Source organism: Streptomyces sp. NPDC006335 (genome assembly GCF_040612795.1).
GTDB lineage: Bacteria > Actinomycetota > Actinomycetes > Streptomycetales > Streptomycetaceae > Streptomyces.
Window position 1 is genome coordinate 1 of record NZ_JBEXQX010000027.1, and the last position, 55158, is coordinate 55158.

At 68.2% G+C, this 55158-nt stretch carries 61 protein-coding genes (1 of these 61 only partly in view); 34 read left to right on the top strand and 27 right to left on the bottom strand.

What is annotated here, in order from left to right; genetic code table 11:
- Positions 1-397 precede the first annotated feature (397 nt).
- The gene (locus ABZ098_RS41455) at positions 398-847 is read right to left on the bottom strand and encodes a hypothetical protein (RefSeq protein ID WP_356599607.1); all 450 of its coding nucleotides are present in this window, start codon (positions 845-847) and stop codon (positions 398-400) included.
- A 183-nt stretch (positions 848-1030) separates the two neighbouring features.
- Positions 1031-3271 carry a hypothetical protein gene (locus ABZ098_RS41460; RefSeq protein WP_356599609.1) on the bottom strand — a complete coding sequence of 747 codons (2241 nt, stop codon included), beginning with the start codon at positions 3269-3271 and terminating at the stop codon, positions 1031-1033.
- 908 nt (positions 3272-4179) lie between these two features.
- Here ABZ098_RS41460 and ABZ098_RS41465 point away from each other — a divergent pair.
- Entirely contained in the window at positions 4180-4818 is a 639-nt protein-coding gene (locus ABZ098_RS41465; RefSeq protein ID WP_356599611.1) for a hypothetical protein, read from the top strand.
- Between the two features lie 38 nt (positions 4819-4856).
- On the opposite strand, the gene ABZ098_RS41470 is transcribed toward ABZ098_RS41465, so the two are convergent.
- From ABZ098_RS41470 to ABZ098_RS41485, 4 genes are all read right to left on the bottom strand, one after another.
- On the bottom strand, positions 4857-5780 hold the full coding sequence (locus ABZ098_RS41470) for an FAD-dependent oxidoreductase (protein WP_356599613.1): 924 nt from the start codon (positions 5778-5780) through the stop codon (positions 4857-4859).
- The gene (locus ABZ098_RS41475; protein WP_356599615.1) at positions 5777-6340 is read right to left on the bottom strand and encodes an isochorismatase family cysteine hydrolase; all 564 of its coding nucleotides are present in this window, start codon (positions 6338-6340) and stop codon (positions 5777-5779) included. The genes ABZ098_RS41470 and ABZ098_RS41475 overlap by 4 nt, the downstream gene beginning before the upstream one ends.
- 21 nt (positions 6341-6361) lie before the next feature.
- Positions 6362-6895 (bottom strand): hypothetical protein, encoded by a 534-nt coding sequence (locus ABZ098_RS41480; protein WP_356599617.1) that lies wholly within the window; start codon positions 6893-6895, stop codon positions 6362-6364.
- Between the two features lie 798 nt (positions 6896-7693).
- Positions 7694-8446, bottom strand: a complete 753-nt coding sequence (locus tag ABZ098_RS41485) for a GntR family transcriptional regulator (protein WP_356599619.1) — start codon at positions 8444-8446, stop codon at positions 7694-7696.
- A 507-nt stretch (positions 8447-8953) separates the two neighbouring features.
- On the opposite strand from ABZ098_RS41485, the gene ABZ098_RS41490 reads away from it, so the two are divergent.
- The 12 genes from ABZ098_RS41490 to ABZ098_RS41545 all read left to right on the top strand — a co-directional run bounded on the left by ABZ098_RS41490 (position 8954) and on the right by ABZ098_RS41545 (position 19297).
- On the top strand, positions 8954-9790 hold the full coding sequence (locus tag ABZ098_RS41490; RefSeq protein WP_356599621.1) for a hypothetical protein: 837 nt from the start codon (positions 8954-8956) through the stop codon (positions 9788-9790).
- Entirely contained in the window at positions 9787-10083 is a 297-nt protein-coding gene (locus ABZ098_RS41495; protein WP_356599623.1) for a hypothetical protein, read from the top strand. Before ABZ098_RS41490 ends, ABZ098_RS41495 begins: the two co-directional genes overlap by 4 nt.
- Positions 10084-10340: 257 nt before the next feature.
- On the top strand, positions 10341-10838 hold the full coding sequence (locus ABZ098_RS41500) for an ATP-binding protein (RefSeq protein WP_356599624.1): 498 nt from the start codon (positions 10341-10343) through the stop codon (positions 10836-10838).
- A 217-nt stretch (positions 10839-11055) separates the two neighbouring features.
- Complete coding sequence (locus tag ABZ098_RS41505) at positions 11056-11334, top strand: WhiB family transcriptional regulator (RefSeq protein WP_356599779.1); 279 nt, start codon at positions 11056-11058, stop codon at positions 11332-11334.
- A gap of 151 nt (positions 11335-11485) precedes the next feature.
- Positions 11486-11713, top strand: a complete 228-nt coding sequence (locus ABZ098_RS41510; protein WP_356599626.1) for a DUF5999 family protein — start codon at positions 11486-11488, stop codon at positions 11711-11713.
- A gap of 304 nt (positions 11714-12017) precedes the next feature.
- Complete coding sequence (locus tag ABZ098_RS41515; RefSeq protein ID WP_356599628.1) at positions 12018-13310, top strand: hypothetical protein; 1293 nt, start codon at positions 12018-12020, stop codon at positions 13308-13310.
- A 224-nt stretch (positions 13311-13534) separates the two neighbouring features.
- The gene (locus ABZ098_RS41520) at positions 13535-13906 is read left to right on the top strand and encodes a hypothetical protein (protein ID WP_356599630.1); all 372 of its coding nucleotides are present in this window, start codon (positions 13535-13537) and stop codon (positions 13904-13906) included.
- 117 nt (positions 13907-14023) lie between these two features.
- The gene (locus ABZ098_RS41525; protein WP_356599632.1) at positions 14024-15403 is read left to right on the top strand and encodes a hypothetical protein; all 1380 of its coding nucleotides are present in this window, start codon (positions 14024-14026) and stop codon (positions 15401-15403) included.
- A gap of 2 nt (positions 15404-15405) precedes the next feature.
- A complete protein-coding gene (locus ABZ098_RS41530; protein ID WP_356599633.1) occupies positions 15406-15801 on the top strand; it encodes a hypothetical protein in 396 nt (131 codons plus the stop codon).
- Between the two features lie 82 nt (positions 15802-15883).
- A complete protein-coding gene (locus ABZ098_RS41535) occupies positions 15884-18433 on the top strand; it encodes a hypothetical protein (protein ID WP_356599635.1) in 2550 nt (849 codons plus the stop codon).
- 30 nt (positions 18434-18463) lie between these two features.
- Positions 18464-18691 carry a hypothetical protein gene (locus ABZ098_RS41540; protein WP_356599637.1) on the top strand — a complete coding sequence of 76 codons (228 nt, stop codon included), beginning with the start codon at positions 18464-18466 and terminating at the stop codon, positions 18689-18691.
- An 81-nt stretch (positions 18692-18772) separates the two neighbouring features.
- Positions 18773-19297 carry a hypothetical protein gene (locus ABZ098_RS41545; protein ID WP_356599638.1) on the top strand — a complete coding sequence of 175 codons (525 nt, stop codon included), beginning with the start codon at positions 18773-18775 and terminating at the stop codon, positions 19295-19297.
- 233 nt (positions 19298-19530) lie between these two features.
- On the opposite strand, the gene ABZ098_RS41550 is transcribed toward ABZ098_RS41545, so the two are convergent.
- Positions 19531-19770, bottom strand: a complete 240-nt coding sequence (locus ABZ098_RS41550; protein WP_356599639.1) for a hypothetical protein — start codon at positions 19768-19770, stop codon at positions 19531-19533.
- Here ABZ098_RS41550 and ABZ098_RS41555 point away from each other — a divergent pair.
- The 9 genes from ABZ098_RS41555 to ABZ098_RS41595 all read left to right on the top strand — a co-directional run bounded on the left by ABZ098_RS41555 (position 19751) and on the right by ABZ098_RS41595 (position 26887).
- The gene (locus ABZ098_RS41555) at positions 19751-22153 is read left to right on the top strand and encodes a DNA translocase FtsK (protein ID WP_356599781.1); all 2403 of its coding nucleotides are present in this window, start codon (positions 19751-19753) and stop codon (positions 22151-22153) included. The two genes, ABZ098_RS41550 and ABZ098_RS41555, sit on opposite strands and share 20 nt — an antisense overlap.
- Before the next feature lie 536 nt (positions 22154-22689).
- Complete coding sequence (locus tag ABZ098_RS41560) at positions 22690-23340, top strand: hypothetical protein (protein ID WP_356599640.1); 651 nt, start codon at positions 22690-22692, stop codon at positions 23338-23340.
- A gap of 94 nt (positions 23341-23434) precedes the next feature.
- Positions 23435-23980: a hypothetical protein gene (locus tag ABZ098_RS41565; RefSeq protein WP_356599642.1), complete on the top strand. Its 546-nt coding sequence runs from the start codon at positions 23435-23437 to the stop codon at positions 23978-23980.
- Between the two features lie 78 nt (positions 23981-24058).
- Positions 24059-24637, top strand: coding sequence for a hypothetical protein (locus ABZ098_RS41570; protein WP_356599644.1), 579 nt, complete (start codon positions 24059-24061; stop codon positions 24635-24637).
- Positions 24634-24822 (top strand): hypothetical protein, encoded by a 189-nt coding sequence (locus tag ABZ098_RS41575; protein ID WP_356599646.1) that lies wholly within the window; start codon positions 24634-24636, stop codon positions 24820-24822. Before ABZ098_RS41570 ends, ABZ098_RS41575 begins: the two co-directional genes overlap by 4 nt.
- Before the next feature lie 77 nt (positions 24823-24899).
- Positions 24900-25649, top strand: a complete 750-nt coding sequence (locus tag ABZ098_RS41580; protein WP_356599647.1) for a hypothetical protein — start codon at positions 24900-24902, stop codon at positions 25647-25649.
- 120 nt (positions 25650-25769) lie between these two features.
- On the top strand, positions 25770-26360 hold the full coding sequence (locus ABZ098_RS41585) for a hypothetical protein (protein WP_356599649.1): 591 nt from the start codon (positions 25770-25772) through the stop codon (positions 26358-26360).
- An 81-nt stretch (positions 26361-26441) separates the two neighbouring features.
- A complete protein-coding gene (locus tag ABZ098_RS41590; RefSeq protein ID WP_356599651.1) occupies positions 26442-26681 on the top strand; it encodes a hypothetical protein in 240 nt (79 codons plus the stop codon).
- Positions 26678-26887, top strand: coding sequence for a hypothetical protein (locus ABZ098_RS41595; RefSeq protein WP_356599653.1), 210 nt, complete (start codon positions 26678-26680; stop codon positions 26885-26887). Before ABZ098_RS41590 ends, ABZ098_RS41595 begins: the two co-directional genes overlap by 4 nt.
- A 209-nt stretch (positions 26888-27096) precedes the next feature.
- On the opposite strand, the gene ABZ098_RS41600 is transcribed toward ABZ098_RS41595, so the two are convergent.
- Positions 27097-27690 carry a hypothetical protein gene (locus ABZ098_RS41600; protein WP_356599655.1) on the bottom strand — a complete coding sequence of 198 codons (594 nt, stop codon included), beginning with the start codon at positions 27688-27690 and terminating at the stop codon, positions 27097-27099.
- Positions 27691-27740: 50 nt separating this feature from the next.
- Between ABZ098_RS41600 and ABZ098_RS41605 the strand changes: the two genes are divergently transcribed.
- Positions 27741-28214 (top strand): DUF3307 domain-containing protein, encoded by a 474-nt coding sequence (locus ABZ098_RS41605; protein WP_356599657.1) that lies wholly within the window; start codon positions 27741-27743, stop codon positions 28212-28214.
- Here ABZ098_RS41605 and ABZ098_RS41610 read toward each other — a convergent pair.
- The 3 genes from ABZ098_RS41610 to ABZ098_RS41620 all read right to left on the bottom strand — a co-directional run bounded on the left by ABZ098_RS41610 (position 28201) and on the right by ABZ098_RS41620 (position 30314).
- Positions 28201-28587: a hypothetical protein gene (locus ABZ098_RS41610; protein WP_356599658.1), complete on the bottom strand. Its 387-nt coding sequence runs from the start codon at positions 28585-28587 to the stop codon at positions 28201-28203. The two genes, ABZ098_RS41605 and ABZ098_RS41610, sit on opposite strands and share 14 nt — an antisense overlap.
- A 97-nt stretch (positions 28588-28684) precedes the next feature.
- Positions 28685-29413: a hypothetical protein gene (locus tag ABZ098_RS41615; protein WP_356599660.1), complete on the bottom strand. Its 729-nt coding sequence runs from the start codon at positions 29411-29413 to the stop codon at positions 28685-28687.
- A 160-nt stretch (positions 29414-29573) separates the two neighbouring features.
- The gene (locus ABZ098_RS41620; RefSeq protein ID WP_356599662.1) at positions 29574-30314 is read right to left on the bottom strand and encodes a peptidase E; all 741 of its coding nucleotides are present in this window, start codon (positions 30312-30314) and stop codon (positions 29574-29576) included.
- Between the two features lie 181 nt (positions 30315-30495).
- On the opposite strand from ABZ098_RS41620, the gene ABZ098_RS41625 reads away from it, so the two are divergent.
- From ABZ098_RS41625 to ABZ098_RS41635, 3 genes are all read left to right on the top strand, one after another.
- Positions 30496-30867 carry a GGDEF domain-containing protein gene (locus tag ABZ098_RS41625; protein ID WP_356599783.1) on the top strand — a complete coding sequence of 124 codons (372 nt, stop codon included), beginning with the start codon at positions 30496-30498 and terminating at the stop codon, positions 30865-30867.
- A gap of 93 nt (positions 30868-30960) precedes the next feature.
- A complete protein-coding gene (locus tag ABZ098_RS41630) occupies positions 30961-31509 on the top strand; it encodes a hypothetical protein (protein ID WP_356599664.1) in 549 nt (182 codons plus the stop codon).
- Entirely contained in the window at positions 31485-31880 is a 396-nt protein-coding gene (locus ABZ098_RS41635; protein WP_356599666.1) for a hypothetical protein, read from the top strand. Before ABZ098_RS41630 ends, ABZ098_RS41635 begins: the two co-directional genes overlap by 25 nt.
- 19 nt (positions 31881-31899) lie before the next feature.
- Here ABZ098_RS41635 and ABZ098_RS41640 read toward each other — a convergent pair whose 3' ends face one another.
- On the bottom strand, positions 31900-32097 hold the full coding sequence (locus tag ABZ098_RS41640) for a hypothetical protein (RefSeq protein ID WP_356599668.1): 198 nt from the start codon (positions 32095-32097) through the stop codon (positions 31900-31902).
- A 155-nt stretch (positions 32098-32252) separates the two neighbouring features.
- On the opposite strand from ABZ098_RS41640, the gene ABZ098_RS41645 reads away from it, so the two are divergent.
- The 4 genes from ABZ098_RS41645 (at position 32253) to ABZ098_RS41660 (ending at position 35140) form a co-directional block, all read left to right on the top strand.
- A complete protein-coding gene (locus ABZ098_RS41645; RefSeq protein WP_356599670.1) occupies positions 32253-32894 on the top strand; it encodes a hypothetical protein in 642 nt (213 codons plus the stop codon).
- Between the two features lie 128 nt (positions 32895-33022).
- The gene (locus ABZ098_RS41650) at positions 33023-33493 is read left to right on the top strand and encodes a hypothetical protein (protein ID WP_356599672.1); all 471 of its coding nucleotides are present in this window, start codon (positions 33023-33025) and stop codon (positions 33491-33493) included.
- Positions 33494-33835: 342 nt separating this feature from the next.
- Positions 33836-34645, top strand: coding sequence for a hypothetical protein (locus ABZ098_RS41655; protein WP_356599674.1), 810 nt, complete (start codon positions 33836-33838; stop codon positions 34643-34645).
- A 201-nt stretch (positions 34646-34846) separates the two neighbouring features.
- Positions 34847-35140: a hypothetical protein gene (locus ABZ098_RS41660; RefSeq protein WP_356599676.1), complete on the top strand. Its 294-nt coding sequence runs from the start codon at positions 34847-34849 to the stop codon at positions 35138-35140.
- 450 nt (positions 35141-35590) lie between these two features.
- On the opposite strand, the gene ABZ098_RS41665 is transcribed toward ABZ098_RS41660, so the two are convergent.
- Complete coding sequence (locus ABZ098_RS41665) at positions 35591-36496, bottom strand: AAA family ATPase (RefSeq protein WP_356599678.1); 906 nt, start codon at positions 36494-36496, stop codon at positions 35591-35593.
- A gap of 297 nt (positions 36497-36793) precedes the next feature.
- A complete protein-coding gene (locus tag ABZ098_RS41670; protein WP_356599680.1) occupies positions 36794-37966 on the bottom strand; it encodes a ParB/RepB/Spo0J family partition protein in 1173 nt (390 codons plus the stop codon).
- 136 nt (positions 37967-38102) lie between these two features.
- Between ABZ098_RS41670 and ABZ098_RS41675 the strand changes: the two genes are divergently transcribed.
- The 4 genes from ABZ098_RS41675 to ABZ098_RS41690 all read left to right on the top strand — a co-directional run bounded on the left by ABZ098_RS41675 (position 38103) and on the right by ABZ098_RS41690 (position 42602).
- A complete protein-coding gene (locus tag ABZ098_RS41675; RefSeq protein WP_356599682.1) occupies positions 38103-38312 on the top strand; it encodes a hypothetical protein in 210 nt (69 codons plus the stop codon).
- A gap of 403 nt (positions 38313-38715) precedes the next feature.
- Entirely contained in the window at positions 38716-40596 is a 1881-nt protein-coding gene (locus ABZ098_RS41680; RefSeq protein WP_356599684.1) for a DUF2637 domain-containing protein, read from the top strand.
- 181 nt (positions 40597-40777) lie between these two features.
- Positions 40778-41218, top strand: coding sequence for a hypothetical protein (locus ABZ098_RS41685; RefSeq protein WP_356599686.1), 441 nt, complete (start codon positions 40778-40780; stop codon positions 41216-41218).
- A gap of 184 nt (positions 41219-41402) precedes the next feature.
- Complete coding sequence (locus ABZ098_RS41690) at positions 41403-42602, top strand: pentapeptide repeat-containing protein (RefSeq protein ID WP_356599688.1); 1200 nt, start codon at positions 41403-41405, stop codon at positions 42600-42602.
- Positions 42603-42737: 135 nt separating this feature from the next.
- Here ABZ098_RS41690 and ABZ098_RS41695 read toward each other — a convergent pair whose 3' ends face one another.
- From ABZ098_RS41695 to ABZ098_RS41755, 13 genes are all read right to left on the bottom strand, one after another.
- Positions 42738-46199 (bottom strand): hypothetical protein, encoded by a 3462-nt coding sequence (locus tag ABZ098_RS41695; RefSeq protein ID WP_356599690.1) that lies wholly within the window; start codon positions 46197-46199, stop codon positions 42738-42740.
- On the bottom strand, positions 46199-46651 hold the full coding sequence (locus ABZ098_RS41700) for a pilus assembly protein TadG-related protein (protein WP_356599692.1): 453 nt from the start codon (positions 46649-46651) through the stop codon (positions 46199-46201). The genes ABZ098_RS41695 and ABZ098_RS41700 overlap by 1 nt, the downstream gene beginning before the upstream one ends.
- On the bottom strand, positions 46651-47103 hold the full coding sequence (locus ABZ098_RS41705; protein WP_356599694.1) for a TadE family protein: 453 nt from the start codon (positions 47101-47103) through the stop codon (positions 46651-46653). The genes ABZ098_RS41700 and ABZ098_RS41705 overlap by 1 nt, the downstream gene beginning before the upstream one ends.
- Positions 47104-47108: 5 nt before the next feature.
- Positions 47109-47456 carry a TadE family protein gene (locus ABZ098_RS41710; RefSeq protein ID WP_356599696.1) on the bottom strand — a complete coding sequence of 116 codons (348 nt, stop codon included), beginning with the start codon at positions 47454-47456 and terminating at the stop codon, positions 47109-47111.
- 77 nt (positions 47457-47533) lie between these two features.
- A complete protein-coding gene (locus tag ABZ098_RS41715; RefSeq protein ID WP_356599697.1) occupies positions 47534-47854 on the bottom strand; it encodes a hypothetical protein in 321 nt (106 codons plus the stop codon).
- Between the two features lie 38 nt (positions 47855-47892).
- Positions 47893-48777 (bottom strand): type II secretion system F family protein, encoded by an 885-nt coding sequence (locus ABZ098_RS41720; protein ID WP_356466991.1) that lies wholly within the window; start codon positions 48775-48777, stop codon positions 47893-47895.
- Complete coding sequence (locus ABZ098_RS41725) at positions 48774-49724, bottom strand: type II secretion system F family protein (protein ID WP_356599699.1); 951 nt, start codon at positions 49722-49724, stop codon at positions 48774-48776. The genes ABZ098_RS41720 and ABZ098_RS41725 overlap by 4 nt, the downstream gene beginning before the upstream one ends.
- A complete protein-coding gene (locus ABZ098_RS41730; RefSeq protein WP_356599701.1) occupies positions 49721-51208 on the bottom strand; it encodes a CpaF/VirB11 family protein in 1488 nt (495 codons plus the stop codon). The genes ABZ098_RS41725 and ABZ098_RS41730 overlap by 4 nt, the downstream gene beginning before the upstream one ends.
- Complete coding sequence (locus ABZ098_RS41735; RefSeq protein ID WP_356599703.1) at positions 51198-52025, bottom strand: hypothetical protein; 828 nt, start codon at positions 52023-52025, stop codon at positions 51198-51200. The genes ABZ098_RS41730 and ABZ098_RS41735 overlap by 11 nt, the downstream gene beginning before the upstream one ends.
- Positions 52025-52732 carry an SAF domain-containing protein gene (locus ABZ098_RS41740; protein ID WP_356599705.1) on the bottom strand — a complete coding sequence of 236 codons (708 nt, stop codon included), beginning with the start codon at positions 52730-52732 and terminating at the stop codon, positions 52025-52027. Before ABZ098_RS41740 ends, ABZ098_RS41735 begins: the two co-directional genes overlap by 1 nt.
- Positions 52733-52753: 21 nt before the next feature.
- A complete protein-coding gene (locus ABZ098_RS41745; RefSeq protein ID WP_356599707.1) occupies positions 52754-53620 on the bottom strand; it encodes an ATP/GTP-binding protein in 867 nt (288 codons plus the stop codon).
- Between the two features lie 8 nt (positions 53621-53628).
- Positions 53629-54231: a hypothetical protein gene (locus ABZ098_RS41750; protein ID WP_356599709.1), complete on the bottom strand. Its 603-nt coding sequence runs from the start codon at positions 54229-54231 to the stop codon at positions 53629-53631.
- A 403-nt stretch (positions 54232-54634) separates the two neighbouring features.
- A protein-coding gene (locus ABZ098_RS41755) for a replication-relaxation family protein (protein WP_356599711.1) crosses the window boundary here: on the bottom strand, positions 54635-55158 show its 3' portion. It continues 385 nt past the right edge of the window; the window shows 524 of its 909 coding nt (coding positions 386-909); its start codon lies beyond the right edge, outside the window; it ends in the stop codon at positions 54635-54637.

Consider the following 55158-nt stretch of genomic DNA (forward strand, 5'->3'; position numbering starts at 1 on the left):
CGGCGCCTTTGGAAGGTCTCCGGCGCCTGCGCGACCTGCGGCGGCCGCCTCAACGCCTACGGCTGGGACCCTGGTGTTCCGTCACGGTTCTGCTCGGCGAACTGCGTTCCGCCTGCTTCCTGTCCCTCTCCGGACTCGGCCACGACCGAACGCCTGGCTGAACAGCAGCCGGCCGGAGGATCTGCCCGGTAGGGCGATCAAGGCGAACCCAGGACGATACGACTACCGGTGGGTACCTGGTTGGTCGGCACTCACCGGCTCGTCAGGGCACCGACGAAACCTTTCACCGCACCGACGAAGCTCGATGCCGGTAGCTGAGGCCGTTGCCAGCCACTGCAGAGCGGCGGCCAGCTCCCCGCCTGCCGATCCGGCCGTGGGTCGGTTCAGCGTGAGTCCGTCACTTGTCCTCGGCGCCGCAGTCGTATTCGTTCACCGCCTCGAAGGACGGGTTGACCTTCTCGTTGAACACAGGGGTCACCGCATCGCGCAGCTGAGAGTGCGGCTTCAGGTTGCTCGACGAACGCCTGATCGCACCGAGCACTGTACGGAACTGCTTGGCGATGTCCGGTGGAGCGCTCGCCTGCATCTCCTCACCCATATGAGCTATCACGGCAGCCCGCTGCCGCAGATCCTTCACGTCCAACTGCTGGCTGTGCACCGCGTCGGCCAGGTCGCCCCGGTAGACCACGACGCCGACCTGGAAGGGTGTCAGATCAAGGCAGAAGGCCGAGGTGGGTGAAGCGCTCGGCGACGCCGGGGCCGATGTGGACGGTGCGCCAGCGTGGGAGTCCGCGCCCGGCTCCGCAGAACCCGAACAGCCCGCCGTCATCATGGCGGTGACCAGCATCGGTGCGGCGATCGCGGAGATCCATCTGCGGGGAGAAAACATGGGCGGAGAGTAGACGACGACTCCGGGAGGGGGCCCCGGCCGTTTCGCTACGGACCGAACGCCGGCGCTCCTCGTCACCAGCCGTGCCACCGTGCAGTGGACCGATATCACCGGCGCAAAGCTCCCATAGAGCCACCACGGTTACGCCGCCGCATCTGCCAACACCTTGCCCACTGCGGAAGGTGCCGCAGCCGCGCGCCGACGGGCAGCATGCAGTTCACCCAGACGCTGGCGCAGGAGAAATTCGGCAGTACGGCGGCCCGCCGCATCTGCGGCCTCCTCAGCAGCAGCCTCGGACCCTCTGCCCCGCAGCCGAAGACACGCCTCGTACGCCGCGTCGCCCTCCGCCACCGCTTCCTGCGACCCGAGCAGCCGACGCAGCGCGGCCGCGCGCCGCTCGTCCCGGATCTGCTGCGCTACCTCCGGTGCCGTGAATGCTGCCCACGCCGGATCGGCGTCCGCACCGCAGGCCCGCTTGCACGCCAAGTCCAGCAGGGCACGGGTGTCCGCCTCGCACTGCTGCGTGAGGTCGTCTATTGCGTCCGCGTCCAGGAGGTCAGCCCGCACAGCGACCGCCAGGTCGATCGCCTCCCGCACCAGCTCCTCGGTACGCCGCCTGTAGGAGCACACTGGGCACAACCCCGCTGATCCGGGCAACCCGCAGTCTGCACACGGCGCTTGCCTCCGTGCCAGCTCAGAGCCTTCCTCGAGGGCGCGGCGCCGTGCGATCGCCTGCTGACGATGCTCGACCTCGCGCGCGGCCCGGGCCCGACGGACCTGCGCCCGCTGCTCATCAAGGACGGTTTCCTCACGCAGGCGCCGCTCGGCCTCGGCACGGCGCGCGGCCGGATCGCTGGCCTGCATCTCGGCCTCGACCCGAGATGCGACCCGAGCCCGCAGCGCGCGCCGCATGTGGACAATGTTTGCGCAGGTCGGGCAGTCGGTACCGGAGTCCAGGCGGATGCCGTCGTCGCACCTCAGATCTGGGCAGGCAGGGCGCTGGACCAAGCCCCGACCGAGCAGCCAGCCCATCGGATCGCGTACCAAGGCTTCGCCCCCGACCTCCTCCAGCCGGTCGGCGAGCCGGGCCGCGAGCACGCCCGGCGCTGCCTTCGCCTCCACGATCCCGGACAGGTCCCCAAGGGCCCGCTCCACGGCGCGAACGGCAACGGCCTGCTGACCGCGACGGAGCTGACCCCACAGGTAGGCCACCGGAGCCAAAGCGACCTGCAAACGAAGATCACCAAGGTCCGCAACCCGCTGCTGTTGCTGCTGTCCACGAGCCCGGTCCACGACCGTCAGCCGCGACCGGCTCCCCGAGCCCACCGTCGGCGATCCCCCGCCTGGACACTCTCCCTGGTTTTCCCCGCGCAGCGGGTCATCCCCACCGAGCGCGCGCTGAGACGCAGCCACCGAGGCCTTCACGGCCTGGTCCTCGTGCGCACACGCGTATTCCGGCCGATCACAGGACCCCGAATCGGCATAGCCGGAAAACCCCAGACCACCAGCAACTTCAGAAGACGCATCAGCCACAGAAGAGTGATCAGTGTGAAGGGATGCCATAGTCGCGAGGTCTCCGTCGCCAGTCCCGTCAGCCTCGTGAACCTCGCTGACCTGTGGCTTCTTCGGAGGCGTGGAGCCCTCACCCGGCCATGCCGTACCTGCGAGGTCTCCAACAACATGGTCACCAGCAGCATCCGCGCTCCCCTGGCGGCCGCGGTGCGCTGCGGCAACCGCCGGCACGACCAGCCGCGCCACATGACGCATGCCGGACACCGTCTGCCGCCGAGGGCGCTCCACCAAGCCGACGCCCTCCAGCCTCTCCAACACCCGCTCCGCCTGCGACAGCGAGCGCCCCAGCAGCCGGGCCAAAGTCGCCACCGGTCGGCCGTAGCGCTTGTTGACCCGGCCACCGCACAGCCGCACCCTCCCCGTCTCCCCCGCCTCCAGCACCAGCAGCAGTAAGGCGAGCCGATCCGTCGCCGCACCATGCCCCGTACGGGCACCCAGCAGCCCGGCCGGCGTCACCCGCCCGTCACGGTGCGCCCAACCCGGCGCCATCAGGGCCTCCATCAGCCGCAGCAGGGTGGCGAGCTCCGGCTTCGTCAACCGCAACGGATGCCCGACCTTGTCCTGGGCCTCCCACATCGGAAGCACACGGCAAGTCAGCCCCCAGTCCTCGCCGAACTCGCCTGCCAGCGTCTCGACATCCACCACACCGGAACGACGCAGACCCGGGACGACCGCATGCCGAACCCTGGACACCGACAGGCCCAGCCACCGGCCCAGCTCACGAGCCCGGATCTCCACAACGCCGGTCTCGGACGGCGTACGGGAAGCCAGCACCACCGCCGCCAGCCGCACCGGGTCCGACGCCTCCACGAGGCCCGGACTGCCCAGCAGCGTCCGTACAGCGGCCGCCGAGCGAGAACGAGCATCCTGGCCGAGTGCCAGGGAAGGCCCCGGACCGCGCTTCACAGGTGGCCCCGCCACCTCTGGCACTGCGTGCAGCCAACGACGTCTCGGCGACCGTCGGTGGGCGGCGGGCCCTGCCGCGGCGCTCACCCGGGCACCCCGGCGAACCGCGCACGTGCGGCAGCAACAGTCCGCTGGAACGGCGGAACGGACGCCTGAAGGAAAAACTGTGACCGGATAGACGGCACAAAATGCGCCATCCGGTCATGGATGGGCTGACAAAGGGCAGCACGATGCTGCAACATAGGTCTTGCCTTCCTTGGTGTTGCTGGAGGCATGGAAAAAGCGCCTTTGGCGCTTGGTTCGCTGCAGAACCAGTTCGAACGTTCGGCCGGCGGCAACCGGACGGACATCCCTTCAGGGGGTCGGCAAACCTCCTGGTGGCAGATGGGGCACGGCGCCCAGGTGAGTGGCATCACCGGGCGGCCCCGGGCGGCTGAGCCGCCCCAGACCTACGTCATCTCGACCCCCTCAGCAGAGGGCTGGTCGAGGCGTGGGGAAACGCAAAGAAACCCCGCTGACGTCGTACGCGCATGATTGCGAAGACGGCGGGGATCTTGTGTGGTCCTGAAGGCCCACGGGTACAGTGGTGCCATGAACACCGAGAGCCTCCTAACAGGTTCTCTACGCCCCCAGCGCTTCCAGGCGCTGGGGGTGTTCTTTATGTAGATCTTGACCGATGCCACCATACTCTTCCGATCAACCCGCGTGCAGGGGGCAACGCGAGCGAGTCGTCGAGGCGTATGTGAACGGGAGAGGGGCATCTGTCCGTGCTGACAAAGGACCTGACAGTCGTTCAGGGAAGGATGGAGCGCATGCCTGACACCGCTGCTCCGGACATCCCCCCAGTCACGTACGCGACCGCGGCACAACAGCGGGCCTACATCGCAGCCATGGGAAAGATCCGCGACGCGCGCAAGCCCAGTGACTCCGTCCGCGTCTACATCTCCGTGCCGCCCCTCATCGCCCAGCGTCCACAGTGGACCCAGCGGCTCGCGAAGATCCGCCACCGGCTCCCAGGAGTCGAGCTCCTGCAGTTCGGCGATCTGTTCACCCCGGAGAACTACGCGGAGCAATGGCAAGAGATCTCGCCGACCTTCGACGGCCTCGTCGTCGTCGGCGTCGCCAAGAGGGGCCCCAGCAGCCACGTGTACCGGCTCGGTGAGGTCGCCCGACTCGAAGTCATCGACATTGTGAAAACCGGCCGCCCCGTCCTGCTTCACGCCCGCGGACTCGGCCTCGTTCCCTTCGTCGACTGCAAGATCCACCGAGTCGGCAACGAAAGGCTCCGCACAAAGGTCACCGTCCCGGCCGGCTGGGACCCAAAGGACTATGAGCCCACCCTCCAGGCCGCCCTCAGGGCGCTCAAGCCGCTCAGCACGGAGGGCCGGCAGGACTCGCGGACCGATGGGCCGAGTCACCTGATCCGCCCGTTCGCCACTGGGGCGAGCTGACTGCTGAGAACGGGCCCAAGACGCCTTGCACGGGAATGTCATCGAGGCCCGCCTCCGCCAGGCAGCGCGGTGTCGTAGTAGTAGGCCAGCACGGCCTCCGCTCCAGAGCCTTGTGCAGTGACTATGCGCTGGAAGCGCGAGGACCGAAGGTCACCTGCAATCCGGATGCGATGATGCTGCTCATGGGGCGAGCAGTAGCCATCCTCGCCAGAGACGAGCCCGCTCACCGGCGTCGGCTTGTTCCCCAGATTGTTGATGACCGACGTGGCGGCATAGACGGTCTTAGCGCCATCGCGGCCTTCCACCTCAACCGTCCAACCACCGCCATACCGTGGCTTGGTAATCGCGGCGTGTGAGATCGGCACGAGCCGTACGCGACCATCCTGCTCGACCTCGGTCGCCTTATACGCATCGGCCGGTGGGCACAGCACGTGCAGCGTCGTCGCGACATTTGGATGAGCTCGCAGCCAGGTTCCGAGCGGACGATCAGCACCGAGGACGTACGTCCGCGCGGTGAGGTCCTCCGGAGCGGTGCGCCAGAGCGGTGGAGCTGAGAACTCGGCAGAAGCAGTTATCCACCCCGCGTCTGCTGGGGCCAGGTCTGTAACGCCCGTGGCGACCACGATGAACTCCCCAGTGAGCACGCGGCCGTCGCCGATGATGAGTTCGGCTCGGTCGTCGTGCCCACTCAACCTCACGGCGACGTCTCGCACTACAGTGCACCGCCCGGCCTTCTCCAGACGTTCAAGGTCCGTAGATAGGGCCTCGGCCAGCTGGGGGCCGGACGACCAGCGGCCCGGGACGTTCTCCAGGGCGCCGATCCGGTGCAGCTTGCCGCCCACCGCGCCGGTCTCCACGACTGTGGTCCGCAGGTTGAGGCTGGCCGCCATGATCGCGGCTGCAACTCCAGCCGGGCCTGCGCCGACCACAAGGACGTCCGTGTCGCATGACCGTGTGTTCACGCGTGCGCCTCCGGGATCTCATGGATTCGAGACAGGACGGTTTCGCTGGTGACGAGCTGAGAGGCCCCGATGTTCCGCGCGGCGAGCAGCAGCGCAGCGTCGTGGTACTGCGCACCGCCGCTGGAGGCGCACGCGTCAGTCACGATCCATGGCCGATAGCCGCTCTGGTAGGCGGCCACGGCTGAGTCGTACACGCATGCGTCCGTATCGATGCCGCACAGCACGAGATCGGACCATCCCGAATCACGAATGATCTCGGTTCCCTCGGGGGTGAAGATAGAGGCCTGCGCCTTGTCGATGACGGTGGCCGCGTCTTCTGCGAACGCAGCAAGCTCAGGGACGAGAGCCTGCTCCTCGGTCGTGCGCAGTCTTGTCCAACCTGTAATTTTTTCGTACGGCGAGTCGGGTTCGTTGTGGAATCGCGTCAACACCACGGGAGCGCCCGCCGCCCGCCAGCCCTCAACGAGCCGCACGATCGCGGGGACAACACCACTGCTGTGCCGGTTGACGAAGCCCTGCTGCACGTCGATGACCAGCAGTGCCGCCGAACGAGGTTCCACCCATGCCGCCTTCCATAGCCGTCATTGATTGCTGTCCCGTAGGGCATCCTGTGCGGCTCGCAGCCGATCAGGGAGTTCACTCGTGGCGAGGATCGCCTCCCGCATCACCCGATGCTGAGCTGTTTCCGTCGGCCGGGCAGTAGTAAGCCGGACGTACGCACCGCGCAGAAAGCGCCACCCGTACTCCGCAGGCATCACTGGGTCCCTGCCTTCCTCGATCATGTGAAGGACATGCGAGGACAGAGCCCACAGAGCCTGGACGTCCAACTCCAGTGCAACTATTTGACTCGTTGTCAGTGCACGCTCGTCTGGCTGCGGGTGGTAGGCCACGCCAGACCAGCCAGCCACTCCCCGCGAAGCACCACCGTCGAACGCCACGGCTTCTGGGTGCGCCCAGACATCCCGGAATTTGGCGTCCTCAACGCCTGCGCCAAGGGGCGTGACGTTCTCCGGGTCCTGGCGATTGACGAGTACGGACGGCGTGGTCAACAACTGCAGAGCTGTGTCGAGCCCGGTCCCTGTCCAGGAGTGCTCACGCAACTCGTAGACGGACAAGACGTACTCCGGATCTGGTGACGGCGTAGCTGGCCGTTCGCCAGCACTGTGTCGCTCCAATAGGTGAGTTAGCCGTTGACCCACCCAGGACCGGTCCGTCAAGTACGAGCGGTAGCGCCACACGGCCAACTCGGTCAGAGAGCACATGCGTTGGTGCTCTTCCAAATGTATGAGGGCGATCCCGCATGCATAGATGTGGATTGTCGATGTCCGTGCTGACCGGTGCTCAGCGGGCAGAATGCGCTGGTCCAGACCTCCAGGACCTGGCCGACGAGGGGTTCCGGCCGTGTACAGCGAGTTGAGCCGATCTCCCAGATATACAGGCAGGAACTTGTGCGAGATCACGGTGCAGGGCGCTGGACGGCCGACCGCTGCCGCTGCCGCGCTAACAGGGTCTCCCCGCAGGGCGGCAAGGCGCACACGGAACGCTTCCTGTTCATCCGGCGTGCACTGGGCGAGTGCTGTGTCGAGGATTTGGGCCATGGTCGGACGGCACACGCCAGCCGGGTTTTCCGTCCAGTGTGAGACTGTGCGAGGGCTGATCCCAAGCCGTTGAGCGAACGCACGGACGGACAGGCGCATCACCGACCGTAGGAGTAGCGCCTCCTCGCCTGTCCACTGTTCCACGGCGATCACTAGACACCCCCACGACGGGTCCTGAACAGGCGATCTGGCGCGTGTTGCCACGCTGAGTCCACGCCAATTCCACGCAGGGGCATCTCGCTCAACGTCCGCACCTCAGAAGCTGGTTGAGGTCGGAACCAGCCAGTTAGTGATCGGTCGGAAGCTCCCATGGCGTCAGGCGTCGAACTCGTAGTCGAGAACGTACGAAGCGGAGTCGAGAGTCATTTCGTTGATCTCGACCACGCGCTTGTCAGCGTCGAATGCTGTCCGGCAGACCTTGAGGACCGGCCGTTCCATGGACATCCCAAGGGCGGCTGCTTCTGTGCTGGTCGGCAGGCGGCCGCGGATCTCCTCTCGAAAGTGGACGGGGGCGTGGCCAAGGTCGGCGAGGCGCGCGTACGTCCCACCTGGACCTGTGTCCGCCTGAGTGATCGCCGACCCCGCCACGAGGCTGAAGGGGAGATAGGACGTCGCCAGCATGACGGGCCGTCCTTCGAGTACGAAGCGCCGCGAACGCGCGCAGGCCGTCTCCGACTCTCCCAGCTCAAGCATCCTGATGATGTGTGGGGGCGGGGTGACCTCCTCGACGGTGACTTGATCCACAGTAAGCGGACGGGTCTCATCCGCTGCCCAGATGGATTTGCCGCTCCCCCACTGATCGCGTGCCAGGCGCTGAATGCCTCTTCGACGGATGGGATGGAAGGCCTGTACGAAGAAGCCGGCCCCCTTCCGGGACTCGGCAAGTCCCTGACTCGTGAGTACACGGAGTGCTCGGCGGGCGGTCATAGGGGAAACGCCGTACTGCGGCGCGAGGACGTTCTCCCCGGGCAACCGATCCCCAGGGCCGTACTCTCCCACCTCGATCGCCGCCTTCAGAGCGTCAGCGATCTGAAGGTACTTGGGCTCGGCACCCGATTCTTCCGCCATGTGACTCCTCACCTCGCTAGCGATCCTAGGGGCTTCGATGTCTAGCGCCAGCGTCGCGGCGGTGGACGGCCGATCTGTGACTCTCCGACTAAATGTCGATATCGAGACTCTTGACTTCGATAGCGATCATAGCCTTCACTGGAACCAGCTTCGATATCGAAGTGGTGGACGCCCGCTCTCAAATGCGCTGGGTCAACCCTCTGGCGCTAAGTCGCGGCAGGTGGGCCACTCGGAGCCGCTTCTGGCGGAGCTGGCCAGGGAGTCGGACCTCGAGTCCTGACACCTCGTACGACCAACCGAAAAGCGCAGCCTGCTCGCCGTCGCTTACATGCGGCACCGGGGTGACCGGCCCAGAGCCGACACGATGTCCCCCGGTGGGTGAGAGCAGGGCAGCCAAAGACAGCAGTTGCGCTGCCTGTCCTCCACGATCCGTCCAGCGGATTTCCGCTGGACGGCTCCTGGTTGGCAGGGAACGCAGCCCGTGTCATTCCCGCTTAGGAGCCCGCCTTGCGTATCAGCAAGCTCCCCCCGTACCGGCTCAGCAGTTTCCGTCCGCAGCACGTGAACCTGCGCGACGGCGAGGTCCGGACACTGAAGTGCCCGGAGTGCAAGGAGTGGCACTCGCTCAGTCGTAGCGTCCTGACGCCGCACTACCCGGAGCCCAAGAAGCGCTGCTCGGGAAGCGCCCGCCGGATCATCTTCGACATCACCGTTGAGCAGTGGGGTGCGGCGCTGGTTGAGGGAGACCTGGAGGCGGGAGCGCGTCGTAGCGCCCAGCAGTTCCACAAGCCCGCGCCGCCGACCGGCCAGCCGGTTCATCGCATGGCGTACACCGCCCAGATGTCGCCGATCGAGCGGGCGAGGCAGGCTATCGCGCGGCACCAGGCCAGCTGCAAGAACTGCCGGAACCGTGTCCCCTGCCGGATGCCGAGGCTCTTTGCGGAGCGCGAAGCAGGCCGGAGCGGACTCGCGGCGCTGGAACGCGCACTCGCCAGCCTCGCTCGTCACCGGCAGGGATGCGCCGACTGCCGCCAGGGCCGCTACTGCCCGCGCGGCTACGAGCTGGCCGAACGGAAGTCATGGACTGAGCAGACCCGCGAGAGCGTGACCAGCCAGCAGACCCGCGAGCAGCGCGAAGAGCGGAACTGGGAACGCGGTCGTGACGCTCTGCAGACGCGCCGCAGGACGCAGCAGTGGCGCAAGGTCCTCCCCGACGTGGAAGCCACCGATCGCGAGCGGCGCGAGCAACTGCTCCGCCAAGACCAACTGCAGGCAACGCCCCGCCGCTTCAAGGCCGGACGCGTCCGCCAGACCCCCGCCGTGAACGGAAGGAAGGCCTCATGACGCTGACCGCCATCGACATCGACCGGCTCCTGGACGAGGCGGACAGCGGTAACACCGCCGCTCAGGCCAAGATCGAGGCGATCATCATCGACCTCGAAGGGGCACAGCGCCGCTCGCTCGCAGCGGCAGCTGACGGAGAGCGCGTCGCCGCAGACGAGAACGAGAGCCAACTGATCCGTGCCCAGGCGGCCATGGCCGCGTACTACGCCCATGGCCACGCCCGCGAGTACGGAGAGGAAGCCGCCGTACTGCGCCTCGGCGAGAACCCCTGGGGATACGAGATCTGCTACTGACCCGCTCCTGGGCTACCTGCGATCGCTGCCCGCGTGACGAGCAGCGATGGCAGGGGGCAGCAGGATCACCCCGCAACAACGATGACGGCCCCGGGATCGCACCCCGGGGCCGTTGTCGGTCGTCATCCATCGCGCGTGAGAGGAAGTACGACCTTGCTGAAGAACATGATGCCATCCCCTGTGCTGACCGGTGCCCCAGGGGACTCCGACCCGGACATGGACGAGGCGCTGCGCCGGGCGCAAGGCGGTGGGAAGCGGTGACGGTCACGGTTCACGGCACCGGCACCCTGTACCCCATCGCCGTGGACGGACGACTCGCACTGCCCGGGCCGGTGCAAGGACTGGCGGTGACCGAGCAGGAGCGCGGCTTCCGCGCCGAGATGACGGCTTCCCTGGAGGCCTTCAGCGCTGTCCGCGCATTGACCAGGTCGGTGCCCACGGCGTACGGAGCCGACCCGGAGCTCGGCGAGTCCGCGGAGCTCGTGGCATCTGAGCTGATGGGCAACGTCGTTCGGGCCAGCCCTGAGGACGAGCCCGTGCCGCTGATCGTCGAGGTGTACGCCGTCTCTACGGGCATCGAGGTGATCGTCCACGACGCCGTGCCGGGCCAGCCGAGCCGCTGCGACGTCGCCCTGGACAGCACCGAGGCGCTGTCCGGGCGGGGGCTGCACCTGCTCGACCTGCTGACCGACCTCTGGACGGTCGAGTCGTCGCCGCTCGGCAAGAAGATTTGGTGCCGTCTCAGGTCTGCATAGCACCACCGGCTGTACGGAGGGCGGACGGCCGGAAGGTCAGCCTCTGCCAGCGCAGCACCACCGCACCAAGCGGGGGCCGGAGATCACCGCGCCCAACCGCCCCATCCCCCAGCAGCCCCAGGAACTCCCTGTTCCTGGGGCTGCCCGCATCCGCGATTCCACGGAGGGCCCCATGAAGAAGAACGTCCAGGACCTCGTTAGTCTCTCCGCATCCCATCTGCCCGCCTCCAGAGGCGGCGTCAACTGGCGGCACAACGCGGTGTGCCGCGAGGAAGACCCCGAGCTCTTCTTCCCGATCGGCAACACCGGTCCCGCCCTGCTGCAGATCGAGGAGGCCAAGGCCGTCTGCCGCCGCTGCCCCGTCATGGACCAGTGCCTGCAGTGGGCCCTGGAGTCGGGCGAGGACACCGGCGTGTGGGGCGGACTGAGCGAGTACGAGCGCCGCGCCATGAGGCGCCGTGCTGCCCGCAACCGGGCCCGCCAGGCCAGCGCCTGACCTCCCGCCCCTTGCGCCCCTGCCCAGCCCGTCGCTACCGGCCCGGCCACCGTCGGTCCGGTAGCGGCGGAGAACACAGGGACCGCCCGCATCGACGTCACCCGACACCGCCCCCGGTCCACACCGTCCCCCACCCACAAGGGAGTTCGCCATGCCCGAGACCTCCGCGACCCAGCCGTGCACGCACACTCCGTCCTGCCCACCCGCCACCAGTCCCGCTCGGGAGGCCGCCCAGAGGGTGGTCAGCCACCCCGAGCAAGGCTGGAGCCGCCTGTGCAACGGGCTCCTCGTCTTCGAGGACACCGGCGAGCTGCTGCCCGACGGCCGCATCATCGCCCCGCACCGCCCCACCGACGCCCCGGCCCTGGTGAAGGCCTGACGTGTTCGGCCGGAACGTCACCGAGAACCACCTCAGCCCGACCTTGTCGTCGGTGCGCACCATCCGCGGCAAGGACGGCCTGTGGCGGGACGGTTGAGCAGTTCCCCTGTGTTGCCTGCCGTTCCTGGCGATGTGAGTCGTCGGGAACGGCAGGGAGCAGCAGGGACTCCCCCGATCCCGTGCTCCACGGCCGGCCTCCCCAACAGGAGGCCGGCCGTCCTGCTGCCGGGCCCGGTACGACAGCTCCCCCCGGTACCGGGCCCGGTGCCCCTTGTCCCCCGACTTCCGTCAGGAGTGAAGAACCATGACACCCACACCCACCTCCATGTCCCCGCCCCCGGAAGGGAAGCTGACCCGGGGCCAGCGCATCATCCTCATCGCCGCCGCCGTGCCGATGGTCGTTTTCGCCGGCCTGGGCGCCTGGGGTACCTACAGCAACATCACCGGCGTCTTCCACCGCTCGGCCACCGCGTGGGGCGTGGTCGCCGCCGGTGAGGGCGCCACGCTCTCCCTGGCGCTCGTCTACGTCGGGCTGACCCTGCTGGGCCAGTCGTCGCCGGCCGCCGTCCGGGTCGGGCTGTGGCTGCTGCCCGCAGCGGCCTCCGGCACCGCCGCCGCCGTCGCGCAGACCACCACCGAGGCGATCGTCTTCGCCGTCACGCCGCTGGCCATGTGCTCCTCCGCGGAGGGCTTGGGCCTGCTGGCCCGCCGCATCGTCATCCGGGTCACCGGCGTCGACATGGAGGCCCAGCGCCGGAACGCGAAGACGATGCAGCAGCTCGCGTACCACCGGGCCCGTGCCGCGAACCACCCCGACGAGAAGACCCGCAAGCAGTCGGAGCTCAAGTCGTGGGACCTGGCCAAGAAGGTCGGCACAGGCGACGCGACGCTCGGCGCGGGCCTCGTGACGGTTCAGCGGGACCGCATGACGGCTGGCGCAAACGACGCACTGGCCGGCATGTTCGATCTGACATCCGTCACACCCGCGCTCAACGCGTCCGTCACGCCCGCGCTGCCCGGAACGACCGGGCGCGACGGTTTCGGCACAGGGGCCGTCACGGACCAGGCGGCCCGGCACACCGACGGGACGCACTCCGTGACGAACCCGCCGCCCCGTGACACCGCCGTCACGAGCGGCCCGGAAGGTGCGACGCAGACAGGCACGCAGGTCAGCACCGACCCGACTGCGCGGCCGTCGCAGTCGACGGAATCCGTCACGGACACCGTGACGCACACCGTCACGGGCTCCGCCGCGACTCGTGCGACGGAAACCGTCACGGCCGACGGCTCCGTCACGCCAGGTTCCGTCACGCCCGAGACGCCGTCACAGGAGTCGTCGCACACCATCACGCTCGAAGAGGTCGCGGCCGTCGCGGGCGTGCCCACCCCGGTGCCGGGCGAGCGGCTGACGGAGGCGCAGCTGGAGGTCGTCCTGCGCCACCTTCGCTACTCCGACGACCCGCCGCTGTCCTACCGCCAGGCCGTCGCCGCCTTCCGCGACGCCGGTTTCGTCGGCGGCGAAGAGCGGGTGCGCCGCGTCTGGGGCCACCTGATGTCGCACGAGGAGTCCGAGACGCCCGAGAAGACCGGCGCCTGAGCAGCGTCCGGCACTGCCAGTGAAGGCCAACTCGCCCCGGCGGGCTGGCCTTTGCTGGGACTGCCGGAAGCGGTCGAAAAGGTGCAAAAAGCTCCGGTGAGTGAGCTGGCGAGTGACCCGGCGAGCGGAACGTTCGCAGACCCGGCAAGCAGACCCAGCGAGCAGACCCGGCGCCCCGCTGCACCCCCACCCAACCCCCGGACGGACGGAGGAAACCAGGCCCGATGGGCGGATCCGCGTACTGGACAAAACAGATCAAAAAGGCGGACGCGCGATCCCCCAAGGAGGGTGCGATCAAGCGAGTGGACCGGCTGCACGGCGTCCTGCGCCGACTTGATCCGGAGGCCGCCGACCGCGCCTGGCGCGACGTCGGCAACCTCCTCCAGCAGACGACCGACCGCCACTCGGTACGCGGTTCCGCGTACTGGACGAAGGAGATCAAAAAGGCAGACGGAAGGTCCGCCAGGGAGGGTGCGATCAAGCGGCTGGACCGGCTGCGCGGCGTGCTGCGCGACCCCGATCCGGTAGTCGCCAACCGCGCCTGGCGCGAGCTCCGCGACGCCCTCCAGAGGATCACCGACCGCTACTCGCGGTGATCGTTCACTCATTCATTCACCCCGGGGGGAGATGAACGCGACCCGGCCCTACACGCGTACGTACGCGCACGAGGCCCGCGTTCACTCCCCCCGGTTGCAGACCGTGAGGGGAATGCGATGGAAGTTCTGCTTCTCGCGGCGTGCGCCTGGCTGGCACACACGGCCGGCGCGCAGAGCGAGCAGGCGAAGATGGGGCTCTCCCCGGCGCAGCGCGACATCCTGCGCGAGAGGACCCGGCACGAGAAGGCCGTGCAGAAGATCGCCGACAAGCACGGCGTGACCCCACCGGCCGAACGCGGGCCGGGACTGCTCTCACCGTGGAAGGACGCGCCGGCCTCGGAACGCGGCCCGGCGCTCACGCTCCCGGAAGCGTTCCGGTCGGGGTACCGCGGCCACACCCGCATCGAACGGGTGGCGACCCCCATGGGGCGCCGCGCTGGCGGCTGGGCCGCGCGAGGCGTGGGGTGGGCCGAGGACACCGGCAAGGGCGCGCTGCGCGAGTACCGCAAGCGCCGACGAGCCCGGGGCGAACCCGACCCGGCGCCGATCCTCGTTCCGCTGCCCCCGGCCCACCCGCCGACGGTGCCGCCCATCCCGGCTGATCCACCCGCCTCGGGGGCGGACAGCGGCAAGGGCAAGGGCGTGATCCTTTCCAAGCCGGACCCGGCTGCGGAGCCTGACGCGGCCGAGAAAGCCTCTGAGGGCGCCTCTGGGGCGCCAACGGCCGGTGGTGGGGCCCCGGGCATCTCAACGGCCCCAACTGCCCCTGAGAAGGCCGCAGATGGGGCCGCGCCGGTCCCGGACCCCCGCAGCTCGGAGGGGACGGCCCCCGCGGAAACCGCAGAGCCGCAGAGCGCCGACGAGCCAACCGGTCCCACCCCAGCGGAGCCCGCGACGACCCCGGACGCGACCGTGGCGGAACCCGTCACGGCTGTGACGGAGCCCGAGACGGAACCAGCATCCGCTGTGACGGACCCCGCCGCGACCGTGACGGAGCCCGCGGGCGCCGTGACGGAACCCGTGAACACCACCAAGGAACCGGCCATTGCCGGAGAAGGAGTTGGGCGTATGGCAGCAGAGGTGTCGTACGAGTCCGTTGAGGAAGAGAGCGACGAGCTCGCTCTGATGTGCGAGGACGACCTGGTCGTCTACGACCGCATCGGCAAACGCTGCCAGCGGGAGATCAGCCGCGCTGACGACCTGCTCGTGGCCATGCAGGCCGTCGGCTTCGGACCGAAGGTCATGGGCTGGGTCACCCGCGGCAAGGAGCAGTACGGGGTGATCGACTCTCAGCTCGACGATCTGAAGTCGAACACGAAGGCTCAGGCCGAGGCCGTCGTGAAGGCCAAAGCCCTGCTGGTCGCCGGCCAGGGCCTGTACGCGGGCATCGCGAAGGACATGGAGTCCGTGGCCGACCGCGAGGTCTACATCTCCGACGCGGTCGACGCCGAGGACACCTCCGCGAACACAGAGGTCTACGAGACGAGGGGAGCCTGATCATGAGCGAAGCCAAGGGTGGACTCACCGCGATCGTCACCTACGCCGCCGTCCTCGCCAGGGCAGCGGCGTACGGCATCCGCGCCGCCAACACCAAAAGGGCCGTGGAACGGCTCAAGTCCCGCTTCGACGACCGGGGCGCCTCGGCGCGGTACATGTCGGAGGCGATGACCGTCCTGGAGGTCGACGAGCCGACCACCACCGCCTACATGGCGGTCGCGACGCTGACGGAGGCCATGGCGGCCAACGTCGGCTCGATCGTCTCGGCGTCCGACACGCTGTCCACCGTGGCGCAGGGCCTGGCCGATGAGACGACCGCCCAGCACGGCCGGATGGCGGACGCCAACCGCACGCACAGCGTGCAGATGGCGGCCAAGGAGTTCATCAAGCCGAGGTAGGCGCCCGACACGAACACCACGAAGGGCGGGACCGCAACGCGCGGTCCCGCCCTTCGTCACTCCCGGAATCGGAGAAAGCCGGATGGCAGCGACCACCGAAACGATCAAGGAAGAAGAAGACACTCCGCAGGAGCTGACCGGGCTGCGCGCCCGGGCGGCCCGGATGCAGAACCCCGGCCTGTACGTGGGATCCGGGCTCAGCATCGCCTCCAGCCTGCTGTCCGGCGACCCGCTCCTGTTCACCACGGTCGGCGCGACCGGCGTCGCGGCCGGCTGGGCCGCTCTGGCCATGAACCCCGGACCGTGGCGCTGGCTGCCCGGGTACGGCGAGCCATGGGAGTGGATGATCCGCAACAGCCAGCGCGGCTACCGGCGCAAGGTCCGCCGGATGCGCCACCGCCTGGCTCGAGACGACAGCTACAGCCCGTCCGTGGGCAGCGACGGCATGCTCGTGCCGACCATCGGCATCGCCGACGGATGGCGCCACCGGGACGACCGCGCCGCTCTCGTACGCGCGGCGAAGGCCACCGCCTACCGCGCCCGTTGCACGACGCTGCGGCGGCTGTGGGCCAAGGTCCTTCCCGACTGGGAACGCGGCTGGTGGCGCCGGTACTCGCCCGCCGAGATGGCGCTGCGTGCCGGGCCTCTGGCGGTGATCCCCGCGACCGGCTTCATAAACGTGCCCTGGTGGGCGCACATCGTCACGGCTTCGGTCGGGTCGGTGTGGGGCTCTTGGGTGTGGGCCCGTCCCGACGTCGGGGTCTCCCCGGCCGGGCACCCCGAAGGAGCGGGCTGGTACCTGGCGCGGTGGGATGAGTGGATCGCGTGCGAGCGCGGCCCGCTGCCCGAATCCAAGCTGGTCGACGTCCACCTGGACGACGACAAGCTGACCGCGATCATCGTGTCCACCACCGCCCGGTCTGCGCTGTCCGTCGGCCAGGATGAGATCTCGATCGCGTTCGACGTGCCGCCCCGCGCGGTCAACGTCTACCGCCCCGACGACATGCCCGCCAGCCGCGCCAAGCTCACCGTCCGGCTGCGGGCCGCCGCGGCCGCCGACCTGGACATGGACGACCTGCCCGCCGTGTGGCAGGAGTTCGGTCCGTACATGGGCAGCGAGCTGTACGACGTGCAGGAGACGGAGCACGGCCGCCAGTTCAAGATCCTGATGCCGCGCAGGGGCTCCTCGGTCGCCGAGGTACAGCCGCGTAGCATCGCCCAGGCCCTGGACCTGCCCGGCGAGTACGCCGTCGCGCGACTGCACCTGCGCGTGATCGATGCCCGCAGGATCGAAGTCAACGAGATGAGCACCAACCCCCTCCAGGAGGGCGTGGCGCTCGACCTGCGCGCTCTGACCATGGACGCGCAGGGATACGTCACGGTCGGCAAGGACATCTATGGCCGCCCGGCGAAGTGGCGGCTGCTGAAGTTCGACCCGATCCGCCGAGGCCTGTCCGGGCGGCCGTCCGCATCGGCAGTGCACTCGTTCGGCTCCGGAACCACCGGTGCCGGCAAGACCTCCCTGGAAGAGGACCTCCAGGTCGCCCAGCGCATCAACGGATTCATCTCCTGGCTGGCCGACGGCAAGGGCGGCGCCGGGTACGCGTCCTGGTTCGGAGATCTCGACTGGCTGGTCAAGTCGCCGGTCGGGGCCATGCTCATGGGCCAGGCCGCCACCCGCGTCAGCGAGTACCGCTACAGCGAGCAGATGAAGATGCAGTGGCTGGACGCGGAAGGCTTCACCGAACAGGGCCGCTCGTTCTTCGTGCCCGGCGAGCCCTTCGCCCCGATGGTCGTCACCTGGGACGAATTCAACGAGATGGTCCTCAAAGACCCTCACGCGTTCCACGTCAAGCCGCTGACCCGGGCCATGTCCAGTGTGGGCCGCCTCTCCAGGGCGGCCGGCCTGTCCGCACGGGCCTGGGTCCAGATCCCAAACCTGGACTCCATCGGATCGGACGCCAGCGCGAACGCCATTCGCGACATGCTCCAGTCCGGGAACATCGGCCTGTTCCGCACCGCGCGCGCCGACGTCGACGTCATGTCGCTCGGCTCCCGCACCCCGGAATTCCGCCTGGAGCCCCTCCCCGAGCGGTTCCCGGACGGGTCCGAGACCGGCGGCCTGTTCTACCTCGCCGACGGAAAGGCCCAGTACACGCAGTCCCGGGCCATGTTCCACACCAACCCGGCCCGCGTCGCCCGCGGGTTTCCCATGGCGACCCTCTCCGACCCGGAAGCCGACGCCGCCGGCGCCGCCTACCTGCGCCGCGACGAGTACCGCTACCTGGACGCCGCCGAGGAGGAAGCCTTCCTCCTCGACCTGATCAAACAGGAGCAGTCCAAGAACAGCCCGCACACCACGGTCATCGACCTCAAGCCCGCCCCGACCCCCGCGGAGGACACCGAGGACGAGGACCTGGACGAGCTCGTGCCCCTCACCCGCACCCAGAAGGTCTGGTACGCGGTCGACGCCGGTGCCCGGCGCAACAAGCAGATCGCCGAGGTCACCGAACTCCAGCCGTCCAACGTCGCGAACGCCACGACCCGCCTGGAACGGCTCGGGAAGCTCGCCAAGATCGACCGCGACTGGCACACAGCCGCTCCCCTCGACGACCAGCGCGTCGACGCCTGACCGCCCCCTCACCGAACCGGAGACAACCCCATGAACATCACCATCACTTCACTCTGGGTCCTCGTCTGCATCGGCCTGGCCATCTGGTTCAAGAAGGACAGTTCCTTCCGCCGGCGGGAGGTTCTCGCCGTCTCCCTGTTCTGGATCCTCGCGGTCGCCACACCCTGGGGAGCCACGAGCGTCCAGAAGGTCCAGACCATGATCGGCAACGGAGTCCAGTCGGCCGCCGAGACCGTCAACTCGGTCTCGTCCAAGTAGAGCCACCCTAGGCAAGAGGCGGCCCGCACCGTGCGGGCCGCCTCTCCTGCGCCCCGGCCCACCAGAAAGGAGACCCACGACATGGCCGACGACCTCGCAGGCCTCAAGCGGGGGCAGACGGCTCAGGAAGCGGTCGACGAGGCACGCATGCTGGCCAACTGGTACAGCAGCAACGCCCCCACGACCACCAGACTCGTCGCCCGCGACCTTCCCCCGCCCAAGCCCGCCACCGGAGACGACGTGCCGTTCGATCGGCACGGACGACCGCCCATGTCCCAACGGGCCACCGACCACGCGGCACTCGTCCTCGTGTACTCGTTCGGCTCGCTGCCCGTCAGCGCCGCCATCTCACTGGTGCTATGGCGGCTGGCCAACGTCAGCCCGACGACGCTGACCATCGTAAGCATCGGCACCGTCGGCGTCATCACCTCGATCGGCGTCGCAGCCCGCATGATCGGGCGAGCCGTACGCGACGGCGCCTCCGCCCTGCCGAACAACACGGTCAACCACTTCACCGGGCCGAACTACGTGCAGCACAACGAACTGCACACCGAAACCAAGTGGTTCGGCACCACCCACAACGAACTCCCCGGCAACCCGGAGTGACGTTGGCCCCGCATGACGCGAAGAACGACATCGCCCGATCCCGAACCACCCTGCTCCACCAGTGATCGGCCGTTCTCCGTACGCCCCCGCTCGCCGCCGACAGGCGGAACTGCGGGGCCGTGCGGTGTCCGCCCGGCCACCCAGACCGCATGTCCTGGCGGTCCGCGCACCAACCTCCCTCGCCGGGGCGCAGCGCTCCCGTCCCGCTAGCCGCCGCCGTCGCCATCGCCTGCCTACCCAATCTCCATGGAGGCCACTGTGAAAAAGACCCCCGCCAAGAAGCCCGCCGCAACGAGGGCCGCGGCGAAGAGGACGCCCGCCAAGAGGGCACCGGCCAAGACCACACCGGCGAAGAGGACCGCAGCGAAGAGGACGCCCGCCAAGAAGGCCGCGGCGAGGAGGTCCCCTGCACGAAGGAGGCCCGCGAAATCGGCGCCCAGCCTTTCCCAGTTGGTGTCATGGCTATTCCGCACGATCGGACGGGGCGCCAGGAACCTCGACCCGGCGCACCGCAAAGACGGTGCCGTGCTGCTGCTGTTCACCCTCGCGCTGATCGTCGCCGCGGGCACCTGGGCCGACCTCAAGGGCCCGGTCGGCGACCTGGTCGAGATCCTGGTGACCGGCGCCTTCGGACGGCTCGCCCTGCTTGTGCCGATCCTGCTCGTAGTGATCGCCGTCCGACTCGTGCGGCACCCCGAGAAACCCACGGCGAACGGCCGCATCGTGATCGGCCTGTCCACCCTGCTGATCGGCGTCCTCGGGCTGATCCACATCGCGTCCCACTCGCCCGCCCGGGACGACGGCATGCAGGCCATTCGGGACGCCGGTGGACTGATCGGCTGGGGCGTCGCGACCCCGCTGACCTACACCGTGAGCGACGTGCTGGCCGCCCCACTGCTGGTTCTGTTCACCGTCTTCGGGCTGCTGGTCGTCACGGCCACCACGGTCAACGCCATCCCGCAGCGGCTGCGGGCGCTCGTCGTGCACCTCGGCGTCGTCCAGGAACAGACAGCCGCCATGCCCGGTGAGGACAACGAAGGAATTCCGGAGCAGCGACACGAGCCGCCGCCAACCGCACACTCCCGCCGCCGTGAGCCCGTCGAAGAGGCGCACGCCCCCGACAGCGTCGACCAACCGGCCGTTGCACCGCGCCAGAAGCCTCATCCCGCAGCAACGCCGGCCCCTTCCGAGCAACCGCCCGCGACGACGCCGACTCCCCTGGTTGTCCCCGACCGCACCAAGGCGCCGTCCACTGACAAGGAGCGCGATGTTCCCGCCCGCCCGGAACAGCTCCGGCTGTCCGGGGACATCCCGTACGCGCTGCCCTCCCTCACTCTCCTCGCGCGCGGAGGGCCCGGTAAGACACGTAGTGCCGTCAACGACGCGGTCATCGCGTCGCTCTCGAACCTCTTCTCCGAGTTCAAAGTCGACGCCGCCGTCACCGGCTTCACGCGCGGGCCGACGGTCACGCGCTACGAGGTCGAGCTCGGGCCCGCCGTGAAGGTCGAGCGGATCACCGCGCTGACGAAGAACATCGCGTACGCCGTCGCCAGCCCAGACGTGCGGATCATCAGCCCGATCCCCGGCAAGTCCGCGGTCGGCATCGAGATCCCCAACACCGACCGGGAGATGGTCAACCTCGGCGACGTACTGCGGCTCGCGGCGGCCGCCGAGGACGACCATCCCCTGCTGGTCGCACTCGGCAAGGACGTCGAGGGCGGCTACGTGATGGCCAACCTCGCGAAGATGCCGCACATCCTGATCGCCGGAGCCACCGGCTCCGGTAAGTCGTCGTGCATCAACTGCTTGATCACTTCCATCATGGTCCGCGCGACCCCCGAGGACGTGCGCATGGTCCTCGTCGACCCCAAGCGCGTGGAACTGACGGCCTACGAGGGCATCCCGCACCTGATCACACCGATCATCACCAACCCCAAGCGAGCGGCCGAGGCCCTCCAGTGGGTCGTACGGGAGATGGACCTCCGCTACGACGACCTGGCCGCGTACGGCTTCCGCCACATCGACGATCTCAACGAGGCCATCCGCAACGGCACAGTGAAGGCGCCAGCGGGCAGCGAGCGTGACCTCCAGCCGTACCCCTATCTGCTGGTGATCGTCGACGAGCTCGCCGACCTGATGATGGTCGCGCCCAGGGACGTCGAGGACGCGATCGTGCGGATCACGCAGCTCGCGCGCGCGGCCGGCATCCACCTGGTGCTCGCCACCCAGCGTCCCTCGGTGGACGTCGTCACCGGTCTGATCAAGGCGAACGTCCCCTCGAGGCTCGCCTTCGCCACCGCCTCGCTCACCGACTCGCGGGTCATCCTCGACCAGCCCGGCGCCGAGAAGCTGATCGGTAAGGGCGACGGTCTCTATCTGCCGATGGGGGCGAGCACGCCAGCCCGCATGCAGGGGGCCTTCGTGACAGAGAACGAGATCGCGTCCGTCGTCCGGCACTGCAAGGAGAAGATGGCGCCGGTCTTCCGGGACGACGTCGTCATGGGCACCAAGCAGAAGAAGGAGATCGACGAGGAAATCGGCGACGACCGCGACCTGCTGTGCGAGGCCGCCGAGCTGGTCGTCAGCACCCAGTTCGGATCGACGTCCATGCTCCAGCGCAAGCTGCGGGTGGGGTTCGCCAAGGCCGGTCGACTGATGGACCTCCTGGAGTCCCGCGACATCGTCGGGCCCAGCGCGGGCTCCAAAGCGCGAGCCGTCCTGGTGAAGCAGGACGAACTGGACCAGGTGTTGGCCCTGCTTCGCCCCTTACCCGTCAGTGCGCAAGGAGAAGACGCGGACGCCGGCGACCCCAAAAGGCGGGGTCGGATCGCCACAGGCGCAGAGCGGCTGCGATGAGCTGTTCCCACCGTCATGGTCGGCGGGCAGCTAACTGATCGCCGCAAACACCAGGCCTTCCCTGCTGCGGCCCAGGCACGACCACCGGTCGGGCCTGGGCACTTCCGTGCCCGGGCCGCTCATGGTCGGCCCGACCAAGACCCCGACCACGGCAGCTCAGCGACGCGTTGCCTGATCGTGACCGCTGGTCGGGGCTGGTGGTCGGCAGCCTGGTCGGGGAGCCGAGGTGAGGTGCCTCCATGGACCTTCCGCCCCGCCGCCGCAGACGCTCCCACCCGGCGCCCCCAGCCGTCATCCACGCCGCAGGGAGAACCACCGCAACCGCGGTCCAGAAGACCGCCTGCACGTGCGCCGTGCCAACCGCCGCTGGGGAGGCAGGGCATCGGAGCACCCCACATGTCCCCCGGGACACGGACCCGCTATTCGCCGGACAGCTCGACGAGTCCTGGCGCCTCCTCGTCCCGTCAACACCGCCTGACCCAAATCCGGCGGCCTCCCGCATGTCCACCCTCCGACTCCAGAAGGAGCAGATCTTCATGTCCCAGACCAAGCGAGCCGCTGCGACGGCAGCTGCCTATATCGGTGCGATCACAGTGACCGGCCTTGAATTCGTCATCGTGGCCGCCGCCGCGTGCACCGGTGGCTGGGTGGGCGCCACCGCGCCGGGAGTGCCCACCGCCTGGGCCGGGGCGCTCGCGGGCTGCCTCGGACTCGGCCTAGCCGTGGCCGGCATGCAGATGATCGACTCGTTCAGGGCCTCGGTGCGCGCGTTTGCGCGCGCCTCGTCTTCCGCGCCCATGCACGTCCCCGACGCCCCGAAGGACGCGGAAGGTTCTCTGCCCAGCACCCCCGAGGGCATCATCGAGCGCCTGAACCAGGCAGCCCGTGCCGACGCCGCCAAGCAGGCCGCCCAGAACTCCTACGGCCTCGACCACGCACGGGACCTGCTGCACAACGCCGACCAGTGGATCGGCTTCGAGGACAACACCGCCTGGTTCCCCCTCGCCGACGGCGCGTACGTGCAGTACAGCAACAAGGACGACGCCGGCTTCACGGTCCACACGTACACCTTCGTGGTCCCGGAGGCGGACGCGGAGCCGGTCACCCTCACCTCCATGGCCCAGCTCCGCGACTTGGTGAAGCAGCACGTCAACCGCGAGCCCCAAGAAGCGTCGGCCTTCGCCTGACCCTGCCGACCCCTGTGCTGCCTCGGCCTCTCTGGCCGGGGCGGTGCGGAGGCCCGGCAGGGCGAACTCCGACCCGCAAGGAGAGCCAGCGCCCATGACGATCACGGACATCACGCACAGCCGCCCGGAATCAGTGGAGACGACCGAGTCCCAGCGGCACAGCGTCCGTCACGCAGAGACCCCGATGATCAGCGACTTGGTCGTGGCGACGCTCCACCTGGAGCGCCTGGCGAAGACGGCCGGTCCGCCCGACCACGAGGCCACCGTCCACACCGACGGCTTCACGCCGGAGCAGTACCGCTCCTTCCTCCTGGGCAACGCCGCCCGCATTCGTGCCGCACTCGACACGATCACCGAACCGTACGAGGCGCCGGCCAACCCGTCCGCGCGCCAGGCGACAGCGGCCCTGCACGTCGTACGCGAAGGGGACCACGAGACCGCGCAGAAGGTCGTCGCCGACATGGCCGCCCGCGAACGCGCCAGCCTCGCTAACCACCTCGACGAACTTCGCAAACTCCTCGGCACCGTCTGCGACAACTGCGGAGGCCTCGCCGAGATCGGCACCGCCACGACCGACCCGTTCAGCGAGATCTGCCGCTTCCTGTGCACCCGCTGCACGGCGGCCCACCGCACCAGATGACACCCCGCGACTTCCGCTCAACCACCGTTGACGCTCGCGAGTTTTGACCGCCTCCAACCCCGACAGGAGCAGGAACACATGGCCCTCCCGCTGTTCACCCGCACTCGACCCGTGCCCGTCATCGAGTCGGACCCCGAGCCGTGGTCCGAGATCGGTGAGACCTGGATGCCCGAGGGCATCACCGTCGTCGAGCGGTACTGGAACCAGGCGAACGCGGTCGTCCTCGTCTACTCCGGAGACGAGAGCTGCTACTACCACGTCGTCACGTGCCTCGGCTGCCACTTCAACGTCGCCCACGACCCGGACGGCAGCCGCGACCACCGGCTCACGCTGAACGACGCTGGCCGCGTCGCCAACGAGCACGCCACCACCTGCCGGGCGCTGTCCCGCACCATTCCGGACCGGCCGAACGACGACGACGCCCGCGATCAGCTGCGCAAGACGGTGCTCGGCTGTCAACTCCGCGACAAGGACGCCGAGATCCACCTGAGTGCCTTCGACCTCGGCCGCCTCACCCTCCAGCGCACCAACGGGTGGATCGAGACCGAACTCCAGCAGCTGGCTGCAGACCGGCCCGACCTGGTCGTCGCCCAGACCAGCTACGGCACCCCGAAGAACTACTTCGTCCTGCCCCGCCCCGAGGAGCTTCGCGGATGAGGCCCCAGCAGCCGCACCCGCACCCGCTCACCCCCGAGGGCCTCCCGGACGGAGACGAGTGGTGGCGCGGCTGCCCCGCGTGCCACCTGCCGATCCAGGGCGGCGGCGCCGGCCTGGAGGCGCACCGTCGCACTGTCCACACCCACGCCGGGGACCCCCGGATCCCGATCACCATCCACCTCTGACCTGCCGCCGCCGGCTTGCCGACCTGTACGGCGAGCAACAAGGACCCGGCGGGCTCTCCGAAGGAAGGACACACCTCGTGTCACATACCACCCACCGCACCCCCGACCGCCCGCTGTGGATGGCGCTGCCGCCCACCGCACCTCACGCCACCGCGGAACCCGGAGATCTCATCCAGCACCCTGACGGCCCGCGCGACGACCTCCACTTCGACCTCCCGCACACGGAGTGGCTCCACGCCCACAGCGCCGCGGCGGAGACCCTAACCACCGCGTCCTGGCCGAGCGAGACCGGCCGGCTCACCGATCTCACCAACTGGAGGCTGCTGCAGGTCCAGCCGGTCGGCACCTGGTACCAGGCCGCCCGGCAGCAGTGGCCGTACTGGCACAAGGCCCGCACCTACACGGTCACCGGCGAGGCACCCGCCTGGGAGGCCCTCGGGCCCAACGGCGAAGACGTCCTCGCCCTGTACGAGCTCATCACCGAGTTAACGCCCCAGGACGCCGAGCGGCTCGCCGCTCGCTGGCACGCCCGTGGACAGCGGGCCTGGCACACCGCCGCCCTGCGCCGGGTCCGGGCCATCTTCGAGGGGCGCCGCGCAGCGAGCGAGGCGGCGAAGCGGTCCGCCATCGCCGTCGTCTGGGGTATGACCGAAGGCCTGCCGGAGCAGACCCGCATCGCCACGACCAGCCTGGTCGAGGCCCTCACGGAGACCCTCGTCGTCCGCGATCTGCTGGAACCCGAGCACTACGCCACCCTCATCAGCCCCTGGAACCGCGCGCTCGACGCTCCGCTGCCGAACAGCTCACTGACCGCCGCCAGCGCCTGAACCCCGCCGACGGGTGGGGTCTTTACCCCGCAAAGACCCCACCCGCACGCGCCCCGGCCGCCAGACGCCAGTACGGCCGTGGCGTGGCCCATCCGACGCCCTCCACGAAGAACGGCCGCCATGACAGTGACCAGGAACCGGCGCCGTGAGGACCAGCTCCGCGCCGACGTCCTCCGCGAACTCGTAGAAATCGAAGCCCCGTTGACCGCTCCGGGCCGCCCCTCCCGCATCGACCCGAACGGCTGGATGTACGGCTACAGCGCCAACATCGACCGCACCACCCTTGCCTGGGCCACCGCCTACCGCATGCTCACCGACCACCAGCCCGAGGTCCCGCGCCTGTCCCACATCTACGCGGCAGACGCTCTCCTTCGTGAGAGCCGCGTCGAAGGCCTGGCCGCACTCCACCAAGAACTCGCCGGTGGGCCCATCAACTACCGGTTCATCCGCTGCCCCTACTGCTGGGGCGGCGGCGAGGACCCCGTCGACGCCACCTGCGACGAACGCGGATGCCTCCACGGCCTGGACCCTCGCGATCACGAGCACCTCTGCCCCGTGTGCCGGGGCCAGGAGTACGCACCCGAGTACTTCGGCCCCGACCAGATGCAGCTGATGGACGAGCGCCTCACGCGGGCCCTCGCCACAAGGACACCGGCCCCTCGGCGGCTCCACGGACGGCTCCGCCGCCGCAGCCACCCCGGTCGCCCCTGAGCCCATCATCAGCGCGCCGACCGGACACACCCCGCCACCAGCGCACCAACCAACTCTCTCAACGCATTGAGGAGCAACCCCATGACCGAGCACAGCACCCGAGCCATCCGCTTCGCCGCCGCCTACGCCCTGCTGCACATGGCCGCGGACGTGGGCGATCACTGGATTAACGCGGCGAAGGCCGTGCCCACCTTCCTTCGTGTCTCGGTCAGGGGCTGGCACCGTCTGCCGAGCCGGGTTTGCTGTCGTTCAGTGGTGTCTCGGTTGTCCAGCGTTAATACCTCGGCCCGGAGTGCATTCCTGGGGGTGACGGGCGCGTGACCTCGGGAGCCGTTTTCGCCGCAGTGTTCGCGGTGCTGTTCGCCTCTCATGTCTGGGCGGACCATTGCTGGCAGACGGACAAGCAGGCTGGCGAGAAGGGACGTCCGGAGCCGGGCGCCGGTGCGACGAAGACCAAGGAGTCCTGGCGAGCGCTGATCGCTCACGTGGTGATCTACCACGTGGTCGTGGCCGGATGCTTGCGGTGACTACGACCCTGCTCGACATCCCAATCGGTTGGGCCGGGGCCGCTGCGGGGATCGCGTTCTCGGCTGTTACTCACGGATTCTGGGACCGTCGGTGGCCGGTGAAGGCCTGGATGGTCCTGACAGGCAGCCGCGAGTTCGCGAAGAACCCGCAAGGCCGATATTCGGTCGACCTTCTCTGCACTAACGGCACGAGTCGACGGTGCTCGTTTCTATGTGGTGGGCGTGGCTGTAGGGCGCTGGACCTCCAGGACGACTGCCGTGCCGGCCAGGGATCGGTCCTCGTGCATGGTGATCACCTGGCCGGGCTGAAGGTGCTGCCACTGCGAGGGGTCAAGAGGAGCGAGCCGCACCGACGCTCGTCCGCCGGGCTCCAAGAGGGGCGTGAACTCCACCCAAAGCACGGCGATGTTGAGGGACGGTTCACCGGTCGGTGTTCGGTTTCCGATGTTCCACATCGGTCGCAGGACGCCAGCACCGGCGATAGGCGTCTGCCGTCGGGCTTCGCGGGCAGGGAGGAGAGTGAGATCGGCTCGGATGATGCCGTGGCGCGTCTCGTAGCAGCGCCAATGGCACCAGGCCGCGCTCTTCTCCAGTCGCATCTGTTCGGCGGCGGTGGCCAGGGTTTCCCAGAAGCTGAGCGGGAGCGGTTGGACGTTACCGAGTTCCTCCAGCAGTCCGAAGGCCATTTCCCATTCGTCTTGGGTGAGGTACTCCCAGACGTCGTTCACCGTGATGTCGTTCTCGGTGGCGATCTCCTCAGGAACCAGGAGGGAAGCGGCTTCCAGCAGCTTGGGGACGTCCATGCCCTGATTCTGGACCAGGGTCTCCTGCTCGTGGCAGGAGGTGCCGGGCGATGACGATCAAGAAGGTCGCGATGCTCGCGACGTTCGGGGCGGTGTGGGCAGTGCTTGCTGTCGGTCACAACCTCGCGGATCACGTGATTGGGCAGACCGACCACCAGGCCGCCAGCAAGGCGGCGCCGTCGGCGACGGAGGTTGCCAACGGCGTGAGCCCGCGGCGGGGCTGGGGCGCGTGTCTGGGACACGTCGCCCAGTACCACCTGGTGATGACCGCGATGCTGGCCCTGGGATGGACCGTCCTTCAGCTTCAGATGTCCTGGACCGGCCTGGCGGCGGGGCTCGCCGTCTCGGTCGTCACGCACGCCTTCTTCGATCGCCGGTGGCCGGTTCGCTGGCTACTGGAACACATCGGTCCCAAAGGCTTCGCGGAGCTGAAGGCGGCCGGGATGAACGGCATGTATCTGACCGATCAGGCCCTGCACCAGACCGCACTTCTGGTGTCCGCACTGCTGATCACAAGTCTGTGACCTGGGGATTCTGATGAGGAATCACAGGCATCCCGAGCGAGACCGTATCGCTTCGCTGGAAACGACGGGCCTGCTCGCGCTTGCCGCGCAGGAAGGTGAGGGTGAGGTCGATTCCCTCGATCTCACCTCGCCAGTCCTCTTCGACAGCGCGTTTGCGGCGGGCGACGAGGTCTTCCTCCAGTTCGTCGAGACGGGGCAGCATCTTCGGGTTGATGCTGAGCATCGGGCAGCGGATGCAGGCGTGTTCGTGGGCGCAGGGTGTCCCGTAGGGGCGTCCGCAGGAACCGAGCTCGACGCGCCGCTTGTCGAAGTGGTCTTGGAAGTCGGACCACTCCTCGGCGGTGGGTTCGCGGTATTCCTCCGCCGGGCGCATGGACCGGCGCTGTGCCAAGAACTGCTGGTAGTGGGTGATGACGTCTTCTTCGAAGACGGCTAATGGTGCAGTCGGGTGTTGGAACTGCCCGAATGCCTCAGCCGGTGCGGACCCACGCCGTGAAGTCATCGGCGAGTCCGGGCGGGTTGGCGGCTTCAGTCCGGCGAGCGATCCCGTCGTAGTACTCCAGCTCGTGGAGGACCACGGGCACGGGCTTGCCGATGGCGCTCTTGATAACGCCATCGTTGTGGAGGTCGCGAGCGAGCTGGACGCATGCCTGGTTGAAGTTGGCCTCGATCAGCGCGGCGGTCGACCCCACGGTTGTCATCCAGTCCTCAGGGTGCGCGGGCTCGTCGTCATACCAAAGTCCGAGTTCAGTGATCCACTGACGGCGTGCTGTGGCTCCGTCGGGGTCTCGGGTGAGGTCGCCGATGACGGTGAGCTCGTTCTGGAGCCAGAAGGCATAGTTCCAGCGGGCCTCCGCCTCGTCGGAGGCGTCCACGATGCTGCGTCGGAACTGACTTGCGGTGTTGTATCCGATGATCAAGGTGGGCTGTCGAGGGTCGTCCCTCTCATTGTCGATGAAGAACGAGATGACGTAGACGTCCTCTGCCTCGGCCGCTGAGATCGAGCTGATCGCTCGCTCGGCAAGGGTTCGGAGGTGGTCCTGGAAGGTCACGGGGCTGGAGCCTTTCAAATGCGACGAGCTGCGCGTCCTGACCCGCAGCGCGAAACTGCTCCGGCTGGCCGACGCCGCAGCCGCATCAAGGAGGCCAAGCTCAACGGCTGGCTCGGTGAAGCAGAAGGGCTCCAGGTCAGTCTCCAAGCCGCCAGCAAGAAGCTGGCCGCGATGGACCAGACCCGGGCCCGGAGCAAGGCCGCGGTCACTGACCTGTGCATTCCCCAGATCAGACAACCTTGAAAACCACGCGAGGTACGGCCGCAGCCACCGGCCCCAGACCAGGCGGGGCCGCTGTCTCACCATTTCACGCGGGTGAAGTGGGCTGTTGTGCTGCGACGAGCAAGCGACACTGCAGAGCTCGTTCCTGGACTCCGCTAGCCCCGTCTGGCTCTACCCGATACAAACAGGCCTGAGGCGTGCGAGTCACCGCGTCCGTCAACAGACCGTCCGTGAAGAGGGCACCGACGCCGTCCTCCACTGCCCAGCCGGCCGGTAGTGCGCGGGTTGCCACAGCTGCCTGATAGGACGATCGACGACCCGGCTCACTGTCGTAGTGCGGGCAGACCGAGCCGGGCAGCAGGCCTAACCCGTCAGAGAGGTGAGTCAGCGGCCCGAAAGAGTCGGTATGCGAGCCCTCGGCCCAGCAGTTGGCACCAGCGCTGATGCCGCACAGCAAGGTTCCGCGACCGAAGGCCTTGCGCAGCAGTCGGTCCACGCCGTGCGCGCGCCAGACCGCCAGCATGTTCGCGGTGTTGCCCCCACCCACATAGACGACGTCTTGAGAAAGCAGGAACGTTCGCAGGGCGTCGTCATCGAGCTCCCGCCGAAACAGCTGCAAGACGCTGGGTTCGCAGGAACGTGACTGGTACGCCGCGAGAAATTGTTCGACGTAGGCGGGGGCGTCGCCACTGGCCGTCGGAACGAAGCACACCTTGGGCCGAGGAGCCTGCACCTGACTGAGCACCCAGTCATCCAGCAGACCATCGTCGTCGGTGGAGAAGCCGCCTCCAAGGAGAGCCAAACGATGCGCGGGAACGACAGCCACGAGGGTGCCTCCTCAGTTCACGATTCAGATGCGGACGATGCCCCGAACCGTGCCAAGTCATCGGCCACGTCCGCAATCGAATAGACCCTCCGTCGGTCTGCGGGTTCTGTCCACCCAGGACAGGTCAAGACCCAATCGCAGACGGAGCAGGCAGTAAAACGGCCAGCCCACGAGTCACTCCATAGTTCAGAAAAACCGCTTCAAGCCGGTCAACGACACTTTCGGCCACCCGGCTGGGGACGCCGTGCTCGAGGCGACGGGTGCAGGGCTGGACGATTTCGTCGACCAGCATGGCGGACCGCGGAGCCTGTCGGCCCGCCTCGGCGGGGACGAATTCGTCGCCGCGATCAGGGTCCGGGACCAGGACCAGGACCGGGGCCTGCAGGAGTTCCTGGACGGCCTGGCCCGCGAGCTCGCACAGCCCGTGCCCTGGCTGGGAGGCCCCCTCCAGGTCGCCGCCTCGATCGGTGCCATACGTGTCCGCGACGTGCCGGAGCCGTCCGCGTCGACCGTACTCAAAGCCGCGGACGACGAAATGTACGTGATCAAGTAGTCGCGCGGCCGCAACGGTCGCCGCGCCCACCGCCGCGCCGCCGACCCCACACCCAACGGCTCCCCGCCCGGCACAGGAAGCGAAGGCCTCGGCATGAGAAAACCCACTGTCAGCGAGCCATATCCGGTTCGCGCTCTGACTCTCTGGCAGCCCCATGCCTCCGCCGTCGCCGTGCTCGGCAAGGACATCGAGAACCGCGGCTGGCCTCCCAGCACCTTCGGCGGTGGGCTGATCCTCGTCCACGCCGGCCTCGACACCGACCAAGTGGCCATGCACCACGTGCCCAGAGACATGGAGCTGCCCCGGGGAGCCGTAGTGGCCATTGCCCGGATCACCAGGGCGCACACCGACTGCGACGGCCGGTGCAGCCCGTGGGCCGACCGCGACAGCACCTGGCACTGGGAACTCTCCGACGTCGTCCCGCTGCCCACCCCCGTAACCGAAGTGAAGGGACGCCAACGGTTGTGGGTCCCCGACGACCCCCTCCGCCGTCGCGTCGCGGCCGCGCTCCCCCAGAACGGGGCCTGCCTCGCCGCCCACCTCCGCAAAGAACCCTCCGCCTGTACCGCCGCCCTCCCGGCCGCGGTGGCGGTCGAACGACCCGCGAGGACCTCAGCATGTCCGTCCACACCCACGAAATGACCTTGAGTGGGGCGCTGGCCGAAGCCGCCGTCCTCATCGACGGCCAGGCTTACTTCCGCCTGCTGTACACGCCCGACGCGCACAGCACGCGCCCCGCAGAACTCGATCACGATGTCCGCGAGACCGTTCTGCCCTGCGTGCTCGCCGACCCGGTAGCCGCCGCAGACCTCGCCCAGCTGCCCCCCGGAGCCCCGCTGACGGTCAGCGGCTTCCTCGCCCTGCCCGACACCTACACCGCCGACCTACGCCTGGTGGTCCTCACCGTCGACGCCGAGCGCCCGGAACCGCGACCGCCCGCCACCACACGGCCGGCACTGCGTCTCGTACGCACCGACGCCCGTACGCACCGGCTCGCCGCATCTCCCGACTAATAGCCGCCCTGCAAAGGAATTACTGACGATGGCGACCTTCGTCATACCCAATCCGCGTCCAGACCTGAACCTCATGCAGGCCGTCGCCCTGGGCCTGCTCCGTGACGGTTTCAAGCAGCGCACCATCACCGCCCGCACCGGCATCCAGGCCGCCGACCTGTACCCCCTCGCCGTGCTGCACGGCATCACCGCCCCCTGCGGCACGGTAGAAGGCCACGACTGCCACGAAGCCCGCGAGGAAGAGCCCTGCACGCCCTGTACGCATGCCCACGGGCGCGCACACGCCCGCCAGCACGCGCAACGCCGCAGGACGCTCGGTGCAGTTCCCCGGTCACTTCGCCCCCGCGGCCGAAGGGGAAGGAGGGCCGTGCGATGACCATGCCCTTGCCCGCCCCGCCTCCCGGCGAGCCCCAGGACGTGATCGTCCTGGACGGCTACCTCGACGACCAGACCCTCCCGGACGACCTGTCTGATACTTCGGTCCGGTTCCAACTGGTCGTCTCCCCCACCGAGGACCGGATCGACGAACTCGTCATACCCTGCACGGTCACCAACCCCGAGCTGGCGCACGCCGTCGTGAACGACCTGGGCGCCAGCGACCTGCTCCGGGTCACCGGCCGCCTCCAACTCCCCCAAGCCCCAGGGGACGGAATACGGCTGCAGGTCAACGCCATGCACGTCCTGGAGGGCGGCGTCGACCTCAGCCAAGTCGCCAGCGAAGACGAACTGGGACCCGGGGTCCTGTCCGAGTACGGGTTCATCGAGCGCTACGGCGACTACCAGACGTGGAACGACCCCGACACCTGCCTCACCAGCGTCTGGCACGCCTCCGGCAAGTGGGTCGACTCCACCGACGACCCCAGCGCCCTCGGGGACCTCATCGCCGCCCACGAGCAGTGCGCACCCTCCGCCCCCGCCGAAACCCCCCACGCGAAGCCCGCCCCTCCGCTGCCGCCCCGGTCCAGCAGGCGACGACTGGCCGGCCTCATGCGGAGCTGGCTCCGCCGGACCTGACCGAGCGCTCCAAGGCCACGCACAGGCGTGGCCAGCACATCCCCCTTGAACGGCCCGGGGCGGCCGTCGACCCCTGAGCCCGGCCGCCCCGGACGCCACACCTCACCCCGATAGGGAGGAACTCCCTCATGGACATTCGCATCACCCCGTTCCACGGGCCCGCCCGGGCCGACGCGCACATCAAGCTCGACCTGGGAACGCACTTCCCCACCCCGCACCCCGCCCAGAGCCAGACCGCCCCCCACCGCAGGGCCGCCCGGGCCGTGCGGCGCACGCGGGCCCTCCGGAAGCTGCTCGCCGCCACCGTCGCGCAAGCCCAGTCCTACGCACAGAACCCGGGCGCTGGACAGCACCCGCTGCACATCGCGATCGGCTACGCAGGCGAAGGAGAGCTCGCCGGCCTCACGGCCCACCTGCTGACCCGACGCTTCGACGCCGCGGTCACCAAGTCGACCTCCGCCACGCCGACACGCAGCGGCGCGCCCACGACCGGGTCGCCGCCTGATGGCCCCCCGTCCCGCCCAGATGAAGGCCGCGCACACTGCACAGCCTGCTCCTGCACCGGGCGCGGAACTCCCCCAGGAGCGGATCACGGTTGAGGAGCAGGAACTTCTCGGTGTACTGCGGACTCGTGCACGTGTGTGGGCAGATCAACCCTTGGCTCGCGCTGTTCGTGCGCGACCGCCAGACGGAGCTGCGCTGCATTTTGGGCGTCGAGAGACCTGCCTGAACCCGTCGGCAACATCGCTTCGTGATGCTGACCCAGAGCAACAACAGCAGGGAACCGCACGCGGATGAGGACAACTGCCGCGTATTGACCAACATTTATGGTGTTCAGGCTCACTGCAGCGAGACTGATTTCCGACACAGTCGCCACGATCTCGTACCAGCTTGGCCGATTCACATTCTGTGAATCCTTCAGAGAGGGCAGACTTGGCGTCATGTCACGCTCTGCGCGGAAGTCGGTCGCACCCACAAAGCCGCTGATCAAGCGGCCCGTTCAGATCGGAAGTCTTGACACCGCTGCCCTTGTCGGCACGTTGCGTCAACTCCACGAAGATGCAGAGGACGAGAGTGTCGGGCGGATGCCAGCCGACGAGGAGCTGTTCGGGGCACTCCTCCACCTTGAGACCAACGCGGGGGCATTGAAGACCGTAGAAGCGCGGCGCGAAGCTGCGATCACACGGGTGAGATTGTGGGAGTACCTCAGAGAGCAGACGGACCTCCATCAGGCCAGGGCGATCAGGGATGCACGGGCAGCAAACGCACAATGGGCCGATCTGGCGCCGGCGCTTGCCGTGAGAGCCCCAAGCGCGGCGTACAACAAGGCGAAGCGCCTACAGGCAGCAGTCCTCACCAAAGCATCGCCAGGCGACGGACCGCCCGTACGCCGCACGCCTGAAGCCGTCCTTGAAGCCGAGCGCCAAGCAGCATCCTTGGCCGCAGCCGAGCGTCGCGCGCAGCAGGACGCTGCACGCCGCCACGGATTGCTTGTGCCTGTGGCACAACGTCTGCTCGATTGTCGGGACAGTCTGGATGACGACGCAGACGTCACTTACTGGCTGGACGAGATCGCGGCCGTGCTGCCCAGTTGCCAGACGCCCACCCAAGTGGTGAGCCTGGAGACCTACGTCAAGGCCGTGGTTCGCGAGCTTGGAAAGGCTGCCTTCGATAAAGCCGGATCTGCTGGGGCTGCCGTTGATGCAAAGTTGGCATATGCGGCAGCGGCTGAACTCGTCACAGCGCGCTGACGGACAGCGGCGTTCCTCGCTCCCCCACCTGACTGGCCACTCTCGTAAGAGCTGGCCAGACGGCTTGGCGTTTGGAAACTGACAACGGCTGATCCGACGTTGGACACGTGTGCAGGCCCGCTCAGCTCCGCTTGCGTGAAGGCTGGGACGGCAGGCGGTGTCCTGTGAATCACCTGAGGCAATTGAGTAATGAGCTACTTTATGTACGACGCCGTGGGCGGGACAGTCGACGAGCCTGACGCGGACACGATGAGGCGACTGCTCGGTGGTCTGACGCAGGCCGATGATGAGCACCCCGATGTCTCACTCACCCACGAGAGTGGGTGGTGCCTCAGCGCTTTCGGCGATGGTCTGCTGGTCTGGGAGAACCTGGACGAGAACTCAGTGGCTCCAGGCGAGATGCGCGATGTCGGCCGCGAGGAGGTTCTCCGGCTCTTCGGACTGCTGGCGGCGGGTGACATCGCATCGATTGACGCGGTCTCCTGGCAGAGGTGACAGTCCTTACTGACTCACAGGTAGATCGCGAAGATTCGAACGCCGCGAAGTAGTGCGGGTACGCGACTTCCACGGCTGTTACTCGACGACGGTCTTGTGAGCACTTGCTGTAGGCCAGGCGCTGGGGCAGGTAGGGGAACAGGCTGCGGAGAGTGCGCGTGGCGAAGTACAGCCAGCGGGCCTCGCAGTGAAAGCCCAGCACAGCCTGGGCCACACCCAGCGTCACCAGTTCCGCGTCGGTCGACGCCGCGGGTCTTCAAGCGTTTATTGACATGTACTCACAGTGCCGCCAAGAAGGTGTTTCCATCGGTCGTCGCAACCGATGTTGGACATCCTCTCTGCGTAACCCCACATTCGGAACTGCTCGTCGCGGCGTCTGAGCGTGTCCCGCCGGTTGGCCCTCCAACTTGAGGAGGGCCAACCGCGTGCGCTGATTGCGGCGCAATCACCTCACTTGCGCGTGAACCCCAGGGCTTGGGTGACGAGGTAGTAGTCGTCGGTAGCGGACTGCGCAGATGAAGCAGTGAGCTTCGAGGGATTCTCGGTGACCGGGTCGTAGTAGCGCAGGACCTTCTGCGCGGCGTACGCCTCGGGGATTCGGGGGCTCCTGCGTACGGTGGGCAGGACCAGTTCTTCGTAGGCTTCTTTGGCCTGCTGCTGGCTGTCGTCGTACACGGCGCCCTGATTGCGGGTGGTCGGGCAGTCCACGATCAAAATGTTGGAGAGTTCAGCGGATGCGCCCATCACCGAGAACGTTTCCCGAATCTCGTCGATCTTGTTTTCCATGCGGGTCAGAGCGCGAAGCTCCTTCCAACCTGGCTTGACGCAGGCGACAACCTCGTCCGAGGCGACAATTGCGTTGACAACGATCAGTCCCAGGTTGCCGGGGCAGTCGATCAGGATCAGATCGTAGGTGTCGCGGATCCTCTCGATCTGAGAGCGCAGCCAGAACTCACGCCCCGTCTTCGGTGCGAGCAACTGCTCGGCTTCCTCTAGAGCACTTGATCCGAGCAGCACGAACAAGTTTGGGATCGGCTTTGTGTCACGCTCCCCGACCGGACCCGCCATGGCCGGCACGACAGCATCCTCGATCTTGGCTGCCCCTGTCAGCACGTCATACAGGTTCGCTTGATTCGGAATGTCATCGGGGGCGTCGTAGCCGAGAGCTGCCGATGCGTCGCACTGGGCATCGGCATCGATCACCAGGGCTGTGAGGCCAAGGTCTGCGGCGCATGCTCCGATGTTGACTGCTGATGTCGTCTTGCCGGCGCCACCGCTCTGATTCGTGAGCGCGAGTACGCGGGCGATGCGGCTAGCAGTTGCCGTGGCAGCGGCGGGGAGCTGGGACGAAGTCATGAGTGAGCCTCCACGAATGATTGCGCCGCAATCAGTCTCGGTTGGGGATCGCGCTCGCTGTCTTGCTGGATAACGAGGGCTGCAGGGCGGACTAGCGCCGATCGGGGTGACCATCTGACAGCGGATCCGCCGCTGGCGATTGATTGCGCCGCAATCACAGACCGTTCGAGTCGACGCCGTGCTCGTGGCAACAGACTCGAAGTGATGCAAGTACCGGGCGGCACGTTACAGGGCGGGCCCGTGCAAAAACTAGTCGCCCCACCGGACGCACTGGTGAGGCGACTACGACAAGCGTCATCAGGCGGCCAGTAGGCCCCTCAAGGTTTCGATCTCCGCAGGCTCCAGCAGCTCCGAAATACTGAGCGCCAAGTCCTCAATACTGCGTACCACAATGACGCCGCGGGGCTCGGCTTCCCGCACAACCAGCGACGCAGACGTGGGCGAAGCAGCTTCCTCCTGCCCGTTGGGTGACCGCCCGTCTGATTCCTTGCCAGCAGCGTCATTCGGGCGCACGAGAGGTGACTCAGCCCGCCGCTCGGTCGGCGTTACCGAAACTTCCGACGTTGGAGACTCACTGGAACGGGGCTCCGGCAGCGAGGTCGCAGTCTCCGCGGACGTCGCAGTGATTGCGACGCAATCATCAAGTTCCTCGGCCGCAGCAACGGCCTGCTGATCAGTCGGCAGTTTACTGACCACGACCGCTTGTGCAGAGGTCAGCTCACCGCGCACGAAGGCTTCCTGAAGGTCCGGTCGTAGGCGTGCGAAAACCGTGGCAGCTTCCCGAACTGGTAGGAGGATCCTGCCGTGAGAGTCTCCAGCTTCCTCATCCCCGACCTCCAGCAACTGCTGTTCCTTCAGCCAGTGATCGATAGTGGCTTGCTGGAGACGGGGCACGAGTCGCAGGAGCGCGACACGATGCGACACGTAAGTCTGTGAACAGCCGACCCGCTTGGCCAGCTCTCGCTGCGACAGCTGCCGGCCGCTGTCGTCCCTTTCGTCCAGAGCCTCCTGGAACTCCTGGGCCTCTTCGATGGGGTTCAGGGCCATCCGCTGCAGGTTCTCTTGGATGGCTGCGATCCGGAGACTGGGCACTTCTCGCCGCACCAGAATCGGAACCTCAGTTAGCCCAGCCTTCAGCGCTGCTGCCAGACGTCGGTGCCCGTGGTGAACGATGAAGAGGACGCCCTCCGCGACCCTGGCCTCCACAGCCTCCTTGTGCTGCGGATAGATCTCCACAAAGACATCCGGAGGGATCACCGTCATTGCGGTGTTCATCCCGTCTGTGCGGAGGGTGTCTGCCAGGTCGTCGATCTTGAGCAACTTCCTACGCCCGTTCTCGGGGCTAGGCATCAGCTGATCAGGGCGAACCGTCGGCAGTCCCTGCGGTACCAGACGAGCCTGCTGTGTGGCCGCCTTACGTGCAGCCCTCTCAGCGGCAAGGTCACGCTTGAGGCCGGGTTTCTGAGGCATGGGCTTCTCCGTGGGAATACTGAAACTGACGCGGTGGTGAGCTTATCGGCCAACGAGACCGAGTCCTCGCTGTAGGGAGTGATTGCGCCGCAATCACTCCCTACAGCGCGTCAGGTTAGCGCCCTTTGCCCCATTCATGGCGACCGCTTCGGGCCCCATGCCGCAGGTCGGCTTTGTCGCGCTGGTCGAGATGGAAGAGCGACAGCAGCCAGCAGACGCGCACCCGGAGCGGCAGTGGCACCTGGCGCAAGCAAGCAAGAGCCTGCCAGACGTATACGGAGGTGCCGGTGAGGACGCAGTGGTGCCGGCGCTGCGCATCAACTTGATGGCCGGAGTGCGCTCGTGAGTTGAGGACGGCGGGAGCGCGAGGATTACCGAAGCCGTCGGAGCGACAGGAGCAGGCAACGTGGCGGGTGTGTGCCTGCAGCAGGCGGCGACGCTCGCGTGCCGAGGGGGAGACGACTGTGGGGGCCGGGAGGTACAGCGCGATAGCGCCCAGCAGCACAACAGCCACCGCTACAAGGGATGGTTCCACGGGCCAGAACCGGACGGCGCCGACACCCCCTGGCAGTGATCATTCTCGTCGACATGCCACAACGGCGAGATCGCTGACACCTGCTGGCATAGACCTCAATGATCACTTTTCACAGACGATCCTTGCCCGCATGCTCCCCGAGTCCCTCTGAAGCACCAGAACGTGGGAGTGTGAAAGCTGTTCAGCTGTGAGGCTCAGATTGGGGGAGTGGGACGTGGGCGCGGGGATACCCCAGCTGACCCGGGCGCATCGGGTCCTCATCGGTGTGGTGGTGACAGGTGCTGTGGTCATCGCCGGGATCGGGTTTGCTGGGTCGTACGCGGCGGTCCGGGAGCTGGCGATCCAGAAGGGCTTCGGGAACTTCGCGTACGTCTTCCCGATCGGTATCGACGCCGGTATCTGCGTCTTGCTCGCTCTGGATCTACTCCTGACTTGGATTCGCATCCCGTTCCCGCTCCTGCGCCAGACAGCATGGCTGCTGACGGCGGCAACCATCGCTTTCAATGGCGCGGCGGCCTGGCCGGACCCGCTGGGCGTGGGCATGCACGCCATTATCCCGGTCCTGTTCGTCGTCGCCGTCGAGGCAGCCCGACACGCGATCGGCCGCATCGCGGACATCACCGCCGACAAACACATGGAGGGCGTCCGCCTCACCCGCTGGCTCCTCTCGCCCGGGCCCACGTTCCTGCTGTGGCGACGTATGAAGCTCTGGGAGCTCCGCTCCTACGACCAGGTCATCAAGTTGGAGCAGGAGCGCCTCGTCTACCAGGCAGCCCTCCGCTCCCGCTTCGGCCGTGGATGGCGACGCAAGGCCCCCGTTGAAGCGTTGATGCCGCTGCGACTGGCCCGCTACGGCGTCCCGCTCGCGGAGACCGCGCTGGCCGGCCTTGCCGCAGCCGGAATCGAAGAGCCGCCGATCCAGTTCACCGTCGAGCGGGTCCCCGCCCCCACACAACCGGAAGACTCTGTACTCGACGCCGCGGCGGAGCACGAGCAGCCAGTGGCCGAGCTGGAAAGCGCAGAGGCGGAACCGGTCCAGGCTGCAGTCTCAACTCCGGGGACGAGGCTCCCCGAGGAGCCGCAGGATTCGACCGAGGAAGCCGCTGAGCGGTTCGCCGAGGCCTACCAGGCGTTCCTCACCCAGTTCCAAGCTGAGCCGACCCCGACGCAGTGGGCCTACTGGCTCCGCGACACCTATGGCATCTCCACGGGATCCGGTGCCCCGCTCTCCGAGGACCAAGTGCAACCGCTGCTCCAGGTCCTCCAAGCGCGCTACGCCCTCGACAGCCGAGAAACCGCCGCCACCGACGAACCCGAACCAGCCGACCAGTGGTACGACTACTTCCACAGCGCCTGGCGTACCTACGCGCAGGAGCACGGCGCCTACCCGGATGCCGCCGCCCTCGCCGCGTACGTGTACGAGCGAGACTCCATCAGCGGAGACGGCGGCCGCCCCATCACGGGCGACGACTTGGCGGCCTTCGTCGCGAGCTTCCAGGAGCACGAACTCGGCAACAGCGAGCCACCCTCGGGTGAGACTGCCGCGGATCCCGGTGAAGACGTCGCCGTAGAGGTTCAGCAGGGGGAGCCCGAGGCGGCGCCCGCCGGCGCGGGCGCACAGGCCGCCAAGGAGCAGCGCACCCCGCGGGTGAACGCCGCCATCGATGACGCGCTCCCGAAAGAAGGCGGCGCATCGGACGGGCCTGCCGGCCTGACCACCGTCGACCGCTACTACCTCGCATGGATGGAGTACCAGACACAGAACGGAGGCGAAACGCAGTCCTCGACGCGGGAGGCCGAGGAACTGTCCGCCTACTTGGCCCGCAAGGGAATGCGCGGCCGTGGTGACAAGCCGGTCAGCCCAGCCACCCTGCGCCGCTACCTTCTGCCGTTTCGCGTGTACAACATCTGGGCCGGGCAGCGGGTGCGCAGCGATGTGCCATCGCTCGACGCCGTTGCGCAGGAGTGCGCAGCCCAAGGGATCACTGCGCAGTACAACAAGCCCCTCAAGGCCGACTACCTCGCCGAGCAGGCCGTCGACTTCGAGCGGCGCTGGCAGGCTCTCGTCCGCCACCACGCCGACGCACCGCAGTAGACCTCCACCGCGCACCAATTGCACACGCGGTCTCAGGCCACCGCCCCCAGGCTGCGCAATGAGAAGAAACCCCAGATCAGGGGAGCATTGCGCAGGCATTGTGATCATTGCGCAGCCTGCCTGGCGTATCCCGCCCTTGCGCACTGCGCAGCCCGGCCCCTGAACCGACGAGGAGGACTAAATGCAGGCCTTGCGCATCGACCCAGACGCCACGGTCACAGACCTCGACTTGCCTGCGGCCGATGCGCAGTCTGCGATCCAGGAACACGTCAGATCCGACGCCGTCGACCACGGGGTGTACCACCGGCGCGATGTTCTGCACATCCACGGCAACGGCCAGGCGCTCGGTCTACCGCAGAACCTGGCCGCCTGGGCCCTGGCGAGCGCCTGGCGCGGCATGCCCCTGTACCCGCTGGCTGGCCGCATCGTCGTCACGGGCCGCACCACGAGCGGCGACCTGACGGCCCTCGACGACGACTTGGTGCAGCACTCGAAGGCCGTTGCGCAGACCGTCCGCGCCACCCTGACCGAATGGCGGGCACGTCCTCCCGCCTCCAACGAGGCCGCCGTCAACGAACTCCTCGCGTACGCAGCGCGCGACGTGGCCTCTCGCGGGCAGTGACGGCCCGCGGCCTGACTGTCTGTTTGAGTACCTGCGGACCCGTAAGCCAGGGCTATCTCGAACGTCTGTAGGGACGCGGCATCCGGGGACACCGAGAAGCCAGTCAAGGCCGGTTGACGCGCATCTGGTCACAGAGCCGGCAAACGCCTCTCACGGCCGCGCGGCGCGCGTCACGATCGGCTGCGTGTCCACAGACAAGCGCCGCCCGAAGCAGCTAGGCCGCCACACCCCGGACCTGTGGCCGGTATGGCTCGTCGCACCCATCGCGTTGGTCCTCGTCTCAGCACTCGCGTATGGCCTCTATCAGGGTGCAGACGCGCTCCTCACCGCCGATAACACCGGCAAGGAGCCCGTCAAGGTCCCCGATGTCATCAAGACGACGGTCACCGTCCTGACCCTGGCTGGTGCCGTCCTCGCCGGCCTGTACGCCTACCGCAAGCAGCTCCTCGATGAAGGAGCCTCCCATCGTGCGGACGCCACCCAGCTCGCCGACCGGTACACCACGGCGGCCGAGCAGCTCGGCCACGACCAGCCCGCAGTACGCCTCGCCGGGGTGTACGCGATGGCGCGCTTGGCCGATGACTGGCCCGAGCAGCGTCAGGTGTGCATTGACGTGCTGTGCGCCTACCTGCGGATGCCCTACGAGCCCGACCCAGCCGCGGCGGGAGCCGTGAAAGGCGAGCGAGAAGTCCGCCTCACGATCATTCGGACCATTCGTGATCACCTTCGAAACCCCGCCGCGCCCACCACCTGGTGCGGGTGCGACTTGGACTTCACGGGGGCCGTCTTCGATGGCGGCGACTTCAGGGGCGCGGTGTTCTCCGGCGGCGTGGTCGACTTCAGCCAGGCCACGTTCTCCGGCGGCGTGGTCAACTTCATCGGCGCGACAGTCTCCGGCGGCAGGGTCGAGTTCGATGGAGCGACGTTCTCCGGCGGCGTGGTCGACTTCAGTCACGCCACGTTCTCCGGCGGCAGGGTCCACTTCGTCCGCGGCAGGTTCTCCGGCGGCGCGGTCTACTTCATCCGCGCAACGTTCTCCGGCGGCGTGGTTGACTTCATCATTGCGACGTTCTCCGACCGCGGAGTCGCCTTCGGCGGCGCGACGTTCTCCGGCGGCACGGTCCACTTCAGCCGCTCGTCATTTTCCGGCGGCGGTGTCGCCTTCGATGGAGCGACGTTCTCCGGCAGCACGGTCGCCTTCGACGGCGCCACGTTCTCCGGCAGCACAGTCGCCTTCGATCGAGCGACGTTCTCCGGCGGAACAGTCGCCTTTGACGGCGCCACGTTCTCCGGCGGCACGGTCGACTTCGCGGATGCGCGCATTCATGCCGAAGCTTCCATCAGCTGGGGCCCGTTCTTGGCGATCCCTGTCAATCAGCCCTGACCCTACGCGGCTGTCACCTGCTGAAGGCCGTGCTGGGTCTGAGCGAAGGGGCGCGCCTTGACCCAGGCCAATTGCCGAGATCATCGGCCGTGCGGTTCGTCACCGTGAGCATTGGGCTGTCTCGCAGAGCACCACTTAGAGGACCTTGCGCTTCGACGTACCCGAGCCGTTGAGGAGTTCGTGGATGAGGGCTTCGGTCTCCGTCTCCAGAGAGCAGTCCAGCGACCGGTTGATCTGTTGCACCCGGGTGATGGCGGTATGCAGTCCCTGCCGGTTCCCGGCCGCATACTCGATCCGCAGCCAGTCCCGATACAACAGCTCTGCCGTGTCGTCGACGTCGAGACCGGTCGCGACGGCCTGACGAGCTGCGCTGAGGTCGTGGTGCGGTCCTGCGGGCGTGCGGTAGGTGGCCACGGTGTGCGCGACGTCGATGATGCGGGTGATCATCTCCTGCTGGTACGGCTCGGCCCAGGGCAGGGCCTTGCCGCCGAACGGCCGGCCCCGCACCAGAGTGAGCGCCCGCTCAAGGTCGGACAGGCCGGCCGGGCCCAGCGGCAGGGCCCGCTCGACGAGCTGGAGGAAGCGGGTCCAGTCGCAGCGCACGCCGGGGGAGAGCCGGTAGGGGCTCTCGCCGGTCTTCCGGCGCGGCACGTAGGGATCGCCGGCCGGGTCGTTCCCCAACGAGCGACGCAGGCCCTGCATCCGGGCGTTGAGGGTGCTCAGCGACCAAGGACTGACGGGATCCATGTCCGAACACAAGGCGTCAGCGCTGCGCCCGGGGCGGAAGAACAACAACGCGGCGAGTTGTGCCATCCGGGGGCCGTGGCCGGTGCTGTCCACGCCGGTCACCTCGACCGGTCCCAGGACGCGGATCTCCGGCGCGTGCAGGTCGTGCGCCTCGCACCCCTCCGCCTCTGGCTTGTGCTCCTCGCCGGAGTCCTCGTGGTCGTCAGTCTCCCCGGCCTCTTGATCGCCGGTGTCCGCCGCCGTCAGTGGCACGGGGGCTGGGGGTGATGTCTCGGTGTCCGGGCCGCTCTTGCCGTCGGCCTTAGTCCGCGTCGTGGGCAGAAGGGCAAGTCCGGAGGGATCGGTGGTGGCGGCGAGCAGAGCCGGGAACACTTCGCCGCCCGAGTCAGATGCTGCTGTCAACGAGGGGCTCGTGGCAGCGGGCGTAGGCGCGATGGGTTCCTCCGAAACTGGAGGATCCGGCTGCTGAACGCTGTCGGGCTCGTCCGGGACGTCCTGCCAGGGACCCTCGGCCGGGTGTGACGGTTGCCCGGACACCTTCAGTGCGGTGGTGATCTGCACGTAGGCGGCGTGCTCCAGGCGCTGCACCGTGATGTCTAGGCCAGCGTAGTCGAGGTTCTGTGGCTCGCTGAGTGAGGCGTTGAGGATTTCCGCTTCAGGGAAGTGTGCGGCCGCCGAACTCGCTGGGGCGATCAGAGTGACGGGCACTGGGCCGGACTTGTCGATGACATCGGCGAACTGCCAGGCCGTGTCCGCGTCCAGAGATGACGCGCAGAGCAGCAGATATGGCTGGTGCTGGGTCTCGGGCATCTGGTGCGCTTCCAGCAGCCGCTCGGACAGGTCCCGCAGCGCGTGTGTGGCCTGCCGCATGTGGGCGATCCGCGCGGTGGGAAGCAACTGCGGCAGGTCCTCGCCGAATCCGATCGTCACGACCTCGACTTCACTCGCCCACGGGCTCATCCCGAGTTCCAGGGCGAGGGAGGTGCACACCTCGGAGATGTGGACCGGGTTGCCGTCCAGCAGCAGGGCGGGCAACTGCGCGAGGTTGAGCAGCACAAGCTCACCCGCCGCGGTGCTGCCGACCGTGACCAGACCTGGATACGGTGCCGGCACCTCGCGGGCGGCCTCCTCGTCCAACAGGACCGCATCTGGGGCCAGGACCCACCAACCTCCCTCGCCGGAGACGAAGGGCGCCTGCGCCTCTTGGGAGAGATCCTCGGGCAGCACTTCCACCGCGCGGGTGCCGATTCGTGCGGCCCGCAGCGGCGGCACGAGCGCGGGGTCCTCCTCCCGCGCCGTGGCATGGGCCAGGGTCCGCAGTGCCACGTCCAGGCGTGCAGCGCCGCCCGGCTCGGCGGCCGCCGCCAACTGGGCCTCTGCGGTGGATGTCTCCGATGCGATAGCGATCTTCTCGCCGGGCTTGCGGCGGCGGCGCTGCAGCGTCCTGCGCAGGGCGAGGGCCCCGGTGATGGCGGCGGCCAGGAGCGCGCCGGCGCCGAGAACGGTACGCAGGCTCAGCGGGCTGCTGGCCGGGGCCGTCGCCGGGGTCTCGGACGCCGTGGTGGCGGGTGACGCGGTGGCGGAGCCGGATGACTCAGCCGACGGTGAGACGGCAGAGGGCGAGACGCTTGCGCTGGGCCCGGGCGTCGCGGAGGCGGATGCGGAGGGAGAGGCCTGATCCTGCTTCCGCTCCTGGGCAGGGCGGCTCGCCTGCGGGCTGGTGGCCGAGACTTCCGGTGCAGGCGCTGCGGTGTGGCTGGGCGCGGGCGCTTGTCCCTCGTCCGTGCGCTCGCCCGGAGTCTGCTCACCGTCGGGTTTCTCGGCGGCTGGGGGAGTGGTCTCCTTGCTGCCCGACTCTTCCCCGTCGTGAGGGTCCTGGGGCGGCTGGGCGGGCTGGGTGCCTGGCACAGTGACCTGTTGCCCCGGGCGGATGAGGTCCGGGTCGGTGATTGCGGGCAGGCCGTCAGGTTGCGGCTTGCCCCGGCTGGCCGCGAACAGCTCAGGCCATTTGTCGCCATCGCCGAGTTCCTTCTCTGCGATCTTTGACAGGTAGTCGCCGGACTTCACCGTGACGGCGTGCTCGCCCTTCTCGTCGGCAGCCGGGGCGTCGCCCCCCAGCTGCGTACGGACGCCTCCTGCGACATCGGCGGGTTCGGGCATCTCCAACTGCCAGCCGGGCTGCAGAAAGCTGTTCGCGCGGAAGACCTGGCCATCGACCATGGTCCGGCCCTCGTTCAGGTCGGCGATCTCCCTCCACCGTTCGCCGTCCCCCAACTCCCGTTCGGCGATGCCCCACAGGCTCTCTGCGGGCCGCACCTCGCGCACCGTGTACAACGACGGCGACGTCGAGGTGCTCGCGGCGGACGCGGGGGGCCGATCGGCTTCGGTGCTTTGCGGGGCCTGCGTCGCCTGGCCGGGGATGAGGGCTGCGGTCGTGGCTGGCGCGGCCTGCGCGTCGGAGGCCAGAGCCGAGCTGGTGGGCAGCAGGACCAGGATGCTGCCGATCAGAAGAGCGGCGGCCCGCTGTGAGGAGCCCAGACCCCGCGGGGCGTGCCAGGTGCGGCCACGCAACTGTGCGATCAGCTCGCGGACGGCACTGAACGCGAACTGCGCCCACCCGATCCAGCCCACCACGACGAGCAGCAGCAGAAACACCGCCCCCGTGTCCTGCCGGTCCAGCAAGTGCCTGAGGTCGTCGTGGGTGGAACCCCAGATGACCGGGGTGGCCCAGGCCAGCAACAGCGGCAGCCCGGCGACCGCAGCAGCCAGGACGATCAAGCTCAGCACGGCCTTGAGGACCCGGACCAGGGTGCGGGCGGCCGTCGCGGCGGGGGAGGGGGTGGTGCGCATCAGTTTCCTTCAGGAGCAGTGACGCCATGCAGGAGGGTGGCCTTGCCATGGCCGGTCACCGACAACGAGCCGATCCCCACCACAGACAGAAACTTCGTGTCGTAGGAGCCGGTGACGTCGACGGTGAGGGTCTTGCCGTCGCCGGACACGCTGACCGTGCCGGTGGCGCCGGCGGAGCCCAAGTAGGCCTGGGCGGCGGCCACTGCTTCCTGCGGATCCACGACGATCGCGGTGCCGCTGATGGCCTCGGCAGGATCGATGGCCTGCCCGCCCGCCCGGGCGGCTTCGCCGGCGATGTAGTCGGCGCGTTCCGTGGCACGCATCTTGCTGCCGCCGTCGACGGCGACGCCGATGATCCCGATCAGCGCGATGACGCATACGGCGACGAACACGGTGATGCCTCCGGCGTCGTCCAGCCGCGTTCGCCATAGGCCTGAATGACGGAGGATCATCAGTCACCCCGCTGCCTGTACTGGTCCACTACAGAGGTGGCGGTCGACGTGAGCGTCTTCGCTCCGGGAACCCCGGGAAGCAGCAGATCGGAGAGATTGACGGTGCAGGTCACGGTCGCGGTGACCGTACTTACCTGCCCCACCGGCACGTTCAGACCGCCGGTGTTGATGTTGACGCTGGTGGACGCGCACTTGATGCCCTGGTCGTTCAGGGACTCGGCGGCTGCTGCCTGCGCGGCGCTCTGGGCGGCCGCCGCTGTGCGGTGAATGGAGGCCTCCCGCGCCGCGTCCTCAGCGGCCGCGTCGATCTTCGCTCCGGAGGTGACGATGCGTCCACCAGCGATGGCCATACACAGGAACATGATCAGGGCTGGGAGGACGATGGCAGCCTCGATCGCGGCGCTGCCCTCATCTCTTCGGAGCCTGCGAGCCCATCGGGCCGTGTATCGCATCTGGTTCACTCCCCCGGTACGGTCCAGCGCTCCACCGGGCCGGACGCCGACTGGGTGACCTGCAAGCCCGACAGGCCCGGGATCATCGACAGGGCCGTGCCGGACACCACAACCCGCACCCGCTGTCCGTCGCTGCTGGCGGAGACGCTGTAGCCGCGCAGGCTGTCACCAGCTGTCCGGCTCAGCACGTCCCTCGCCTGGGCCGCGCCCTCGCCTGGGCTCGACTCGTAGGCGCGGGCAGCGGTGAGGCCCTCGCGGGCAGCGGTCAGGGCGATCTGCCGTGCGTAGTACCACATCGAGGCCTGGATGACGGCCACCGTGGCGAGCAGCACGAACGGAAAGATGATCGCCATCTGGATGGACGTGTCCCCCCGGTCGTCGCGCCATCTTCGCCCCTGCCACCAGCCCTTCAGCTGATCCCGAGCCGCCATCACAGACCGTTGAGCTGACCGTTGTACTTGGCGATCACGACGGCGATGGTTCCGGCGATCAGGACGGCGCCGGTGACGGCGGCCACCCAGATGATGACGGTGGTGGTGCTGATGTCGCCGCGGTCCGGTCGGCGGGCGGCCTCCTGAAGACTGTCCTGAACTCGGGTGGTCAGCCGGAGGACCGCACGGTTCGCGCGTGCCCAGGTGCGCGCGCCCCGGCGGCCACGGCCCGGTCCGCGGGACGCGGTGCACGAGCCGGCGTGCGGGTGCGTGGTCGCCCGGAGGACAGCACGGCGGGTGCGGGCTGCGGTGTGCTTCATTGCTTACCTCTCTGGTGCGTTGAACGAGTTGCTGGGTCTCAGACGGTCAGCATGCGGATCACCGCGGGGAATGCCATCAGCAGCATCACCAGGACGGCCAAGAGGGCTCCCGGCGCGGTCATCTTCTCGCTGGCCGCGTTCGCCTCGGCGGCCTGGTCGGCCAACAGTTCGGCGTTGAGCGCCGCGGTACGGGCCCGCAGCGCCTTGTAGACGGCTGCGCCGTCGGTAGCGCTGCCGCGCATGATGTCGGCGACGTCGTCCAGGACGGGCAGGTCGTACTCGTGGGCGAGCTGCATCAGCGCCTCATAGGGCGGGATCTTCTCCAGCCGAGCCCGGCGCAGCGCGCCCTGCAGATACAAAAACGGCCAGCCCTCGCCGACCTCGGCGGCCTTCTCCAGGGCCTCGGCGGGGCCGGCGTCGGCGGCCCGCTTGAGCGCGACCAGGTCGAGGTACGCGGACAGGGCGTGCGCGAACTCCTCCCTTGCCCGCTTGGCCTGATCCCGTACCGCGAGATCGGGAGTGATGAACAGCAGTCCCGCGATGAGGAGTCCGACGCCGGCAGGCACGTAGAACGGCAGGGAGACGCCTGCGATGATCCACGGGATCGTCGCTATCACCGGGCAGAGCAGGCCGAGACCAGCGAGCGCGGTCTTCTTCAGCATGAACTGGCCCGGCCCCTGACCGAGCAGGGCGAGGTTGGTGGTGGGGATCCGGACGCCGGGCAGACGCTCGAGGCGGGCCAGCAGCCACCGGCCCCACTCTTCATCGCGGTCCAGTTCCGGCTCGGGCATGGTCAACGTGGCCGGGGCAGTGCGGGCGAGGGCCGGCCCCAAGGCAGGCTGGGGGCGCAGCAGTTCCCGCACCAGCAGTGCGAAACCGGCACCCACAGTGCCACCTGCCAGGACCACCGGAAGCAGGTTCATGAGGTGACTCCTTGCGGCTCAGGGCCAGCGACCGGCACGTCCGGCTCCGCCGCAGGCGCAGGCAGCCGAACGGTGCTGGAGGGGTCGGTGATCAGGAAGCGCGGAATGCGTCGGAACGATCCCAGCTGCCGCATCAGGGCGAGCACCCCGATGAACCCGGCGGTAAGGAAGGCCAGCACCAGCTGCCCGAGCAGCGTGGAGTAGGGCTTCGTGTAGGACGGCACGAAGAACCCCGCCACCACGATGCCCACGGTGATGATGGTCATCCACCGCACGGTGGTGCGGGGCTTGGCCCGGTCCGCCTCGATGGCGCGCTTCTTGGCGACCTCCTCGCGGACCGTGCCCGCCAAGTCCTCCAGAGCCTGGGCCAGGCCCGGGCCGCGGTCATTGACGGACAGGATGAGCGCGGCCACCACCTTGTCCGAGGTGACGTCGTCGAGCTCCTCGGCGAACGCGCGGAGCGCTCCGTCCGGGCGCCAGCCCAGACGCAGTCGGTCGGACAGGTTGACGATCTGCGGGGCGAGTTCCTGTGGCGCCCCCTGCCGGCTGGTGATCATCGCCTGTTCCAGGCCCATGCCCAGCCGGAGCAAGCCCGCCAGCCGCTGGGTCCACTCACTGAGCGCCTCCAGCTGGCCGATGCGCTCCTGCGCCATCTGCGCTGGAGTGATCAACCACGGCACACCGATGACGGCCGCACCGAGCAGTGCTCCGCCCACGAAGTTCCCCGAGACCAGCCACACGGCCACGAAGACCGCGGCCGCCAAGACCGCGAGAGTCCGGCGCCGCAGCCGGACGTCCGCGCTCTGCTCCTTTCCGGCGCGCAGGACCTTCCACCGCTGCCGCAGCGGAGCCCGACGCGGCGCGGTGGTGCCCACGACACCGGCCACCACGCCGATCAGCCCGCCGACGACGGCCATGCCGCACAGCAGCCCCCACAAAAGGATCACCGGCGCACCTCCACCAGCAGAGGCAGCGGCGCCTGCCAGGCCCCATAGGGCTGCTGCAGCAGGGAGGAGTCGAAGCCCACACGGCGCAGGTCGTCGATGCAGCCCGGGTCCATGCGCGGCACGGCCCGCAGGTCCCCGAACTCGGTTCCGGGGGAGAAGACGGTGTTCGTGGCCGGGCGGCCGTTCTCGCCGATCCCGGTGAGCTCCAGGACGTGGGAGACATAGCGATGGCGCCGGCCGCCGATCTGCGTCTCGTCCGTCATGTCGACGTAGACGATGAAGTCCAGGCCGTTGGCGGTCTGCCGGTAGGCGAGCTGCTCGGACAGGTTCTCCTGGGCGAGCGCGTACAGCTCGGCGATCCGGTCGAAGATGATGTCCGGGCGCCGGGCGTGGATCGTGCACAGGTTGCCGCCCGACCCGTTCGTCAACGCCTGCATCATCGCGACGACTTCGGGCCCGCGGACCTCGCCGACCACGATCCGCTCCAGCGACATCCGCAGCGCGGGATGCATCAAGTCCAGCAGCGTGACCTCGCCCGCGCCGCGTCCGGTGACGTCCTTCTCACCGTTGGACTCGCGGCCGACCAGGGAGACGACCTGCCGGTGGTAGCCGTTGGCGTGGGCGAACAGCTCATCTTCGGTCTGGATGGTGGCGAACCGGCACTCCGGGTCGAACTCCTTGAGCATCGCCCGCATCAGGGTCGTTTTCCCGGCCTTCTGCTTTCCCGCGATCATGATGTTCTTCTCGGCGCGCACGCACGCGCCGAGGAACTCGCGCAGGATCGGATCAATCGTGCCCAGCCGTACGAGGTCGTCGAGATCGGCGTGGGAGACCCGGTGCCGGCGGATGACTGCATAGGTCATCGGCCCCAGCCCTGTGATGGCCTGGAGGCGGGAGCCGTCCTGCAAAGACAGAGCGAGGGTGGGGTTCGCGGTGGAGATGGTGCGCTCGTTGTGCCCAGAGCCCCGGGCCAACTCCCTCAGCAGTTCCAGCAGTTCCTCTTCCGACTCGGCGATCGGCCCCACCTTGCGGCGTCGGCCGTCGCCGTAGTCGAGCCACACCTCGTGCGGGCCCTGGATGATGATGTCCTCGACCCGGTCATCGTCCAGGTACGGCTGCAGCCTGCCGGCCCTAAAGAGCAGGTCGTACACGGCGCGCCGCAGTGCCTCGTCCTCCTGCGGCGTCATGGCCTGGGCGTCCGACCACAGCGCGACGGCCTCAGCGATCCAGTTCAGGCAGCGCTGTTCTTCGCTGGCCAGGTCCATATCGGGCTTGGTCTTCAGCAGTTCCTCGCGCTGCTTGGCGACCTGGGAGGCGATGTCCCGGGCAACTTTGTAGTCGACGGTGAGCTGAGGAACGGCGGCGCCGAGCGCGTGTGTACTCGAGGCAGCACCGGCAGGTGAAGGTGTGCCGTTGCTGTGGGGCACCCGCGTTGGGGGCGGTGGTGCCACGCTCGGGTCTGGGTGCAGGGGCCTACCGTGCATGGGTCACCTCCCCGCCTGCGGCGCGCAGACCGCGGGGATCGAGGCGGGCCCGGCGCAGAGCGGCCCGCTGAATCAGGAGATTGGTTGCCGTGCGGGCGGCTTTCATGAGCGGCGACTTCGTGAAGTGGCGCGGCTGCTCGGCTCCGTCGGACAGTACGCGGGCGTCCTTCGGCATGTACGGCAGCGTGGCCACCACCGGTACCTGAAGAACGCGCTGTACCTCGCCCGCCGGGTACGGCCCTTCGTCGATCATCAGAACGCTGACGTCGCCGATCCGCTCTTCGAGCGTGCGCACCCGCCCCTCGGCTGCTTGCAGACAGCGCAGCGTGTTGCGGACCACGACGAAGACGGCGTCAGCCTGCTCCGCCAGGACGCCGGATGGCCCGTACGCCCCGCGGCGGCCGAGATCGATCAGGACGTCGTGGTGGGTCTGGGCCTCGATGCCGCGGAACATCTGCGCCAGGATCTTCCAGACCGATCCCAAGCTCGCCGCCTGCGCCGGGTCGGTGATGCCGGGCAGCAGCAGCCGGTCGCGGGGGGACTCCTTCTTGCCGTCCTCGCTGCTGAGGTCGATCAGCTGGCGCCAGAAGGCGTCGCTGAACTCGTTCTTTCGGGCGGCTACCGAAAGGTTGCGCAGCCCGTACCGGTCGCCCAGCGAACCCTGCAGCAGGCCGTGCAGCACGGCGCCGCCGTCCGGGTCGCACTCGGCGAGGATCATCCGCCGGCCCGGGTCAAGGGGCCATGACAGCAGCAGGGCGAGAGCACTCGTCGTCACGCCGGGCGCGCCGCTGCACCCGGCGAGTGCGATCACCGCCATCAGTTGCCGTCCGGAGCAGCGAGGACCAGGCGCAGGGTCCCGGCCGACACCCACGCGGCGGCCCTCGGGCCTTCGTCCGCGGTGGTGGCGACGTCGACGACCACGATCCCAGTGCCGGGAGCGGCGCCGGAAGCCTTCACCACCCGCCCGTCGATGGTCTCCGGCGGGGTGTTCGAGGTCTTGTCGGCGTCCGCCTGGCCCTGGGCCGGGACGTGGACCAGCTGTACCTCCTGGCCGGGCACAAGCGCCGTTGCCGGTACCTGCTCGGGCTTGAGCCCGATCGGCACCAGTTGCTCGCCGCCCTTCACCAGCGAGTCCTTTGTCACCTGAGCGGGGGCGAGCAGGGAGCCAGGCTTGAGCTCGACCGCGGCCCGCTTGCCCACGACCGAGTCCATGTCGGTGCCGCGCACCGCCTGGACGGACGGGTCCAGGGCGATGGAGGCCTTGCCCAGGTCGTCCTCGGTCACGACCTGGCCGACCTGGACGTCGCGGACGACGGTCACCACCTCGGTGCGATTGCCGACCTGCAGCAGCAGGACGGCAACTCCGGCCCCTCCGGCGGCGATCAGCGCCAGCGACAGAGCGATGACACCTGGTCGGCGACGGCGAGCCGACACCCGCGGGGGAGCGATGGGACCGGCCGGATGTCCTTGCTGGGGGACGCCGTTCGAGCTGGGTGTGCTTGTACGTTCTTGGGTCTTGCTCAACGTTGTGTCCTTCCGGCGGCGTTACCTGACGACCTGCAGCTCGCCGATCGCCACCTGCACGTTGGTTTGCCGGATCTCGGTGAGCTGGCCGGCCTGCCCGCCGCCCTGCCAGTCGATCGTCCACGTCGAAGTCGCGGTGACCGGGAACCTGCCGCTCTTGGCGCCGGCTGAGGTCTTGGAATACACGTGTCCGCAGGTCGGCGACTGCGCCATACCCTCGGACGCCTGGTAGGGCGTGCCGGGGCCGTTGCACGACACGCTGGCGCCGTCGCCCATCCTCCACACGATCTTCGACACCTTCGCGGTCGCAGTGACGGTGATCCCGCCCGCTGACGCCGAAGCCGTGTTGGGCCCGTAAGTTGTGGCGCTCTGGTTGACCCACATCCACATCGGAACACCGACGGTGTACTTCCCGGCCGCACGCGGACTGGCGATGTCCGGGCCAAGCAGAGTCATCGAGTCGACGGCCCGCTGCGCCAAGACAGCCGGATCAACGGTCTCCTGCGGAGGGGGATCAGCCAACCAGACCATCCGAACGATGGTGTCTCCGTCGACGCCGCCCCAACCACAGGTCTGCTCGTACACGGCCCCGTCGCCGGGTTCGTGGCCTTCCCAGTCCAAGCTGCCGGCAGGTGGCTGCGGGTCCGCGAGCTTGTATGTGCACACCGTCTTGTCGGCGGAGCCGCCGCTGTCAGACGAACCGCTTCCACCGTCCGTACTGCCGCTGCCACTGCCGCCGGCTTGGCCGCCGGTCTGCCCTGGGACGTCGACCTCGACCTCGCAGTCGTACAGGCCGCACTCGATGCCGCCGCCCTTGGGGTCATCGTCGGCGTAGCTGGTGACAGGGACAGACAGCGCCGCCAGGACAGTTGCCGCGGTGATGGCCATGCGGCGCGTCAGCATGACTTCCCCTGTGGTTCATCACGGGTGACGCGCCACCCGCCCGGATACTTCTCGACGGTGCTGACGATCAGGTACTTCGTCAGCCGGTTCGCCGGGAGGGACACCGGCTTCTTGGTCTTGGCATCGACCCTCCGCCACTTGGAGATGTCCAGGCAGCTGGAGACGGTCGCGTTGGGGATCCTGCCCGAGGCATCGACCTTGGTGACTGTCTGCTCGGTGAGGGCGACGCTGCCGGTGTAGATGCGGCCGCGGTCATGAGCGCGCTTGGCGTCTGCCTCGGCGTTCTTCAGCGCCGCCGATGCGGCGTACTGATCAAGATGTGCGCTCTTGCCGGTCGGGTCGGCGTAGAGCTTCTCCATCTCCTGCCAATAGGCCCCGTACGCAGCGATCGCCTCCGTTTTCGCCGTCACCTTTGGGTCAGCGGTGGCAGACGACGTCGGGGACTGCGCGACGCTCGGGGACTCGTCTGCCTCATCCTTCCCGTCGGATGAGCTGCACGCGGTCAGCGCGAGCGCAGCGCACAGCGTGATGGAGGCGACGGCGGTCTTTCGAAAGTGCACATTGGAGTGGTGAATCTGACGTGCGCGACGTTTCACGATGCCTCCCCGTACGGCGCGGTGTGCTCTAACCGCTGCCTGAGCCGCCCACGGACGGCTCTCCGGCTCCGCGGCCTGGTCCAGCTGCGGTGATCCGTTTGCGTAGCGGCAAGATTACGCATATGCCAGTCAACTTCCCAGCGTGATATGTGAGTTCACTCGTACATCTCGGGACGTAACCAGTCACTTTCGAAACCGGATGTCCTTGTTCCGGTCACCCACGTACGGGGCGACTTCGCACAGCAGTTGTCAGTCACCGTTTGCGCGAACGAGATCTCCCCTCGCCGGCTCTTCTTGCGATTTCGCTGTGCAGAAGTAAACTAGTCGTTCGCTTACGCAAATTTCAAGGGTTTCGGTAGTAGCTGCAAGGCCCGACATTCGGGCCGTAGCCGTCGTCGTGATGTCACAGCTCGGTCCACGAGCGGGGCTTGCCGCCCGTCAGAGGGACCCATACATCAGAGGTGGGGCCGTGCTCTTCCAGGTCTTCCAGAACCACCGCTCCCAGCGGCACTTCGCGGGCGAGGTCGGCCACGAGCGGATGGTGGGCGACCATGGCCTTGAGGCCGCTGATCCGGGTGTCCATCGCCTGGCGCCCAGCGCCGGTCAGTACGAACAGGACCCGGGGAAACACCGGGTACCAGCGCAGCCATCCCTGCGAAGTCGGATGCCGGCGTCGACCGGCTGGCTGCGGATCGTAGGTCCACAGTCTCGCGTACTCGATCAGCTTGGCGGCCAGGCGCTCGCTGCTCATCGTGGCCCGGTCGATCTCGACGAACGCCCTCAGTTTCCGCCGCTGTTGGCCGTCGATGAGGGTGTAGTGCATGACCGCGTCGGCCACGACCTTTTCGCCGTCGCCGATCGAGTGGAACACCTCCGGCGTCCAGTCGAGGTGGCCGTGCTCGTCGCCGCGGCGGCGGGCATCGGCGA

Excerpts from the sequence above, each read along its gene's own strand:
- ABZ098_RS41535 (WP_356599635.1), top strand. The coding sequence starts at position 15,884 with ATGGCAGCGACCACCGAAACGATCAAGGAAGAAGAAGACACTCCGCAG.
- ABZ098_RS41645 (WP_356599670.1), top strand. The coding sequence starts at position 32,253 with ATGACCATGCCCTTGCCCGCCCCGCCTCCCGGCGAGCCCCAGGACGTG.
- ABZ098_RS41605 (WP_356599657.1), top strand. The coding sequence starts at position 27,741 with ATGACGATCAAGAAGGTCGCGATGCTCGCGACGTTCGGGGCGGTGTGG.
- ABZ098_RS41705 (WP_356599694.1), bottom strand. The coding sequence starts at position 47,103 with ATGCGATACACGGCCCGATGGGCTCGCAGGCTCCGAAGAGATGAGGGC.
- ABZ098_RS41735 (WP_356599703.1), bottom strand. The coding sequence starts at position 52,025 with ATGGCGGTGATCGCACTCGCCGGGTGCAGCGGCGCGCCCGGCGTGACG.
- ABZ098_RS41485 (WP_356599619.1), bottom strand. The coding sequence starts at position 8,446 with ATGGCGGAAGAATCGGGTGCCGAGCCCAAGTACCTTCAGATCGCTGAC.
- ABZ098_RS41745 (WP_356599707.1), bottom strand. The coding sequence starts at position 53,620 with ATGGCCATCACCGCGGCAACTGTCCTGGCGGCGCTGTCTGTCCCTGTC.
- ABZ098_RS41525 (WP_356599632.1), top strand. The coding sequence starts at position 14,024 with ATGGAAGTTCTGCTTCTCGCGGCGTGCGCCTGGCTGGCACACACGGCC.
- ABZ098_RS41585 (WP_356599649.1), top strand. The coding sequence starts at position 25,770 with ATGACAGTGACCAGGAACCGGCGCCGTGAGGACCAGCTCCGCGCCGAC.
- ABZ098_RS41565 (WP_356599642.1), top strand. The coding sequence starts at position 23,435 with ATGACGATCACGGACATCACGCACAGCCGCCCGGAATCAGTGGAGACG.
- ABZ098_RS41510 (WP_356599626.1), top strand. The coding sequence starts at position 11,486 with ATGCCCGAGACCTCCGCGACCCAGCCGTGCACGCACACTCCGTCCTGC.
- ABZ098_RS41520 (WP_356599630.1), top strand. The coding sequence starts at position 13,535 with ATGGGCGGATCCGCGTACTGGACAAAACAGATCAAAAAGGCGGACGCG.
- ABZ098_RS41715 (WP_356599697.1), bottom strand. The coding sequence starts at position 47,854 with ATGAAGCACACCGCAGCCCGCACCCGCCGTGCTGTCCTCCGGGCGACC.
- ABZ098_RS41495 (WP_356599623.1), top strand. The coding sequence starts at position 9,787 with ATGACGCTGACCGCCATCGACATCGACCGGCTCCTGGACGAGGCGGAC.
- ABZ098_RS41720 (WP_356466991.1), bottom strand. The coding sequence starts at position 48,777 with ATGAACCTGCTTCCGGTGGTCCTGGCAGGTGGCACTGTGGGTGCCGGT.
- ABZ098_RS41540 (WP_356599637.1), top strand. The coding sequence starts at position 18,464 with ATGAACATCACCATCACTTCACTCTGGGTCCTCGTCTGCATCGGCCTG.
- ABZ098_RS41570 (WP_356599644.1), top strand. The coding sequence starts at position 24,059 with ATGGCCCTCCCGCTGTTCACCCGCACTCGACCCGTGCCCGTCATCGAG.
- ABZ098_RS41465 (WP_356599611.1), top strand. The coding sequence starts at position 4,180 with ATGCCTGACACCGCTGCTCCGGACATCCCCCCAGTCACGTACGCGACC.
- ABZ098_RS41545 (WP_356599638.1), top strand. The coding sequence starts at position 18,773 with ATGGCCGACGACCTCGCAGGCCTCAAGCGGGGGCAGACGGCTCAGGAA.
- ABZ098_RS41665 (WP_356599678.1), bottom strand. The coding sequence starts at position 36,496 with ATGACTTCGTCCCAGCTCCCCGCCGCTGCCACGGCAACTGCTAGCCGC.
- ABZ098_RS41670 (WP_356599680.1), bottom strand. The coding sequence starts at position 37,966 with ATGCCTCAGAAACCCGGCCTCAAGCGTGACCTTGCCGCTGAGAGGGCT.
- ABZ098_RS41560 (WP_356599640.1), top strand. The coding sequence starts at position 22,690 with ATGTCCCAGACCAAGCGAGCCGCTGCGACGGCAGCTGCCTATATCGGT.
- ABZ098_RS41700 (WP_356599692.1), bottom strand. The coding sequence starts at position 46,651 with ATGATCCTCCGTCATTCAGGCCTATGGCGAACGCGGCTGGACGACGCC.
- ABZ098_RS41675 (WP_356599682.1), top strand. The coding sequence starts at position 38,103 with ATGGCGACCGCTTCGGGCCCCATGCCGCAGGTCGGCTTTGTCGCGCTG.
- ABZ098_RS41635 (WP_356599666.1), top strand. The coding sequence starts at position 31,485 with ATGTCCGTCCACACCCACGAAATGACCTTGAGTGGGGCGCTGGCCGAA.
- ABZ098_RS41630 (WP_356599664.1), top strand. The coding sequence starts at position 30,961 with ATGAGAAAACCCACTGTCAGCGAGCCATATCCGGTTCGCGCTCTGACT.
- ABZ098_RS41530 (WP_356599633.1), top strand. The coding sequence starts at position 15,406 with ATGAGCGAAGCCAAGGGTGGACTCACCGCGATCGTCACCTACGCCGCC.
- ABZ098_RS41730 (WP_356599701.1), bottom strand. The coding sequence starts at position 51,208 with ATGCACGGTAGGCCCCTGCACCCAGACCCGAGCGTGGCACCACCGCCC.
- ABZ098_RS41590 (WP_356599651.1), top strand. The coding sequence starts at position 26,442 with ATGACCGAGCACAGCACCCGAGCCATCCGCTTCGCCGCCGCCTACGCC.
- ABZ098_RS41655 (WP_356599674.1), top strand. The coding sequence starts at position 33,836 with ATGTCACGCTCTGCGCGGAAGTCGGTCGCACCCACAAAGCCGCTGATC.
- ABZ098_RS41650 (WP_356599672.1), top strand. The coding sequence starts at position 33,023 with ATGGACATTCGCATCACCCCGTTCCACGGGCCCGCCCGGGCCGACGCG.
- ABZ098_RS41455 (WP_356599607.1), bottom strand. The coding sequence starts at position 847 with ATGCTGGTCACCGCCATGATGACGGCGGGCTGTTCGGGTTCTGCGGAG.
- ABZ098_RS41660 (WP_356599676.1), top strand. The coding sequence starts at position 34,847 with ATGTACGACGCCGTGGGCGGGACAGTCGACGAGCCTGACGCGGACACG.
- ABZ098_RS41610 (WP_356599658.1), bottom strand. The coding sequence starts at position 28,587 with ATGCGCCCGGCGGAGGAATACCGCGAACCCACCGCCGAGGAGTGGTCC.
- ABZ098_RS41685 (WP_356599686.1), top strand. The coding sequence starts at position 40,778 with ATGCAGGCCTTGCGCATCGACCCAGACGCCACGGTCACAGACCTCGAC.
- ABZ098_RS41695 (WP_356599690.1), bottom strand. The coding sequence starts at position 46,199 with ATGCGCACCACCCCCTCCCCCGCCGCGACGGCCGCCCGCACCCTGGTC.
- ABZ098_RS41575 (WP_356599646.1), top strand. The coding sequence starts at position 24,634 with ATGAGGCCCCAGCAGCCGCACCCGCACCCGCTCACCCCCGAGGGCCTC.
- ABZ098_RS41600 (WP_356599655.1), bottom strand. The coding sequence starts at position 27,690 with ATGGACGTCCCCAAGCTGCTGGAAGCCGCTTCCCTCCTGGTTCCTGAG.
- ABZ098_RS41515 (WP_356599628.1), top strand. The coding sequence starts at position 12,018 with ATGACACCCACACCCACCTCCATGTCCCCGCCCCCGGAAGGGAAGCTG.
- ABZ098_RS41710 (WP_356599696.1), bottom strand. The coding sequence starts at position 47,456 with ATGGCGATCATCTTTCCGTTCGTGCTGCTCGCCACGGTGGCCGTCATC.